Below are 56,056 nucleotides of genomic sequence, written 5' to 3'. Positions count from 1 at the left end.
GCACGACGATTGCAGGCCAGACCTACACGGCAAGCGCGACGTTGGACGCTTCGTCACTGCTTCCTCCTGTCACGAATGTGCAAGTGACGAATGTTACAGCGAGTGATGTCACTGTTACGTGGTCCCCTGCAGTGGGGGCTGCGATGTACATCCCATTCATTGTTGATTGCGGCACGACGGTGAATCCTACACCGGCCATGTGTACGACGACTGTGCTAGCAACTTTGCCCACCGGGACGAGTGCGAACTTCACGGGATTATCTCTTAACCCGACGCATACGTACGCTGTACTGATTCGGGCGGTGAACGTGAATACCAGGGAAGCCAATCCGGCGACGCCACCGCAGCTGAAGGTATCGCAGAACGGAGTCTTCTTCCGCCTTCCTTGATGACGGGCACGTCTCTATCAGCTTCGATGAGGGGTTGACGTTCGGAGGTGAGGCACGAACCAGCTGCGCCTTACCCTCCGAACGCTTAACTGTACGAGTACGGTGGCTCGTCTTCGACGGGTGGTTCGGCGAGGTGCGTGCAGATGTACCGTAGGGCGTTGAGGCGGTGCCAGGTGCTCTTCTCGTCGATCGCTTCGGTGGGTTCGCCTTCGTCGTTGAGGACGCGCGCGTAGGATTCCATGTCTCCGGCGTGTTCGTCGTTGCCGACGAGTCCTTCGAGGGTGTTGAAGAAGCGGAGGCGGTTCGTCTTGAGGAGGGCGTACACGCGGTCGATCCCGACTTCCACCTCGGAGACGGGTGGTTGGTGGACGGTGAGGCTCGCCTGCGTGAATTCGTCTCGCCAGTTCTGCTCGCTGGGCGCACCACCGTACGCCGTGAACGGGCGTGGCTCACCTGCTGTGAGGGCGTTGACGTGCCCGGCGGCGGTGAGGCGACCGGCGTGGTACTCCTCGTACACGTAGTACACGTCGGCGTCCTGGTCGTGCGCGATCTTTACGGCGGCCGTGTTGACGCCGCCGAAGTCGAGGCCGAGGTAGCACGGCCAGTTCTCTGGGATGGGGAAGGACTCGACGACGTGCGTGTCGGGGTCGTACGCGTCGTAGATCAGCCCGGCGGGCCTCGTGAACATGCCGTCGTAGAACATCGTGAACTTCCACGCGGGCATGGTCGCGCGACGCTCCTCGTACTCCTCGCGGGAGAACGCGGGGTTATCCACCGAGCGAAAGTTGATCACGTCGATGTGCGTGCCGTCCGCACGATCGTGCAATTCCTTCTTCAGCCAGCCGATGTAGTACGGCGTCGTCGTGTACAGGACGCGTCCTCGGTGGATGGCGAGGCGACGCATGATCGCGTCGTGGCTTGCTTTCTTGAACTTCTTCTGGCCGGCTTCGTCGAGCCACGCGGCTTTGACGGTGGCGGACTCGAGGCTGTCGGCGTCTTGGGCGTGCCCGAAGAAGACTTGCGTGGGCGTGTTGGGGTCGTGTCGGTCGCCGAACGTGCGCTTGCTGCCTGCTTCCGAGAAGGTGAACTTCTTGGTGGGGCTGCCGGTGTAACTGCCGAGGCGGAGTTGCCGGTCGAAGAGACGCATGAACTCCGGTCGGAGCTTCAGTTCCAAGAGCGGGAAGGATGGGGCGACGACGAGGTAATCACCCGAGCCGCGTCGTTGAATCTCCCGGTACAACCACAGGGGTCCCCAGCTAACTTGTCTTCCCACTTTGGGTTCCTGCGAGGACGAGCACATGGCGTGCTTCGCTCTGCCAGGCCCGCCATTGTCCGTTGTGCATGGAAACTTGGAGTTTGCCAGCTCTGACGTTGGTTAAGTCGGAAGACATTTTCAATCACCTCCTTCAACATGCCAAGACGGGGCAACACACGTCTTGCTGAAAATTGGTAGAATGCGTGTGTGACGGCAAAAAACCTTGTTCCGTGTGGTTGTGGGTGCGGTCAGGAATTTGTTCCTTTCGACGATCGCGGTCGACCTCGGAAGTACATCTACGGTCACTGGTCGAGGTTGCAGCCGAACAAGCACGCCGAGGTGAAGTGCGAGCAGTGCGGGAAGACGATGGTACGGGAGAAGTGGCGTCGAGAGCGCGTGAAGCATCACTTCTGCGGGAAGGAATGCGAAGGCGCTTGGAGTAGCGCGCAGGGTCGGCGTCGTGGCGCGGCGAACGGGCACTACAACACGATCACCGTAGCGTGCTCCGGCGGGTGCGGCACGATGATTTCGAAGCCAGTGAGCCTCATCGAGCGGCGGAACAATCGCGTCTACTGCTCGGAGTGCGTCAAGCACGCGCGAGGCCGCAAGGGGTTCTACACGGATGACCCGAAGGCGTTCAGCCCAGCGTTGCGCACGGCGATCCGGAAGCGGGACGGGCACGCCTGCCAGGCGTGCGGTCGAACGCAAGCCGAGGCGGGCACGCTGCACGTTCACCACATCGACTACGACAAGTACAACAACAACCCGATGAACTTGATCGCCTTGTGCAGGGTGTGCCACGGGCAGACGAACTTCGGGACGGAATCGTGGCAGGCGAGGTTGCAAGCGCAGATGACGGCGCGATTCGTGTAGCGTACCCGCGAGGACGAGGACGTGCCGGGCTTCACTGGTCCACGCGCGCCATTGTCCGCAGTGCATGGCAACCTGCAACTTCCCGCTGCGGACGCGGGTGAGGTCACTCGCCGTCATGACCGATGGGCGGGAGGATCTCGATGCTGATCACGTCAAGCTCACCGCTGTGTTCGATGCGGTCGATGAAGTCCCCGTGCGCTTTGCCGAGCAGCTCGGCGGCCTTGAGGCGATCCTTCAAGCTGGCCGGGCGTGGCTTCACCTCTCCGAAGAAGAGGTCGTGGTCTAGCACTTCGCCGCGCATGACGGACGTCCAGAAGCGTTGGCGTTCGTGCGCCGTGGCGACTCCAGCTTGTTCGGCTTGCGTGGCGAGTTCACGAAGGCGGTCTTGCACCTTGCGTTTTTTCAACAAGCGTGACCCTTGCGAGGAAGCGCTCGTTTCTTTGTACCCGGCGGTGATGGCGGCGCGTGTCGCGTCGGGCTTGGCGTGGTAGGCGAGCGCGAATTTCTCTTCGCGGTCTTGCGCGGTGAGTTTGGATCGTGGGGTGGCGCGTCCCTTGGACGTCGCCTTCTGCGCCGTGCGCGTCATGCACCCAGGGTGGCGCGTGGGGGGAGGGTTGTAAGGCGCACGCCCTCCCCGTAGAGGGGAGGGCGTGAAATGAAAGGCGAGCGGGGTTACGGCAGTTGGAAGTCTTTCCCGGCGAACGACACGAGGTACGTGGTCGGCATGGAAACGTCGACTGCCTCCGGGTTCACGGTGTGAGCGCGAACGCCGACGGTGTACGTTTTCCCAGCGCCAGCGGTGAGCGTCAAGTTGTTGAGGGTGCCTTGCGTTGCACCACCGACGTTGACGGACGTGAGGAGGGTACACGCGAGGCGGCTGTTGAGGTTGCCTGTGCAGTCGTACACCTGCAGGTAGTACGTGGTGGCGCCCGGCACGGCGTTCCACGTCGCACTGACCGACGTCGTACTGGCAGCCGTGACCGTCACGTTCGTCGGCGTGGGCAGCACTTGCGCGACGTCGAGGACGGCGGTGTCCTCGTACACTTCCCCGTTGATCGTGGTCGTCGCTCGGTAGGTGCCCGCGACCGCTGGGGACGCGTACGTCGCGGCGGTGAACGTCTTGTTCGGGAGGTTGATCGCGGGGACGTTGAGCGTCACGGTTTGGTTGTTATTCCAACCGGTCGGGCCAGTGAGGGTGACGGCGGCGGCAGGGGTGGGCGCCGTGCCGTCAGGGCGGCGTACTTTCGCGAAAATCGTGCCGAAAATCGTGGGAGTATCCGTGACCGCGAGATTGTACGTGCCGACGGCGAGGTCGAGGCCGTACGTGTCGAGTTGGACGCTGCGCGTGACGCTTCCTGTTGATGCGGTGATGGTGACAGACGTGTCGCCGAGCTTCTTGATGGTCACGACGCCGTTCGCGTCGACGGTCGCGACGTTGGTGTCACTGGACGTCCAGGTGACGGTCGCGCTGGGAATCGTGGTTCCATCCGTCCCCTTCACGGTCGCGTCGAGGTCGTACGTGCCGTTGACTTTCGCCTTGTTGCTGGCGGGCGTGCCGGTCAGGTCGATGCTGCTTGGCGTGGGGGTGGTCGGCCCGGTGTTGCAGGCGGCGAGCGTGAGGGTGAGGACGAGCAGTCCGGTTGGAGCAGCGGCCTTGATTCCAGTTCGCATGGTTTCCCTCCTGCCTTCGGTGAGCCTGCAGAGCGCGATCCACGTGCTTACTGAAGGTAAACGTAGCGTACGGGATGCTCGGGCGGGAGAGCGTTCAGTGACGGTAGGCAAGGCTACGAATAAGCATGTGGTGTTCTCGTTTGGTATGCCGGTGATTCATTTGGTGTTTGTCATGATCGTTGTTTCTTGCGGGGTTGCTGCTCGGTGAGGGTGCGAGCGCATGCGATGATCAGGTCGTCGCTGCTGAGGAGGAAGACGTGCAGGAGGAGCCGCTCGATTTCTTTGGAGGTGAGGGTGTCGCCCAGGAGAGCGAGGTAGCGTCTCCTGAACGCGTCGATCAGTGGGGCGTTGGGAGCGGTCACGCGTGCGCGGCCTTTTCCCTTGCGCGTTGGGCGATGGCGTTGCTGCGGCGTTCTTCGATGGTGTACGCGTTAAGGGAGGCGAGGCCGGTTTCGCGTTCCCAGGTTTCTTTTTCTTCGTCGAGGATGGCGGCCCACTCGTCGGGCGTGAGCAGGCCGACCTTCAATGCGAAGGCGATGGAGTGGACGGCGTGCCCGCGCACTTGGAGGGGGATGAGGGCGCGTGCGCGGGCTCGGTTGGGGTACGGGGGTGGCTTGCGGTGGGGGGTGGTCATCGTGGCGGCTCCTTGAGGTGAGGGAGGAGTTCTGTTTCGTCGCGGATGACGTGCACGGTGATGCCGTGCTGACGAGCGAGAGTGGCGTGGAGGGCGTGTTGTTCGGGGCGGACGTTGCCGGTGGGTAACTTGAACTCGATGAAGAGGGTGTGGGTGCCTTTGATGGCGAGTATGTCGACGAAGCCGACGTGGAAGGCGCCTTTCCGGTTGCCTTTTCGTGCGCGGTCCATTTCGAGGACGAACCAGCCTTTGAGCTTGAGAAGTTGCACGCAGCGGGTTTGCACGTCGGCCTCGGTCGAGGGCGCGCGGGGTGCAACGTGAGGGGAGCGTTGGCGTGTCACCGGGAGTGACCTTATGTTACTACTACAGTGACGACGAAAAACGGAAGTGCAAGTGCAGCGTCCCTCTTCCACCCGAAGGTGGAAGAGGGACGCTTTCGGTTCAGACAAAGGGCTGGATTTTACTGCAACACATTGGTTGGAGCGTACGACTTGCCCACTTTGCCTGCCCGTCGAAGGACACGCACTTCATGGATGTAATCCTGCTGAATTTGCTGTTCGATGCGCAGACTATTTGGGTGTGGGAGGTCGAAGTGAGCCGCCAACTTGACCAATCGTCGATCTCGTTTCGCCTGGGCTTCGACGAGTTGCTGAGCGAGCTTTTCCGCGTTCATCAAACATCCCTCTTAATAAGATTTAATCATATCTTAATATGTCTTGCGATGACTTACCTGGACAGCATTCAAAGCGTCGCCGATGTCCGCAATAGGGCGGGGCAACGAATCCGCCACAGCACGTCGAGCAATTCGTGGTGATCACGTTCGTCTTGCGCCTCAATGATGAGTCCGATTTCGTGACGTGGGGCAGGCGTCACTTAACCGTGAGCGATGAGGAGCCGCTCGAAGTCGGCTGTATTGTCGTTTGCTTGCCTGTCCAGCTCAGCGAGTGTTGCTCGGCCTTCCATTGGGCTCCTCTCTACTAACTGTTGGGTGGCGCGTCTACTTCGACGCGAACCGCTCGGAAGTGATGGGCGCCGCTACCACTGATGTACTTCCAAGGTTTCTGCTCTTGGGGGCCGCCGGGCGTGACGACGTAGAAGTCGTCGGTGTGCTCGTTGGTTCCGATGGTGATCTTGTCGCCGAAGCCGTCTCGATCGGCGAAGGTGATGGCGGCGGCGCGGACGCGTTCGAGGGTGGTGTACACGCCGAGGAATTCCTCTGTGTGGAACGCACAGGGGAACTTCGTGGCCAAGGACTTGAAGAACCTCAAGCGGCGAGGGGTGGTTTTGCTGCGAGCAGAAGACCGAAGGCGAAGAACTGCATTCCGATCAGGGTCACTTGCAGACGTTCGAGATCGCGCCTCAGCCGTCGGCACCACGATAGCCATGCACCACGCAAAGGAGCGCTTTGCAACCCGGCCGTTGAGGCAGCAGAACGAAGCCCTTCGTTGCTTCGGACCGCTTCACGACGAGTTCGAGATCGAGGATGCTCGTCGCAACTCGCCCTCTTGCCCGCTGGCAAAAAACCAGGGGCGTACCTCAAACGTATTTGCTGAACTGGCTTTAACGCTTAGAGCCACTGAGCTGTAAGTGGACCGTACGCATGCCTTCTAATTTCACAGCGCTTGTTAGGGATTAAGGAGTGGACCTGCTCCCGTTGTTCACCCCAAAAGGCAACTTTAAACGCTGCCTCGACAAAGCCGGCGATGACTGCTATGGTACTCCGCCCGCTGCTTATAGTAACCTCACTGCAGCTCAAGCTTGTATTGGAGGATTGTATGCATTGGAAACTTGCCCCGGCACTCTTCCTCGTCCTCGGCGGCCTGCTCGCCGCGTGCAACTCCAATGCCGTTCCACCGAGCGTTGCCACTGTGACCGTCGGCGGAACGACCAACCTCGAAGTCGGCAAGAGTGCTAACCTCACCGCCCTGCTTCGGGATAGTGCCGGAAACACCCTGTCGGGGCGGACCGTCACGTGGACGTCAAGCAATCCTAACCTCATCAGCGTGAACAGCGACGGGCAAATCACCGCCCGTCACCTCAGCGTCTCCCGTGCGCCCGCCACCATCACTGCCACCAGCGAAGGCAAAATCGCCACCATCAACGTCACCACGTACGGGCTGGACGTCATCGGCGGCACCTTCGTTGATGACACCACGCCGGGCCGCGTGCTCTACGCTGGTCGGACACGCTTCCAAGACCCAGCGGGGCAAGGCGTGCCGCAGGATACGGATGTCACCGTGCAAGGACCCGCTGAATTCAACGGCGGTCAGCCCCTGACGATGCGTCTATTCTCGAGCATCTCTGCGGGAAACGTCCTGGGCGGGCTGAGCAACACGGTTGTCTCCGGTCAGTACACGGCGACCGCAACCATCGGAGGCACGGTGTACACCAAGACTTTCACCGTGGACGTTACAAAGACGCTTTCGTTTATCACTAATCCCTCGCTGACGCTGAACGGCACGAGCGCACGCTTGCAAGGCACGGCGGACGTTCGTGCGAAATCCGTGCAAGGTGAGCTCTACAAAGTACCCACGCCGTTCGTAAGCAGTACAACCGCTGGAATCAACGGCGGAGCGTTCGACGTGACGGTCACCTTCGCCACCCTCACTTCCGGCACGTACAAAGCAGGCATCTATGCACGGGACTTCGTGTCCAACGATGACATCTTTGCCGACCAGGTCGCGTGGTCGTTCACGTCGACGTCAGATGTAACCGTGCCTTGACGGCCTTCTCATGAGCGTGAAAGAACAGCGGCGCACTTTCGTACGCTGCTGTTCTTTTCGAAGTTCAATAATGGGGCGCGGTGAGCGTCATGGCGTGCGCAACGTTCTCAATTGATCCGCGCAACGCTCGCCACATCGTGAGTCTTCGTGCAGCAAGGGATGTGGTCGGCGCGTTGCAAGCAGTTCACGTTCCCGTACGTGCAACATTGCAACTTGTTCGGGCGATTCACCCGAAGCAACCGTAGAACCCTTATGGGCAGCGTCGTGCTCGCCGTCACTTCCCACTGCATGAAAAACTTGTCGTGCGCACTGTCAAACGTCCGATTCGCCTTCGACGGTTAGAGAGCGTCGAAAAACGTTGCCTCATGGCGCTCTCCGCCGCTCAGGACAAATGCGAAGGGTTTGCCGTGGCTTTCAGCGCGCTGATGAATCATGGTGCTGAAGCCGCCCCGAGAACGTCCAAGCGCTTCGTGTTGCTGTCTACCTCGGGCACCAACCGCGCAAGAATGTGCGAACGATGGTGCCATCAACGAAGTGTGTCATCCAGTTGAGGTGCCCAGCGTGATCGGCGAGTTCGAGGTCACATGGTCTCCCCTTTCGTGGTGCCCAGCAGGTCGATCAGGCCGAGGAGCGCCTTCTTGAAGTAGGCGCCTTCCGCTTCGGCGAGCACCTCGCCGCTTGTCTCGTCGATGAGCTTCGCGGTGTACCCGTACCTCGCGCGGGTGATGACGATCTGCTGATCGGGCGTGAGGTTGTTCGTGCCGTAGTCGTCGAGCCAGTCGACGACGTTCGGGCGGGCCGCGTGGGCTTTGCTGTCTTCGATGTGGTTCTTCTGGCGTTGCAGGCGTTCGTACGCGTTGTTCGTGACGTTCTCGCGCAGCACGGCGAGTCGCGCGGCGTCGGGCAGCTCCGTCCAGGGGACGTGTTCGCCCGTGTCGGGGTGTTCGACGACTCCGGTGTTGTGAAAGTCGCGGACAGTCTCGGCGAACGCTTTGACTTGGCTGGTGGAGGGTTTGTCGCTGCCCGTCACGGCTTTGATGGCTTGCGCGACGAGGGACACCTCTTCGGCGGGGAGGCCGAGAGGGGTCGGGCGGTCGCTTCGTTTCGCAAAGTGAGACCATGTGGTCCCACTTGCCGCTGCACTTCGAACGCACCGATAAGGCGATTCGCATGTCGAGCGGACCAACCCCAGCGTTCCTCGCAGTACGCTTCGAAGTTCGCGTGCGTCGCGCGGTACAAGCGTTGATCACGGATGGTCAGCAGGGCCTCGCCGACGTCGAGGAAGCTTTGCCAGCCTTGCTGGATTCGCCCCTCGAGGTCCTGGAGTTGATTCGTTTCGGCGGTGGTGAGGGCGTCGATGGTGTGCGGGCTGGTCACTTGGCCTCCTGCTTGGCGGGTTCGAGTCGATCCGGATCACGACGGACGGTCACGAGAAGGCGGCAGTTCCCGCACTTCGCGGTCGCGCCGTCTTCGTGCGTCTTGGCGACGATGAGGGGCGTGTCGCAGTGCGGGCAGGTCACACGACTTTCCGTGGCAGCTCGGGGGTGTGCCGTCATGACAAGGCTCCCTGCTGGCGCGTGAGGGTGACGTCGTATCGGGCGCTGATGACAGCGCGGGTGTTCACGCGTAACGTGTCGTTCAGCGCGTCACGCTCCAAGTACCCGAGGGTGGTCATGTGCGCGACGACCGTGAGGAACGACTGTCGCGTCCAGCCAAGGCGGGCGTGAAACCAACCGGGCGTGATCTCGTCGCGGTCACGCATGGCGAGGAGCACTTCGCGTTGCTCGCGCGGCAAGTGCTGCATTTGCTGAAAGGTGAGTCTCACGAGGCACCTTCCGCGGGGAAGTCGAAGAGATTTCCTTGCTCGCGCGCTTGGAGGGGTCCTTCGGTGTTGCCGTGCAGCACCTCGAGCTCCGCGAACACCTCAGCGACCACCTGGTCGTCGACGCGATTCGAAGTGCGTGACTTGAGGAGTTCGGCCAGCTCGTGGACGTCATGCCGCGTGACCGTGCGGCCCGCGCGTTCGTGAATCGACTTGAAGGACGCGGCGCGCTCGCCAAGCTCAGGGGCGCACCCGAAGAGCTTCCCGCTCGCATCCCACGCGACGAGGAAGAAGTCGGCGTACACCTTCGGCGTGCCGTTCACGACGCGCCTCCGCTCTTGCACCGCTCGTCATCCCCGGCGATCTCGAAGACGTACCCGCTGCCCATGCGCGATGCGAGGGCGCCCGCGGCGTCTTCATTCCCGGCGGGCGTGAGCGTCAACGCGACCTTCCCAGGGTTGTGCTGCGCCGTGAACATCGTCGTTTTCGCGTCCGCCCAACGCGCCTCGAGGAGGTTGTACACCTGCTCGTACACGTACTCCGACGGCTTCAACTTCCCGCAGTCGTCGAGCACGAGGACATCCACCGAGGCGAGCTCCGGTGCGCGCGTGCGGTTCGCGATGGCGTCACGGTACGCGCCGATCAGGAGGTTCAAGCTCCAGAAGCGCACGCTACGACCTTGCTCGGCGTACGCGCGGCCCGTCGCGACGGCGAGGTACGTTTTGCCCGTCCCGGCTGGGCCGTACAAGTACACGTTCGCGCGGTCGAGTCCTTCGCAAGCAGCGCGCGCCTGCGTGTTCTCGAAGGTCGTGCGTAAGCCCGGCAGGGTGTACGCTCGGTAGCGCTCTGGGAGGGTCGCGAGGTACGCGGGCAGGGCCGTGCGAGCTTGCCACGCGCGTCGCAATCCCACGAGGTACGCGCCTTCACGATCCGCGACGCAGTTGCAGTCGTGCGCGATGTCACTCCATGGGGTGTACGCGTACCCGACGAAGGCGGGCGCGTTGCACGTGGGGCACGCGGGCAAGGTGGGGTTGTGCGCGGTGACGCGCTTGGCACGCGCCGTCGTTTCGGTGCTCGTCAACGCGCGCAAGGTGAGGTGTTCCGTGTCGTGCGTCATGCGTAACGCTCCTCGTAACGGCGACGCGCGTCGCTCGTTGCGGTCGTGTCACCGGTCGCTTTGGCGGTGAGGGGGACGTTTCCCGGAACGGCCGCCTTCCAGGACGGCGCGCACTCCTCGATGACTTGCGCGCTGAGCTTGGCGGTGCGCCACGTTTCGTTCGTGCGAATCCACGCGACGATCGACGGGATGTCCTCGGCGGTGTACTTCGCTTCGAGGAGGCTGCGCGCGGCCTTGCCGATGCGACCGCGAACCAAGGCCGTCAAGTCGGCTTCCTTCAAGGCGCATCCGAGGGCGAGGGCGCTGAACATCCGCTGGAAAGGCGTGGAATTGCTCTCCACAGCCTTGCCCACAGGCGCGGCGCGGCGGCGCGGAACCTTACCGCCTTCGGTGGGCTGACTCGACGCGTTGCCTTCGGGGAGGGTGGGCGTGTCCGTGATGGCAGAGGCGGTTGATTCCCAAGGCACGCCGTGCGCTTCGGCGAGCATGACGTCGAGCATCGGGTCGTCCTCGAACGCCTCTTGAAGTTCTGAATCGACGGGCGCGCTTGTCGCGCCCAACTCGTTCGGCACGTGGATCGTGGGCGGCTCGGCATGTCGTTCTTGTGTTCCTTCTTTCATCAGTTCATCCATTCCTTTCTTCGGAACTGATGAATCTGCCGTCCGGGACGTGTTTTTCTCGTTGTCGACACGAGTAGATTTGCAAGGGGCTTGCGTAAGCCTTGCGGGCGCCTTGTAGACGCAATGCACACCGCTCGCCGAGAGGATGAGGCCAGCGGCATGCAAGCGAGCGGTCGTGGCTTGCACGGTGCGCACGTCGAGCTCGAGGGCAATGGCGAGTTGCTTGGTGCTGTACTCGCTGACGCGGTAGCGACCGTGCCGCGCGAGGAACATCAGCACCTTGATGTCCGCGGCGTTCGTGAGGTCTTCGATCGCGTCCAGCGCCCAGTTGGGAATGATGGTTTCCTGCCCGAGTTTCATGACGCTGTCCTTCCCGTGCTTGACGCGTTGAGCGCCTCGTAAGAAGTGGTGGGGGTGTCGTTGGTGCGCTGCTCACGCGGGGAACGCGGTGGGTGTGTTGTGATCACGGGGACCTCGAGTGCAAGAGGAAGACGAGGATGGTGAAGCGCGGGGCACCTTGGGATGCCCCGCGTTTTGCACGTCACGCGTGCGATGGCTGCTCTCGGGTGGCGTGCCGCCACTCGGCGATCGTCCGCGTGAGGGCGTCCGTGTCGAGGTCGGCGAGCATGTCGAGCAGCGACCTCGCTTCGTCCTCGAGGAGTTCGTTCGTGCCTTTGGCGGCAGGCAGGTTGAGCATGTAGGCTGCGAAGGCGTACCTGTCTTCGCTGGTGGTGAGGCCCACGCGTTTGAAGTGCCCGTGCAACGCGCCGAGTTGCTTCGCGGTGATGAGCTGCACGCTCGGCACGTCCGTCGGCGCTTCCTGCTTCGGTTGCGCGGCCTTCCCGAGCGCGTCGAGTTCGTCGTAGCAAGCCCACGCGGCGTCCACGTTGGCGCGCCACTTGTGCTTCCCGAGGACCGCGACGGCTTGCTCGTCGAGGTTCAAGTCACGCAGGCGACCACGGACTTGCGTGAGCTTCTTCGCCCACGCTTGCAATGCCGCTTCGTCCTGAGAGGGTTCCGGCGCGACGTTCGTGGCTCGGCGGTCCTCACGGCTCGGCGTGCTGGCGTCCGCGTTGGGTTCGTCTGCTTGCATCATCTCTTCCGTCGCGTACAAACCTGAAAGGTCGTTCGGGAACGCACGTCGAAGCGCCTGCACTTGCGCTGTCTTCGCGAGCATGATGTCGGGCATCGTCGCCCACTGACTGATCGGCTTGCCGTCCCGGTTCTTCTGCGCGAACGACGCGTCACGCGCCACGGCGTACAGCGGCTCGGCGAAATCGCTTCGCAGTACGCCCACGCGCGCAGCAGCAGGTGGTTCGTCGCTCGGCCACACGTCTTTCCACACGCCGTCCTTACCGCACCACCACGGGCCGACTTGCCCTCGGTACTTCCCGGTGCGTTCGGCAATGAGGCGGAAGCCGTCGATCGCCGTGTGGATCGTCGTTTTCTTGACTTTGATCCAGTTTCCGCGTTCGTCCTTTTGGGATTGTTCGCGCACGACAGCGTAGATTTGCCGGGAGAACGGATCGAGGCCGGTGCGCTTGCACTGCTGAACGAAGAGGGCGAGTTCACCATCGGACGCGTCGGGGGCGATCTGCGTTTTGATGAGGTCGATTTGCTCTCGATCGAAGGTCACGAGCTGCAGCTGGATGGGTTGGTGGCGTTCGGCGAGGGCGGTCATTCGAGCACCTGCCATTGCGCGAGGGCGTCCATCTCGTCAGCGCCGATGATGGCGAGGAAGAGGCCGATGCCGAGCACGGGGAGGTTGAGGCTCATCGCGCCGATCAGGATGAGCAGGAAGCCGAAACCGGGGAGTGCGCAGGCGATTATGCGCGGCACCGAGTGCATTCGTGCCCGTCGAGGTGCCCGCGGCCACCGCAGTCGTCACAGCGGTCACGGTTGGCTTCGTGGCGGGCGGCGGCGAGCATGCGGGAGATGGCAGCGACGACGCCATTCGTCATGGAGATTACGTCCTTGTCGCCACACAAGACTTGACGACGGTATACGGAGCCGTCTACGCCTTTTCCTGCTCGAACGGCGCCACGATCGTCAAGCGCCTCGGTTTGTATCGCGGCAATAGAGCGTTGCTTTCGGACAACCCGAAGCACAAGCCGATAACCCGCTACGGCCTCGAGGGAATTGTGATGCTCGGACGGGTGTATGGCGTGTACGTCGCGCCTGGGCAAGTGCGCTGGGTTTGAAGTGCGAATCACGGTACCCAGCGGCAACGTCCGTCTGCCAACAAGACCCGCAGTTCGTGCAACTCGTCATTCACGCTCAAGCCTCACCTTCTGTCGGGAACACCCCGAACGTCCGCACGATCGCGACGCACCTCACCTTGCGTGAATAGACCCGGCTCCCCTGACGGCATCACCATCGGGCTGGACCGAGGACTTCGGCAGGAACGCACCCCGAATGCAATGGACGTGAGCTCGAGTCGCGCGGCGAACAACCTCGCGCAAAACCTCATTCGGTCATGGCGTACCGCGAATCCACCGGCCACCAAGGCACCATGACGACCTCCCCTCTTCTACGCTGGCCGCCGCGCGTGTTCCTCGCGCAACTCGTCGTCCGTTCCGACCGCGGCGTTGTGAACGCCGCCAGCAGCATCACCGTCGCACAACGGCGCGATCAACACGTACAACGCAAAGCCCTGCTCGGCGTGACATTCATGACCGTCTTCAACATGATTTCGAAAGCTGGCATGCGCGGAAGACGATTTTCGCCTGGACACTGCGCGTAGAAATCCGCGGGCGTTGACGATCGTTCGGCGCGAACGCTGAGCGTTCGAGGGAACTGCGTTGCCACGGTCGCACTCCTGCAGCGCGCTTCGTCAAACGCGCGTGAGCGCGGAGCCCACGTGGAGGACGGCTTGCAGCGGCCGTCCTCCTGGCTTGCCTTCGGTGCCGTTCGTTCTTCGTCAACGCGTACGTCGCTCGTGAACTGCACGTGAGGTGTCGTTAACTTGGGGTGCGCCTCTCCCCTGCCCGGGGTGATGCCGTCACGTCATGGCGCGGCGTAGCGTTGCGAGCAGCGCCGCTTCATCGTCGCCGTTGAGGGCGTCCGCCCGGTCGAGCAGCACGTCGATGGCAACGCGAATCAACGTGTTTTCGGTGATGCGCTCGGTTCGAGCGGTTTTCGATTTGCGCTTGTTGAGTTTGCGCGCGAGGCGTGTGAGTTCGTCATACTGTTCTTCTCGCAGCCGAGTTTCCTTTCGAACGAGCATCAAGTACTTCGCGGAAGGCACGCCTTCCAGTTGTTCCGAAGCGTCAACGTTTGTTTCATCGGAAGTTTGCTTTGACTTGGCTGGCGGTGCCGTGAGGAGCTCGGCGTTCACGCGGGCCGCTTCGAGTGCGGCCAGGTCACCCAACGTGTCGGAACTCTGTAAGTCACGGTGTTCCGAAGTAACAGAAGCGTCGAGGACCGGCGTGGACGCGCTCACTTCCTGACGCAGCAAGTCACCCAACCCTTTGCGCTTCACCATTCGCGCGTCACCTCCTCGGCGATCCGGTCGTAATCACGCGCGCCTTCCTTGGCGTTCGCGCCGCGGTACGCGTGAATCGGCACGCCGTCGAGCGCGGCGCGTTCGTGCGCTTTGTAGGCACGAACGAACGCGTGAAACGCCGGAACGTTGATGTCCGTCAGCGTGCTGAGCGCTTCGAGCGCTTCGTTGAGCGCGCGAGGATCGACGCGGGTGAGCATCACGCGGTACGGAACGCCCGTCGGTTGAATGGCGCGCCGCACGGTTTCGATGACGACGCTGAGGTCCATCGCGGCGGGCGGCGTGGGAACGATCACGAAGTCCGCGAGGCGAACGACGGTGTTGAGGGTGTCGCTGGCGAGCGCGGGTTGCGTGTCGATCACGGCGACGTCGTACCCGCCGATTTCTCGCAGTCGACCGAGGAGGCTGGGGTTGGTTTCGCTGGCGATGTCGAATGGAAACGCGTCGGGGCCGCGTTCGACCCACCACGAGGCGCTGGCTTGAGGATCGGTGTCGACGAGCAAGGGCTTGAGGCCTCGGCGGGCGAGCGCGGTGGCCATGTTGACCGCGGTGGTCGTCTTGCCAACGCCGCCTTTGCCGTTCACGATGGCGAGCAACTTCATACGATCATCGTAACAGAGATCCGAATTCAGGAAGACCGTGAGTTTGACTCTTTCAAACTCACGAAAGTACGAACTTACGATCTTTGAGAGTCATGAAGTTACAGAGTACGAGGGTTCTTCAGAAAGATCGTAAGTTCGTTTCTTTCGAAGTCACGAGTGTACAAACTTATGATCTTCAAGACTTGCGAAGTTACAGAGTATGAAAATTTCTTCTCAAGGACCGTAAGTTTGTTTCTTTCAAAGTCACGAACTCAGTAGCTCAGTCACTTCGAGAGATACCGAGGTACGAAGACTCTAAGTTACAAAGTTACAGAGTACGCAAGACTCGCTCCACGAAGTCACACCGTCGACGTCCTGTTGACGCCCAACGTCACCAACGCTCAAGTTCCAGCGTCAACGCGTCATCCACCCACTTCGCGTACACCTCCGCCGTCGCCACCGACACGTGCCCCAAATGACGCGCCACATGCTGCAAACTCAACCCCGCACGCACAATCCGCGTGCCCACCGAATGCCGCAACGCATGCAACCCACGGTACGTCACGCCTGCCCGGCGGCACACACGCTTGAGCCGCATTCGCGCCGCTTCCGGCGAACGCCCGATCACCAACACCTCCGACGCCTCACGCTTCAACGCGCGCAACGCGTCACGCAAACTTCCCGTCACGCTCACCACACGCACCTTGCCGCCCTTTCCCACCACACGCAACGCGCGACACTCCCCGTCAACATCTCCCCACGTCAACCGCACGATCTCCGAAGCGCGCAACTTGCCATGCGCGCCAAGCAGCACAAGCGCCCGCATCTCCACGTCCCCGTACGCCAGCAAACGCCGCACGTCCTCCTCCGGGTAAGGCGCGCGCTTGTCCCACGCCGCCGTCGCATCCTTCCGCGGACGCGCGTCAACAAACGGATCGACGCGCACCGCCTGCGCCCACCGCAACGCTCGGTACAACGCGCGCGTACCCGCCAAGTACACGCGAAGCGTCGACGTGCACTTGCCGCTCGCCTCCAACGTCCGCAACCACAACGCGCCTTAATCCGCCGTAGGGGAGAGCAACGCCACGGCATCCTCGACCGCGTACTCCAACCACGCGCGCCGCTCGCACCGTACAAGCGACGTGCGCCGCCGTGAGCTCCCACAACGCGGCGGCGTCCCGGTCACGCGCCGCTTTCACCGATTGGCGGCGCACGTCGAGGGTCATGCCGAAACCTCCACCTGTTGATAAGACGCCTTATCAACACCACGCGCGCGTCACGCGCCCCCATGCCCATCAACGCACGCACCACGTTGTCCGACCGACCCGGCAACCCCCAACACTACCCGCACAACGTTCACGTGCGAGCGCCTCATGCAACACCAACGCGCCGCTCGGCACATCACGTCGCGCGTTCACGCGGCAAGTGCGCCGACAAGCGCGTGCAATCACGGCGTGCCGCCCGACGACGTCGAACTCGTTGAACAACCTCAACTCACCCGCGCTCGGCACGCGCATCACGGTGAACCGCGCCGCGTCCAAGCGGTCGAAGTGCGCCACGCACGCCTCGCACGGCCACATTCCGCAACACGTGTAAGACCCGAGGGGGCACGACGCCGTCATCGCTTGCAAGCGACGCCACGGCGATCAGCATGCGAACGTTGCGCTGCGACCCCTCGGCCGTGCGCGCGGCGCTCACGAAACCAAGGGCGACGAGGGGAGGCAGGCCGCAGGCGAGCATGAAGGCATCTTGCGATGGGTCTCGTTCGCGGCCGTCCTCGATGAGCGCGCCCGGAGGCGAAACGCGCTTCCCTGTCGGTGCTTTTGAAATGACGTCAAATCAAACATCCAAGGGCGAGCGTCGCACGAGACGCAGGTCGTTGGGAACGACGTCGAATCGTGCGACGCTCGTTCTTGCACACGAGGTCGGCCGCTCGGCATTTGGCGACTTCGCACTGAAGGCGAGGTTCGGCGTGCACGATCGTTGAACGCGTGCCGCTCGAAGTGCCGCTCGTGCTTGCCTCATTCGAAACGAAGCGCCACGCGGCGGGAGTTCACGTGTTCTCCAAGATGCGCTGACCGGCAACGTTGCTCGGGCAAGTCGTCTTGCGTACGTGCGCGTCAACCTTCGAGGATCGCGCGTAATTCGTCGAGGAGGTCGGCTTTGCGCTTTTGCGCCACCAGGCCCACCGCGCGTTGCCCGAAGGTGATTTGATCGTCGATGTCGAAGAGCTTCGCGTGCAACCGCGCGAAGTCGCTGGTGCTGAGCTCACGGTGCAGCAGCATCTGCAGCAACCGCACGACGTGATCGACGCGCGCCTCGATCGGTAAAGCACGTAACCGCGCCTGTTCCTGCTCGGCTTGCACCTCGTTGTCTTCCGGAGAGGTTGAACGTGAACCGCTCGAGTCCACGACGCGCGTCGACCTCGCGTGAGCGGTGAAACCCGGAGGATCGGCATACTGCCCTTCTTCGGCACGAATGACGTCGTACAGCAACCCCGCCGGGTTTTTCGCTTGATAACCGCTCGCCAGCATCATCACGAATTTGCGTAGACGCTCGGTCACGTGGTGCTCGCCGTACTTCGTGATCAATTGCCGTGCGACCGGAGCGGTCATGCCGTACTTGCGCAGCGCCTTGACGAGCGACGCGTCCGTGCCCGCGGTCGAGGTGACCGCGCCAAGTGGCGAAGAAGCTTCTTGCCGTGCCGGGTCCGCGAACGTGTACGTGATGGTCGGCCGCGTTCGCGTTCCGCCGTACTCGACGCTCGCGAGGTAGTGCTCTTCGACGAGCTGTCGGTGGGGCGTTTCAAGGGTGCGTTTGATGCGCGCGGGTTTCAAGTCGGAAATCTTGCATTCTTGCGCCCACACGCGTAAATCGGTGGTGAACGCGTCGAGGACCCGCGTGAGGTCCGTCGGGTCGCGTCGTCGCGCGTCGAGCAGGCGGTACAGCGCGCGTGCTTGCGTGCCGTGCAGGCGCGCGAGCAGCGTTTCATCGAGGGGTTTGAGGTACTTCGCGCGAATGGACGCGGTGATTGGTTCCGCAAGGCGAATTTTGAGCAGGCTTCCTTGCGATAAGGACAATTCGTCGTCGTCGCTGCTGTACTCGAGCGCTTCGATGTAATTGAATTGCGCGGTGACCCAGCGACGCTTTTGATCGAACCACGAGTCGCTTGCGGAGTACGTGGTTGTTTTCAGGCGTTGCAAGCTTTCCGCGAGGGCGGCGTAATACTGTCCGCTGTGCCTCAGCCCGGCGCGTTGCAACACTCGGTACGCGGTGGTTGCGAACTCACGTGTTTCAGGTGCGCCCGCTTCGACGTACAAGTTGATGAGTGCGACTGTGATGTCGTTGTCGAGGCCGTGTGGAACGCCGTACTTCGGTAAGGCTTCGCAGCGCAGTTTCGCGGCGCGACCGGCGATTTCAAGGTCGACTTCCCATTCGGTGTAATCGGCGGGGATGCGTTCGTGAATGCTGACGAGGCCGAGCCGACCGACGTTCACTTCGTCCAAGCGTGGCGCGCTGCGGGAGGCGCGCGCGAGCGTCTTGCCTTTGGGTTTCGTTTCGCCGCTCACCGTGCCGTTCAGTGTAACGGTTTTGTTGTTCGCGCTGATGTTGATCTTGTTGTTGTTGTTTGGTAGTGATTGATGAAAAAACATCATCAAGGTGGCGGCGGCGAGCGCGTCCTGGACGTGTTTTTCTCGTGTAGGTGCCGAGGAAGACGATAGAAAGGTGCCGAGGAAGACGTGGTTTTGGCGTTGAAGGTGCCAAGGAAGACGATACTGAAGGTGTCGAAGGTGCCAAGGAAGACGATACTTAGGGCGGCAGGAGGTACCGAGGAAGACGATAGTAAGGTGCCGAGGAAGACGATACCGAAGGTGTCGAAGGGACCAAGAAAGACGATAGGTGTTCGCAGGGAAGTGCCAAGGAAGACGATGAAAAGGTGCCGAGGAAGACGATAAGCGTTCGCAGGGAAGTACCGAGGAAGACGATAGGTCGCGTCAAGGTACCGACAAAGACGATACGCGTGCCGTTCGCGCTCGACGGGCGGTCATGAATGGACGCGGCGGCTCGGTTTGCGGCCGAGAGCGTCACCGTTTGGCGCGCGGAGGCAGCGCGTCGTCGGGCGCAGGTACAAATCGGTCTTTTCTCGGCACCTTGGGTACGTTTAAACGTGCGGTCGCGTCGGATTTGTATAGGAGTTGTCGTCAAGGCACGCGGCGGCGGACGTTGTTGATTGTTGTATTCGGCGGGCGTCACGAAGCGCTTGGTTCACGCGGTGAGGTTGCGTTACGTTCGGCGAGTTTGATGAGGGGTGCGATGGCTTTGAGGGTGTGCACGCCGAGGTGCTGCGCGACGAACGCTGGGTCGTTGCTGGCTTGCAGCAGGCGCAGTCCGGCGTGGGCGCGCAAGGCACGCCACGCTTTGTACGTGACGTTGGCGCGGTCGCACAGTCGGTAGATGAAGGCGCGTAACTCGTGGTCGTTGCGCAAGTTGAAGATGAGCGTGTCGGTGGGGAAGAGGTCGCCGTGTCCTTGCTCGACGGCGTGCGCGTGCAGGGCGCGCGCAAGGTCGTCTTCGAGGGGCACGTCGTGCTTGTCGAGATGCAAGCGGCGTTGGGTCCAGTCGACGTGTGGCCAGCGCAGCGTGACGACTTGAGGACCGGTGAGGCCCGCGTGGGCGCCGAGGAGGAGGAGGGCGCGGCCGGCGGGGTTGGCGTGCGTGAGCAAGAGGTCGAGCTCGGCGTTGGTGTACACGTGCCGATAATCTTCCGGGTGGTGGGGGGGTAGGGGGCGTTGTCCGACTGGGTTCGGTCCGGGGTGGGCGCCGATCTGGTGGAGGACGTCGTACAAGGTGCGCAGGCGTGTGATGTGGTTTCGGATGGTGGCGGGCGCGTGTTCGTGTTCGCGCGTGAGGAGTTCGAGGTAGGCGTTCGTGTCGTGGCGCGTGGCGTTCAGGATGGATCGTTGTTCGCGTTGCGTCCAGCGGAGGTGTCGTCGCCAACTTGAGGTGTAGTTTTTGCGGGTGGTGCTGCCGGGGGTGCCGGGGGTGTGGTCGTCGAGGAGGTGCAGGAAGCTTTCGATGTCGCTGCGGGTGAGGGCGCGGCGGAGGTGTTCGGGCAGGTGGGTGGTGGCGTCCACACTTGGAATATATACAATTGTTCGAGTGGGTCGTCCTCGTCGTTGTGTCGCGTCGTGCTGGCGTCTCGGCTGACGGGGCTTTGTCCCCGTGCTCACGCTGTGGCCCGTGCTGATCAAGTTCGTGGTTGAAAGCGTGGCGCGTTGTTCGGAAGGAGAAGGAGCGCAGGGGAGAGGATCAGCTGCAATTGTATATATTCCCATCGCGCTCGACTTCCTCGCCACTGCAAGAAACCCGCATCGAAAAACACACGCCAATCACGACACTCGAACCAATTCGAGCCGAGCGTTCGCGCCTGGCCGGTCAGATCACGTCAAGTTTTGCCTGCGAAACCAAGGGCAGTTCCGACCACCCAAGGTTGCTTGTAACCCTTGCGCGCCCCCCGCCGCGACCACGTCCGCCAGTCGATCGTTCACGGACGCCGCAGAAGCGGTTCTGCGCGCTTTCGGAAACGGGCAGCCCATGCACTACCGTGACATTACGAACGTCGCGTTGCGTGAAGGTCTCCTCGTGTCACATGGCAAAACGCCCGACGCAACGATGTCTGCGCAGATCTACGTGGAGAACGACCGCCGCGGCAAGCGCGGGGAAACACTGCGGTTTCTACGAGACGGGGCGCTCATCCGCTTGGCCGACTCGGCGGCCAGCGAAGTGAAGCCGCAGGACGCGAACAGCGCCGCCTTGCACGACGAGTTGCTCGCGTGTCTTCGCGTGATGGACCCGAAGCACTTCGAGGTGCTCGTCGGGCGGCTCCTCGCGGCAATGGGCTTCGTGCAAGTGCAGAACACTCCTTACGCCAACGACGCGGGCGTCGACGTACGCGCGGAACTCACCACGGAGTTGATCGCGCCTCTGCGTATCGCCATGCAAGTGAAGCGGCACGCAGCGAACATCCGCCGTCCTGACGTGCAGAACCTTCGTGGCAGCTTGCACGTACACGAACGTGGCGTGTTCATCACGAGCGGCAGTTACTCGAAAGGCGCACGCGAGGAAGCCATGCGTGACAGCGCCGCGCCGATCACGCTGCTGATCGGCAAGGACCTCGTGGGCTTGCTGATCGAGCACCGCGTGGGCGTCACTCAAGTGAACGGTGTGCTGCAAGTGTCAGCGGACTCGCTTGCACCGACCACCTAAGCTGGCGCGACAAGCTGCTTGTGCCCTTGAGCAGGGGCACAAGCAGCTTGCTGACCACTCGTGCGGGCAAGCAGCGCCAACGCGGCCGCCACCGACGCGTCCAGAGAGACGTTAGGCTGATCGGGAAACACGCCTGAATCGCTCGGCGCGACCACGTCCGGTGTCACCCCCACCCCGTGCACGCTGCGGTCGCTCGGCGTGAACCACGCGCGCACAGGTACACTCAACACACCACCCTGCGGCGTGCGAAACGGAAAGAACAACACGCCATTCCCGCTCGTGCGCGCACCTACCACGCGTGCACGTCCGTACGCTTGCAGCGCGGCCGCCAACACTTCACCGCCGTACGCCGTGGATTCGTTGACGAGCACCACCAACGGCGCGTCCACATCGTACATCCCGTTGTGCGCCTGGCTTGGCGACGGCTTTCGTTCGCCGTTCACGTCGTACATCCTCAAAAGCAGCCCCGCGCGTAGAAAGACGTCTGCCAGGGCCGCGCCGTTCTCCACGGAAAGCGAGGCGTTGCCATGCCCATCCAAGATGAACCGACGCGCGCCTTGGCGTTGCAACCGGTCGATTTCCACGCCCAACTCGAATGGCAAACCGCCCAGCTTCGACGCGGAGGTGCGCACGCCGATGTACCCGACGTCGTTCGGCAACAACACGCTTGTGAATGGATCGCTGACGGGCACGCGCCGCGCTACGGTCACGTCGAACTGTCGCTCACCTCGCCGCACTTGAAGGGTGACTGTAGAGCCGTCCGCGCCGCACAACGCCGAAAGCAACTCCAGAGGCGTGCGTCCCTGAACAGCTTGAGCGTCCACGCGTTCAATCACGTCCCCGACGCGTACGCCTGCCTTGTACGCGGGGCTCCCCAGTTGCACGCTGCTCAACCCGTGCGTGGCCAACGCGTTCGCGTCACTTGGAACACCCACGCCGATACAGGCAGGGCCGCGCTCCCGGGCGCGCACCGTTGTCGCGTCTTCGTATATCGCGCCAGGCATGGTGCGCGCGAAGTCACGCACGGCCGGCACGGCGTCCTCCGCCATCGTGCGCTCTCGTTCGGGGGCGCCGCTCAATGGACGTGTCGCGCGTTCATGCACGCCGCGTGCACGCCTGTCATACTGACCGCACTCAACTTCGCGAGTTCCATTCAGCTTCGGGAATTCACGTTCGCGTGTGCGCCGCGCGAGCTCGGAGGAAGCGTATGCGTTCATTCAGGTTGCGTGACATTCTCAATCCGGACGTGTCGTACTTGCAGTTGCGCACCCTCATCGGCGCGCTCGGCGTGCTGCTGCCAGCGCTCGTGTGGATCATCGGCTGGTTTCACGGCGAGTGGTTCGTGCAGACCCTGGACGCGAAGACCGTTCGGGTCGACACGATCAGCGCGCACTACTACACGAGCTCGCGCGACGTGTTCGTGATTACCTTGGCGCTCGTGGGCACCTTGATGTTCTTTTACCGCACCGAACGCGCGCGGGACAATTACGTCGCTATGATCACCGGCGTGGCCGCGCTGGGCATCGGCGTGTTTCCCATGCGGCCCTTGTGGACGTCCACCGAGGCGTGCGGCGCGTTGCGAGACTGCTCGCCGACGCTGTTGTACGGCACGTACGATTGGCTGCGCTTGCCGTGGTACGGCCCGATGGGCTTGCACGGCCTCGCGTTGACGTTGTTCGTCGCGGGCGGCTTGTACCTCGTGTTCATCTCGTTTCCGAAGACGTCCGTATGGACGGCCAACGCGTCAAGCGCGTCCCACGCGAAATTGCTGGCGGACGCGTTGCAACTCAAGCCCAAGCAACGCCGCAACCGCGCGATGGAACGGTGCGGGTGGACCATGGTCGTCAGTATCGCCTTGTTCGCGACGAGCATGCTCCTCGAACGCGTCCTGCCGCCCTTGCCGTTCGCCTTGTACCGCTTTTTTACCGAGTCGACGTTCGTGGTGGCGTTTTCCGTGGCGTGGCTGATCAAAGGGCAGTACATTCCGTTCTTTCCGCAGTGGACGGCCCTCATTCGCGATTCGAGCGATGACGCCGCGCGGCGCTTGCCGCAAGCCAAACCGACGGACGACACGATCGACGACACCCTTGATGACGCCACGCGCGACGTGAACGACGCGCGCGTGGACGACTCGGCGCCCGACGAAACCGTGCGGCGATGAACCTGGGCGGCACGGCGAGCGCTTTCGCGCTCGCCGTGCCGCCCAGGTTACGACGCGTCGTCGAGTTCGGCTTGCAAGCGCGTCAAGCTCGCGCCGAGTTCCGCGTACGGTGCCACGACCTCCACGCCGCGGCGGCACGCGCGGGCCGTGCTGCAGATCCTCGACGCGGACGTCACGCCGTTCCTCGTGAGCTCGTCGAGCGAGCGAGACGGCTGGAGCGAGCTACTCGCGGCGGACGTCGTGACGGCGTGGACAGCGTTGACGCGCTTCGTTCACGCTTCGCCGAGTTGCGCCAAGTGCCAGCGCACGTGCCGCATCAACGACCGGACGTGCTCACCTCAGTGGATGTCGGCGTGAAAACGCAAGTACGACCAACCCGCGACCTCGTCGAAGGTCGCGAGGTGCAAGGCGCGGTCGAAGTCCACGGCGACGTCCGTCAGGTCGTCGATCGCGTCCTTGACGTCCACCGGGGCGGGCAGGGGAACGTCTTTTGGCCACGTGAGGTCGTTCGGGAATACCAGCACGCGATCGAGCAGTTCCTCCAACCACAGCAACGCGTGCAGCGACTGCTCCGATCGCTGCAAAATCAACGTGTGCACTCGAGCAACCACCGTCGACAAGGAGGCGAGACCATCCATGTCGCTCGCGTCCGTCAATTCCATGACAAGGTCAACCTGGCGCGGGGCTCTTCGGGCATGGCAACGCGTGAACCGACGATCGAACTTTGCTCGTTTCGAACGTCGTCCCGCGTGAACCCGCAGCGCTCCAAAGCGTCCGCGACGTACGCTGCCGTGAACGTCGCCGGGTACGAGCGCGCCAATGCGAGCAACGCGTCATGCAATCGCTCGCCACGTTCCGTCACTTTGGCCAGGGCGTCATGCTTGAGCGCAAGGACCATCTCCATCTTCTTTTCTTCTCGCGGTCGGCGCGACCGTGAGCGAGCACGTACGCGCCGACCGCGTACCTGAGGGCGTCGTCGGAGCAGTCCGGCAAGTCGGAATCGTGCATGGCGTGGTGCCGTTCGTTCTGCGCGTGGAAGAACGTGCCGTTCTCGCCGCATGTGGAGCGACTCGCTGGTCGAGCCGCTCCACATCAAGCGCTGCTTATCGCCGGGGTTTGCTGCGCGCGCTGTTATGCGACTGACTCAGAGCGCGTTTGCGCGCCACGGCTTCCTCGCCCGAATCGTACGTGGTTTTCAACTCCTCGACGTCCCGCTGTTCCGCCAGCAACGCCGGCGACGGCATGGGGGCGCTCGCCAGGAAGTCTCGGGCTTGCCGGAGGCTGCCTTGGACGCCCACCCGGTCGCCTCGGTCCATCGCGTCGATCGCGTCGCGCTTGGCGCGACTCGCTTGCAGCACCGCCCTCGCTTGCAGCACCTCCGGGCTTTGCGTCACGTCCTCGAACTGCTCGGGCGTCACGACGTCGAGGTCGAGTTGCGCGCGCATCGCGTGCCGCACGCCGTGCGTGTCGGTCCACGCGAGGCGCACGCGCGTCACGCCGACTCGACCGAGCAGTCGGGTCGCCGCGTGCGGCACGTGCAACGTCACGAGCACGTCGATGGAACGGCCGTCGATGAGGTTCGGAAGCATCAGGCGGTCGAACTCGTTGCGTGGCAAGACGTTGAGGACGTCGGTGACGGTGACGCCGTACTCGGGGTTCGGCTCCAAGCCGAGGCTGACCGTGCGGCCGGTGGTGCGTGTGAGGCCTTGCAGTTCCTCCTCGAAGAACGTCGGGAGGCGCGTGGGGTCTTCGACGTGCTCGAAGTTGCCGTCGCCCGCGTCGGCCATGCTCAGCAGGAGGTTTTCGTCGTAGTGTGGACCGAAGCCCATGGTGGTGGTGCTGACGCCCTTCGCGGTGAGGCCCTTGACGTGCGCGGCGATTTCAGTGCGGTCGGTGAGGCCGACGTTCGCTTGCCCGTCGCTGAGCAGGATCACGCGGTTGAGCGCGCTTGCGCGGAGGTGCGTGGCGACTTGCGTGGCGCCTTCGAGCCAGCCGGCGTGTAAGGCTGTCATGCCGCCCGTGCCGAGGGAGCGCACGATACCCGCGAGGCGTTCGGCGTCGAGGACGGGTTGTGAAGGCACGACGACGTCGACTTGGCTGCCGAACGCGACGACGCTCACCCGGTCGGTCGCTTGGCACTGTCGAATGGCGGCGATGGCGGCTTCCTTGGCCATTTCGAGCGGTCGGCCGCTCATGGAGCCGCTGCGGTCGAGGACGAGCGCGAGGTTGAGCGGCGGGCGTTCGCCGTCGACGCTTGGCGCGGGTGAAGGGTGGACGCGGACGAGCAGGGTGAGGTCGTGGGCTTCACCGTGCTTGAGGGCGGACGTGAGGGGCAGGAACTCGACTCGGGGTTGCGTCATGGCTTGGTCCTCCGGAGGGTGTCGAGCGCGGCGAGCAGGGCGTCGGCGAGGCGGTCGCGTTCGGTGCGGGTTTTGGGAAGTTGGAAGTCGGGGCCGACGTGCAGTTCCAAGCCAGGTTGAACGAAGAACCGCACGTAGCGCTCGGGGCGTTCGGGTTTGGCGTCGGGCGGCGATTCGAACAACGGTGCTTGCGGCGTCGGGCGTGGAACGATGCCAAGCAGCGCGGAAGGAGGGGGGGTGGCGCGCAAGTTCTGCAGGTACTCCAACGCGGGGTTGCCGGGTTGCACGTCGAGGGTGGCGGTGCCGAGCAGCAGTGCTTCGAGGGCGTCGTCGTCGCGGCCGCGCAGGATCTTTTGCAGTGGGGTCGCGCCGTGGCCTTCGTGCATGAGGCGCCGGAGGACGAGCAGTTGCAGCAGGTGGCGTCGCGTGTAGCGCGCTTCCCGCCCGGACTTGAGGGGTTCGTCGAGGAGGCCTTGCGTGGTGTAGTGGCGCACGAGGCGGGCGTTCACTTCGTCTTTGGCGCGGCCGGTTTTGTCGAAGGGCAGGATGTGCGGAAGGGTGTCGTTCGCGAGCTCCACGAACGCTTCGAGGGTGCCGATCCAGTCGGGCAGCACGGTCAACGCTGACATAATCCAGCATGACACTGACAATTCGAGCTGTCAATGCGCCTCAGCTTGCATCATCCATTCACAACTCCGAACAGCGTTTTCGTAAACATGGCCGCCGCACGGTCACGCCGCCTCGCTCCTCGTCCTCCTACTCTTTTTGACGTCGACTCGCTTCGAACTTCGCGCGCATCGCCTGCTCGTTCGTCAACGCCTCGCTGCGACTTCGTCGGTTGACGTACCGCTTGTACCCCTCGCCCGTCGCTTGCAAGTCCTCGTAAATACGGTGGGTGGTCAGCAGCACCTGGGTGAGCGACTCGAGCGGCGGCTCGTTCGCACCGAAGTGCCGTTGAATCTGCCCGCGCTCGCGAGACACCACAAGCAGCCGAAGAACACGCCAAGCCCGCACCACGTCACGAACGCCGCGTTCTGTCAGCCACCCCTCGAAGGGCGTCGCCTGCTGTGCGGCGGAAGGCGCGCCGACGTTGTGCTACTCACCGCGCACGCGCGCCGCGTCGCGTTCCCACGCGGCGTACCACCGGGCAACGCGCGCGAGCACCCGCACTTGCCGCGCGTTTTCCGCGTCGCTCAACGCTGCGTGCCGCACCTCCTTCGTCACGAACCCCGCGTGCGGCCCGACGAGCGCGTCGGCAAGCCCGTCCAACTCAGCGGGTGTGAACGTTCGATCGTCGATCACCACTGAACCGCACGGCAAAAACTGCGCCTTCAAGCGCCGTGCGTCGAACAGGCGCATGAGCATCACCGCGAGGTGCGCGTTACGCACGACCGCACGCTTCACCTCCCCGTTCACGGTCGCATGCACCCGCACACCACGCGGTGAAACGTGTACTGATGCGATCGGCGCATCGTTTACATCGAGCACCGACGTGACGGCGCCGACACGCGCAGTCGTTAACCACTCTCCGAGCCGCTCAAACTCACCAGGCGCGACGGGCAACGCCACCGCACCTTCCCCGGTCGCGCTGGAAAACGGCACGAACCACAACTCGTCCGGCGCTCTGAGAATCAACACCGTCGCCATCGACTTACCCTTGCGACCGCACGGCGAACCACATCTTCGCCGAAGGCGACCGACGAAGACGAGCCATCCTCGAGCGCATCCGACCTTCAATCTGCCCGACTGGGCGCGACGAGCGCATCGAACGCACGGCCATCGCGCCGCGTCGCTCAAAGTGGATGCCGACGCACGGCTCGCTTCGTGCGTGTCGCCGCCCCGCCACCTCTTCGATGATCGGGCGCGTCAAGGCAATGTCGTCGAGGTTGTACCGTCGGAGCGCGGCCGACGAAGAAGCGGACATGCTTCAGCGTACTCAGCCGTACGAAGGCGAACGCCGCAATTGCCCATGCGCTTGCCGCTCCGGCATTGCCAAAGAGCTCCAGCTGGCCGCGCACCAAGCATGCAACCCGTGATCGTCACTTGGGCCGCATAGCCGAGCAGTCGAAGTTACAATGGCGACGGTCGTCATGAACACCCGTCTGCTCGCGCGCCTCACGGCCTCCCTCGCTTGCACCGCCACCTTCAGCGTCCTCTCCGTTCAAGCGCTCGCGCAAAGCAAACCGACCGCCGTCACGAAGACCTGCGGCGCGTACACCCTCAAGACCGAGGACGTCTCGACGAGCGACGAGCGCCAAGCGCGCGTCACCCTCATCGGCAAGTCCGTTGTGACCGCCACCTGGTTGAACTTCGCCGTGGAAGTGCAAGCATGCCACGACCTCACGGGCGACGGCATTCCCGAAATCATCGTCATGGAGTACAGTCCGATCACTTCAAACGCTGGCTTTCCACGCCCATCCACAAAATCAACGCGGCGTCCGGCGCCACTTCGCTGTACACGGTGTTCGTCACCGCGAAGTACCCGGCTTTGCGCGGATCGCCACTCGTCGTCGTCAGGTACCACGCGCCGCCATCTTTCACCCAATTCGGCGAGCAGGTATTCCAAACGCGTCTGCGCGTTCTCCTGGCGTCCGTACACGCTGCGCAGCAACGTTCCTTCGACGGTGAACGCCAACCAGTGCGGCGTGCCTTCAGTTTGCAAGGCCTCGGCGATGTGCCCGTCGAGGTCAAGCGCGACGGGAAACGGGAGGTTGGCGAAAGACTCGGCGAAGCGCCGCACGGTCGGCTCGACTTGATCACGTTCGAGAAGCCGGTGCCCTCGTGCCATGTGAATGGCCAGGATGTTCACGCGTCCGCCGTACTCGTGATGCACGCGCTTCAGGAAGGGAAGGCCGCGGGTGACGCAGGCCGCGCATTCCAAATTGAAGAACATCACGAGCCCGGGTCGACGCCATTGTCGAGGTGCCGGCAAGAGCTCGCCATGCACGAAGTCCTGCGCTTGCGGCCAGGAATCACGAAGCATACCCGAGGGTACTCCAGCCCATTGATGCGGCAAGCGCGACGCCAACCCGGCTCTCACGTGAAGCGCGCCGAGCGCGTTCAGCGCGACGTACCATGACGCCCTTGCCCGTCACGACGGAGCGAAACCAAACGCTGGAGTTCAACGTGCTCGGCGCCGCGACTGCGTCTCGTCGATTTCGAGAGGCGCGAGCAGCAACGTCGCGAGCGGCGCGGACGCGCACTTCCCCTCGGGTGAGGGCGGCGCGACAAGATTCACGTGCTGCACGCGCACCGTCAGCGTCGAAGTGGGACGCGCTTGCGGATACAACTCTTCTAGCAGCGCCCGAAAGCGCAAGGTGAACAACGTGGAGCTCATCATGTCTCCTTACAAGCGTGAATGAGCGAAGCGGCCCGACAAGTCTGTTGTGCTGTCGCGTGACGCGCGCACTTGAGTCGTCGTGTTGTCATGCGCGCGTACGCTTGAGCGCGTCAGCGACGGACGACGCGGCGGAGATGCTCACCTTGAAAGTCCCGTCGAGGCGCGTGTCGCGCGAGGACGCGCCGATCAGCACGCCGTACGTGCCCGGCGCGATCGCCCAGGTGCCGCGGCGCGCACACCAGTACGACCAGGGCCGCTCCGTGGACGTTGGATCGAGCGTGACGGTGACACGCCGCGTTTCGCCGGCGCGCAGCGCGACGCGCGCCCAACCGACGAGTTTCTTCGGGGGCGCCGCGGCTTCTTCAGGCAAGCTCAGGTACACTTGCGCGACGTCGGTGCCGTCACGCGTTCCCGTGTTTGAAAGGTCGAACGCCACGTCGATCGGCGTGAGGTCGTCTGTTTCGTCGCGCGTCAAGGTGAGGTTGGCGTACGAGAAGGTCGTGTACGACAAGCCGAAGCCGAAGGCGTACGCCGGCTCGAGTTTCAGCGCGTCGTACCCGCGGTACCCGACGTTCAACGCTTCCGTGTACGTCACGTGGCCGCTCACCCCGGGGTACTGCTCGGCCGTGTTGAGCGGCGTGCTCGCTTCGTGTGCCGGGAAGGTGAGGGGCAGCCGCCCGGACGGATTCACGTCGCCGAGCAGGACGTCCGCGACCGCGCAACCTTGCTCTTGCCCGCCGAACCACGCTTCGAGAATCGCGGGCACACGTTCGGCCCATCGCGCGGTCACGATCGGACCGCCGGTCATCAGCACGACGATCGTGCGCGAATTGGCGTTCGCAACCGCGCGAATGAGGTTCTCCTGCCCGCTTGGCAAGCGCAGGTGCGGTCGGTCCATCGCTTCGCTTTCGAAGGTGCGCGCCACGACCACGGCCACGTCAGCCGCCCGCGCGAGGTTCGCGGCTTCCTGCCACGCGGGCGTGAGGGTCCCTTCGGGGGTCGTCCAGCCGAAGCGGACTTGCGCTCCGTACAAAAAGAACTGCTCGGGAGCGTCGGCCGCGTACTCCACGATGACCTCGTGCGTCTCTCCGGCCGTGAGCGGCACGGTCGCGTCGAACGTGGGGGCGCCCGAACCGTCCCAAGGATGCTCGGACACGCTGCCGCGCGGGCGAGCGCCGGGCGCGTCGATGAGGACGCTTCCGTTCCACGTGACCCGCCCGGATCCGACGCACGTGAGGGTGAAGGTGTACGCGCCGCTCGAGGGCACGGTCAGGATGCCTGTCCAGCGCGCGGACAGGTGCACGCCGACTTCCGGGGAAAGCGGCGCTTGCGGCGCGTCCGGATCGGCGAAGTCCGGAAAGTCGAAGAAGCCGCGGTTGAGTTCGACCGTCGGGTCGACGCGCGTGTCGAGCGGCGGTCCGTCGAAGGTGGCGTTGCTCCAATACTGCGCGTGGAAGCCGCGCTCGTTCGACCGGCCGGGCGGCGTGACGACGCTGGACGGCACGGCGTCCGGACCGGGCAGGAGCGCGCCCGGTCCGATCGGGTCGCCGATGCCTGCGAAGGTCACCTCGACGTTCGGGCCCAAGCGATTGCGCAACGCGCTCACAACGCTCGTGACCCGCAAGGGTCGCACGAAGGCGCTGCCACCACCGGCGGCGACGGTGTGTGCGTCCACGCCGAGTACGGCGACACGCCGAAGGGCGCGTTGGTCGAGCGGCAGCAGCGCCTCGTTTTTCAGCAGCACGATGCTTTCCCGCGCGACGTCGAGCGCGACCGCTGCGTGCGCGTCACCGTGAAGCGCATCGAGGTCCACGCGCGGTGGGCGCGCACCCAGCCCCACCGTGGGCCGCAGGATGCGACGCACCATTTCGTCGAGGGTCTCCTCGTGGACTTCGCCCGTGCGCACGGCTGTCAGCAAGGCGTCGCGCCACTTGGGCGCGAACGTGAGCTCCCAGTCGAGGCCGGCGTTCGCTGAAGCGCTCGTCGCGTGGTTCGCGCCGAAGTCACTCACGACCCAGCCGCGAAAACCGAATTCACCGCGCAGCACGTTCGTGAGCAAGCGCGTGTTTTCGCACATGAACTCGGCGTTCACACGGTTGTACGACGCCATAATCGACGCGACCGAGCCGTGCCGTATGGCCGCCTCGAAGGGCGGCAGGTACACTTCACGCAGGGCGCGTTCACCCACGCGCACGTCGACGCTGTTGCGCGCGAGTTCCTGGTTGTTCAGGATGAAGTGCTTCAAGCTCGCTTGCACGCCGTGCCGTTGCACGGCGCGCACTTCCTCCACGACGAGGCGCGCGTGCAGCAAAGGCTCTTCACCGAATGATTCGAAGGTGCGCCCGCCGAGGGGCGTGCGGGCGATGTCCACGGCCGGGCCAAGCAAGACGTTGTGCCCACTCGCGGCGGCTTCCGCGCCGAGAACATCTCCGTACCGCGCGGCGAGCTCGGAGTTCCACGTCGCGGCGAGCGCGATCGGGGCGGGCAGCGCCGTCGCGCGTCCCTCGCCCGGGCTGCTGGCGCTTCGGCGGATGCCGGCGGGACCGTCGGCGAGGTAGAACCGCGGCACGTTTCCCGGCAGCGCCTTGATCGTTTCCGCGTTCTCCTGAATGAACTGCCCGCTGACGAGCTTCACTTTGTCCTCGAGGGTGAACACCGCGAGGAGGCGTTCGACGCGGTCGTTCACGTGCGCGTCCGCCGGCCAGGAAAGGTGGGGCGCGTTCACGTGCTCGCGTCCTCGCGCGTGTTGAGCGCGTCGAGCGCCGCCGTGAGTTTCTCCAGCAGCGCGTCGCGGTGCGGAACGCCCCACACGGCCCGCCTCAAGTTCGCGCCGACGATGCTGCTGCGCAGCGCTCGCTTGAACGGGTCGACGTGATCCGCGGAGTGTCGCGCGACAAGGTCGCGCACGGCGTCGTACGCACCGGGAACGCTCAAAAGGGCGTCGAGGTCGCTGTCGAGCGAGAGGACGGGGCGGTCGGCGTTCGACGGGACCGCCTGCGTCCACGTGTGATGCCCGGATCCCACGTCGAGCACGTTCCCGGTCGCCGGCAAGGTGACGCGCGCCGTGGTGTTGGGAGGCACGACGACGTCGAGTTCAACTTGACCGTCGTGCACGCGCCAAGCGACGCGCGCCTCTCCGTACGGCGTGACGTGCCGCGCGCGCGCGAACGTGAAGCCGCCGCCGATCAAGGGGCGAACGTCGAGGCGTCGGTAGCCGGGCGTGGCCGGCGCGAGGCCGGCGACGCGGCGATGCAGCCAATCGGCGACCGCGCCGAGGGCGTAGTGATTGAAGCTCGTCATCTCCCCCGGGTTGATCGAACCGTCGGGCAGCATGGAGTCCCACCGCTCCCAAACGGTCGTCGCGCCCATCGTGACGGGGTACAGCCAAGACGGGCACTCGCGTTGCAGCAGCAAGCGAAACGCCGCTTCGACGTTCCCGGCGTCGCATAACGCGTCACAGATGAGGGGCGTGCCGACGAAGCCGGTGGAGATGAGGTAGCCGTTTTCCCGCACGACTTCTTGTAAGCGACGGCGCGCGCGCGCGCGCTGCTCGGGCGTCGGAAGCAGCGCGAACTGCAAGGCCAAGGCGTACGCGGTGCCCGAGTCGCTCAAGACGCGGCCTGAAGTCGTGACGTACTCACGCGCGAAGGCTGCGCGAATGTCAGCGGCGAGCGCGCGGTAAGCGCGCTCGTCTTCGGCGCGGTTCAACACGTGCGCTGCGTTCGCGACGAGTTCAGCGGAACGCGCGAAGTACGCGGTCGCGACGACGCTCGGAAGGGTTCGTCCGGCCGCGGGGTTGGTGGGCGGCGCGGCCGGATCGAGCCAATCCCCGAATTGAAAGTCGCGGTCCCACAGCAGCGTCTCGCCGGCGCGGCCGTGCACGTAAGTCACCCAGGCTTTCATGCTGTCGAACTGTCGTTCGAGGACGTGCGCGTCGCCCGTGCGTTCGTACAGCGCCCACGGCACGATCGTTGCGGCGTCCCCCCACGCGGCGGCCGGAAGCGTTTCGTTGAGAACGTGCGGAATCACGGCGGGTACGGCGCCGTCGTCGCGTTGATCGGCGGTGAGGTCCGCCAGCCACGACGTGAGGAAGCCTGTCACGTCGTACAGGAAGGTCGCGGTGGGCGCGAACGCGGCGATGTCGCCCGTCCAACCGAGGCGTTCGTCGCGTTGCGGGCAATCGGTCGGCACGTCGAGGAAGTTGCCGCGCATGCCCCACACGACGTTTTCGTGCAGCTTGTTCACGAGGGAATCGCTGCATTCGAACCAGCCGGTGCGTTCGAGATCACTGTGAACCACGACGGCGACGAGATCGCTGGGGGTGAGCTCGCCCGGCCAGCCTTCGACTTCGGCGTAGCGGAAGCCGTGGAACGTGAACCGCGGTTCGTACGTTTCGGCGCCCTCCCCTTTGAGGGTGTAGCGGTCGGTGGCGTCCGCGAAGCGCAGGGGGCGCGTGCCCAACTCGCCGTGTTCCAGCACCTCGGCGTGCCGCAGGGTGATCGTGCGGCCCGCCTCGCCCCGCACCGTGAAGCGCACCCACCCGACGAGGTTCTGCCCGAAGTCCACGAGGGTCTTTCCGCTGGGCGACGTGAAGATGCGGACAGGCGGTCGTTCCTCGATTCGCCGGACGGGCGGACCGTCAGGCGCGACGAGCGTGGCAAGGTCACGTGACGTGACGCGAACGGCGTGCCACGCGCCATCGTCGAAGCCCGCCTGCGTCCAACCGGGAGCTTCGCGGCGCGCGTCGTACGTTTCACCGTCGTACAGGTCCGCCGCGAGGATCGGTCCGGTGCTTGCGCGCCACGATTCGTCCGTGACGACACGTTCGACGCGGCCGTCGGCGTAGGTGAGTTCGAGTTGCGCGAGCAGCGCGAGGTGCTGGCCGTACAAGTTGCGGCGACCACCGCCGAAGCCAAGTCGACCGCGGTACCAGCCGTCGCCGATCAAGGCGCCGAGGGCGTTGCGACCCGTTCGCACGAGGGGCGTGACGTCGAACGTCTGGTAGCGCAGTCGCGTGTCGTAACTCGTCCAGCCGGGCGCGAGCACGTGATCGCCGACGCGCTGCCCGTTGAGGTGCGCTTCGTACACGCCGTGCGCCGTGATGTACAAGCGCGCGTGTGTCACGCCGGGTTGTGCGTCGAACTCACGGCGCAAGAGCGGGCAAGGTTGCGGCGTCGTGAAGTCTTCGTCGCGGTCGGGCGTGATAACGCGTGCCGTCCAGTCGCTGGGCTCGAGCAGGCCGAGTTCGATGTCGAGGGGATCGCTCCAGTCGCTGACGCGCTCGTCGTCGCTCCACACGCGCACGCGCACGGCGACGCGTTCACGAGCGGTGAGCGGTCGGAACGGCCAGGGTTGCAGGAGGGACGCGTCGGATTTCAAGCGGCCCGTGACGCCGATGAGGTCGCCGTTCGCGTCGCGCGCTTCGAGTTCGTACGCGCGTTGCCGCCAATTGACCGCCGTCGTTTCGGTGCGCCAGCTGACGCGCGGCTTCGTTTCGCCGATGCCGCGCGCTTCGCGGTGGTGTTCGGCGCGCACGTCGCGAACGCGTGGCGTTTGAGAAGAAGTGACGTCGGGCGTGGTTGGGGAGGTGATGGTCATGAACGGGCGGTCTCCTGGGGTGGGGGGTGGGGCAGCGGAGGTTCGCTGCCCGCCGTGAATCGGCGTGCGGCGGGCGTCAGCCTTTGACGGCGCCGGCGGCCATGCCTTTCATGACCATTTGGTTGAGCATGAGGTACACGAGCACGGTGGGCGCGACGGCGAGGGAGATGGACGCGAAGGTCGGCCCCCATTCGCGCTGCCCGTACTGCCCGGTGAACGCCAAGAGGCCGGATTGTACCGTGCGCATGTCCGGGTTTTGAATGAACGTCAGCGAGACGAGCAGGTCGTTCCACATGAAGAAGAACTGCACGAGGGCGACGGTCACGACGGCGTTCGACACCATCGGCAAGGCGATCTTGAAGAACACTTGGTAGATGCTGGCGCCGTCGACGATGGCCGCTTCGATGATTTCACGCGCGAAAGACTTGAAGTATCCCACGAGGAAGAACACGACCAAGGGGAGGCCGAACGCGGTGTACGTGAGGATCAACGCGAGGCGCGTGTCGAGCAGGTGCACCTTGAAGTACATCGTGAACAGCGGCAGGATCACGATTTGGATGGGCACCATGATGCCCGCGAGGAACAACAGCGACGTGAGATTGCGCAGCTTCCACCGCATGATTTCGATGCCGAACGCGGCCATGGTGCCCAGGCCGATCACCAGCGCGAGCGCCGGGAGGACGGACAGCACGCTGTTCACGAAGTACTTGCTCATGTTGCCTTCGGTCCACGCGCGGGCGTAGTTGCTCCACTCGAGGCCTTGCGGCAACGCCCACATGGGATTCGCGGTGAATTCGGTCGAGCCTTTGAGGCTCGACAGGAAGATCCACACGACCGGGTAGACGGAGACGAACACGGCAATGAGGACGAGCAGGGCGATCGGCAGGCGAGCGAGTTTCGCGAGCGGGTTGGTGCGCGGCGCGGTTTCGCCGCGCGGCGCGGAAGCGGAACGTTGCATGTCAGGCTCCTCCGCCCGCGCGACGCGAGCGCCAGAAGATCAGCAAGGTGACGAGGAGGCATTGCACGGCGAGGGTCAGCGCGAGGGTGCTGCCGTAGCCGTACTCGCCGTACGTGAATGACGTTTTGTACATGTACAACGTCAACGGCGTCGTGGCGGTGCCGGGGCCGCCGCCCGTGAGGGCCATGATCGAATCGAAGACTTTGAGGGTGCCGTTGAGGCTGAAGATCAGCGACGCGACCGTGATGGGCGCGAGGAGCGGCAAGACCACGAAGCGTGACAACGCCCAGCCTTGCGCGCCGTCAAGGCGCGCCGCTTCGATGACGTCTTCGGGAATGTCGACGAGGCCGGTGTACAGCAAGATGGCGTAGAAGCCCATCGCCTTCCAGATGTCCATGACGCCGATGATCCAAAAGGCGGTGTCACCTTGCCCGAGCCACGCTTGCACGAGCGAGTCGAGGCCGAGGTTCGCGAGGACGCTGTTGACGAGGCCGTACTGCGGGGCGATGGCGAAGAGCTTGGCGAACATCTGCGCGATGGCCACGGTGGGCAGCACGACGGGCAGGAACACCAGGGTGCGCACGAGCACGCTGCTGCGTTTGAGGTAGAAGGCGTACAACAGGGCGAGCAAGAGGCCGAAGATGACTTGCCCGGCGGAGACGAACAGCGCGTACTTCGTGCCGAACCACAGCGCCTTCCAAAAGGTGGGGTCCTGGGCGAGGCGCGCGTAATTATCGAAGCCGACGAACTTGAAGCCCGCGATCGGGGAGCCTTCGAAGACGGTGTAACCGAGTGACCACAAGATCGGGACGAGCAGCACCGCGCCGTACAGCAGCATGGCGGGGCCGACGAAGAAGAGGATCGCTCGCCAATCGCGCAACGTTCTGTCCATACTCACTCCAAGAAAGGAACCGGCTTGATTTCGGGGCCAGCCGGGAAGTTCAGCGGAGCGCTGCCTGCAGTGGCGTGAGGTACGCTTGCGGACTGAGATCGCCGGTCACGAGGGGTTGCATTGGGTGGAGGCGGCGCCGACGAGCGCGAGCAAGGCGGTGTGAGCGGCGAATTGGGCGTTCTTCGTCATGGCGGGCTCCTTCGTGGAGGGAACGGCGTGCGTGTCAACGTTGTGATTTTTGGCGCGGCTGCCTTCAACTCGGCGGTGTCATGGGCGTCCTTTCAGCTGGAGGCGCGCACGACGAGGTGCGTTCGCAAGGTGGCGCGGCGTTGATCGGCGGGCAAGCGGTTTTCGATGCGCGCAAGCATCATTTCGGCGGCGTGACGCCCGAGGTCGGTCAGAGGGTGATGCACTGTCGTGAGGGGCGGGTCGACGTACCGCGCAGCTTCGAGGTCGTCGAAACCCACGATGGCGAGATCTTCGGGCACGCGAAGTCCGAGCGCGTGCGCTTCGCGCAGCGCGCCGATGGCCATGCGGTCGGACGCAGCGACGATCGCGTCGGGCTTCGCGGTGAGCAGCGCGCGGGCCACGGCCCGCGCTCCTTCGAACGAGTAATCGGCGGCTACGACGAGTGCGTCATCGAGTGTCAAACCGTTCGTGGTGAGCCCGTCGAAGTAGCCGCCGTAGCGTTCGGTGTTGTGGTAGGCGTTCAAGTCACGTGGTCCGCCGATGAAGCCGATACGGCGACGGCCGCGCGCGGCCAGGTGCGTCACGGCTTCGCGAACGCCCGAGCGGTAGTCGACGCACACGACCGGCACGTCGTTCGGCAAGTTGGGCTGGTCGATGACGACGAGCGGGGAGCTGAGGAACGGTTCGAGGGCGCCCGGGTTGTTGGCGAAGGGGATGAAGATGCCGCCGTCGAATTGTCCTTGCGCGAGACCGCGTTCGTACGCACTGAGGTCCGAGCGTGTGAAGTTCGACAAGCTCAGCGTGTAGCCGCGCGCTTCGGCGGTGGCGGCCATGGCGGCGACGATCAAGGCGATGGCGGGATCGGCAAGGTTGCCGTACGAGGGGATGTCGTTTTGGCCGTATCCGACGAGGGCGATGGAGAAGGCTTGGCCGGTGCGCATGGCGCGCGCCGCGCGGTGCGGTTGGTAATCGAGGGAGCGAACGGCTTCGAGGACGGCGTTCCGGGTTTTGTCGGAGACCTTGTCGCCTCCGTTGAGGACGTACGACACCGTTTTGAAGGAGACGCCAGCGTAGGCGGCGACATCTTTGATCGTGGCGCGTTTCACTCTTCACCTCCTCGTTGCGCTCGCGTCTTTATGGGACGCCGTGAGAATGTAAACGTTGTGATTGAGTACAAGGGCACTATAGGCAGCGCTCGCATTCATGTCAACAATCGAGAACGCAGGCGTACCCACCAACTTCCACAGCAGGCCTTCGTGCCCACGCATGACCATCCGTTAAACGGAACACTTCCTTGAAAGACCCTGCTCGATTCATGTGAGGTTCGGGGCGACGTCACTCAGGATTCCCTGCCCTCGCCGCCACGGCGCTTGAAGGCTCCTTCGGGAACGCCAACGTCGTGACTTTCGCGAGCCGTGACTTTTGGTACTCAACGTTCGTGCGATCCCCGGAGCTGCTGCGACGAATCTCGAACGGCAAGGCTTGACGAGGAGAAACACAGTTGTTACGCTCTAGTTGATTCACAAACCAAGTTAACCAACGGAGTCAAGGTGACCCCCCTCAAAGGCGACCCCAGCGCACTACGAGCCCACAACCGCCGCGTCATCCTCAATCACTTGAGGCGACTCGGCCCCATCAGCCGCACCCAACTCGTCGAACTGACCGGCCTGAGCTCCGCGTCCATCACCAGCATCACCGCCGACCTCATCCAAGAACGCCTCCTCACCGAGCGCAGCATCGGCGAAGCCGGCATCAGCGGCGGCCGCCGCCCCATCTACCTCGACATCGACTACACCGCTCACTATGCCATCGGCTTCAAACTTCGCGAACACCGCATCGAAGCCGTCCTCACCGACCTCTCCACCCAGATCCTCGCCCACCACACCGACACGCTCGACAGCCACGACCCTCACCACGTCACCTCGCACATCCACCGCGTCTGCAAGACCCTCTACCGCCGCGCCCGCATCAACCCCGAAGGCGTCATTGGCATCGGCATCGGCCTCGTCGGCGTCATCGACGCCCTCAAAGGCACCGTCGTGAACGCCCCCCTGCTCGGCTGGCGTGACGTGCCCCTCTCGCAACTCGTTCAGCGCCGCACCGGCCTCCCCACCCACATCGACAACGACGTCAACAGCCTCGCCGCTGCCGAACGCCTGTTCGGGCACGGCAAACACACCAACCACTTCCTCACCATCGCCCTCGGCCGCGGCCTCGGCAGCGCCCTCGTCCTCAACGGCGACTTGCACCGCGGCCGCCAAGGCGGCGCCGGCGAATTCGGCCACAACATCATCACCCCGAACGGCCGACGCTGCAGTTGCGGCCGCCACGGCTGCCTCGAAGCCTACACGGCCGAACCGGCCCTGCTCGCGCAACTTCACGAACGCCACCCGGACTTAACCGAACGCATCACCACCATCGACGCGCTCGTCACCCTCGCCGATCAAGGACACGCCAGCGCGACCGACGTTCTCTCTACGGCCGGCCGCTTGCTCGGCACGCACTTGTCCTACCTCGTCAACACCCTCAATCCCGAATTGATCATCATCGCCGGCGAAGGCACCCGGCTCGGCCCGCACTACTTCGAACCCCTACGCGACGCCATCCACACCAACGCCTTCGACGGCCTCGCCCACGACCTTCCCCTGATCATCGACACCTGGCCTAACGACGACTTCACCCTCTGGGCACGCGGCGCGGCCAGCCTCGCCGTGCAGTGCGCGTTCGACTTCGGAACGCTCCTGAAAGGAACCAACCTGACCCACCCGTCCTGACCATCACGCCACCTCGGCGGGCCTGCCACGCAACGCCCGAAGCCCTCGTCGCGCCCTTTTCAAGGAGAACCTCATGACCACCCGACGCTTGACCACCGTGACCGCCCTGCTGCTCGCCGCCACCGCCACCCTCGCGAGCGCCCAAGGCAAAAAGACCGTCGTCTTCCTGTCCGGGCAAAACGAAGACGTCGGGTACACCCGCATTATCAGCGAACTCTCCCAAGAGTACGCCAAGACCCACCCGACCTTCGCGTACCAATACCAAAACAACACCACCGACATGACGCAAAAGCTTCAGCTGCTCGCCGCCAGCAAGAACTTGCCCACCATGTACTCCATCGGCGAACCCGCCTTCCTGCAACAACTCGCTTCCCAAGGGCAAGCCATGGACCTCGAAGCGACCTTTAAGAAAGTCGGCATCTACAACCAACTCAATCCAGTCGCCGTCGAAATCAACAAAAAGCTTCAAGGCGGCAAACTCCTCGGCCTGCCCCTCGAACTCAACATCGAAGGCTTCTGGTACAACAAAAAGCTCTTCGCCGACAACGGCCTCAAAGAACCCAAGACGTGGGATGAGCTGCTCGCCGCCGCCGAAGTCTTCAAGAAAAAAGGCATTCAACCCTTCTCAGCGTCCGGTCAGCAGAAATGGCCGCTGACCCGCATCCTCGGCGGGTACGCCGCGCGCAAGTACGGCGCCGACGTCATGGAACGCGTCAAGGCAGGCACGCTCAAACTCACCGACGCCGGCTTCGTCGAAGCGGCGCGCATGCTGCAAGACATGGGCAAAAAAGGTTACTTCGGACTCGGCGTGAACACCATCGATTACGACACCGCCGTCGACACCTTCTTGCAAGGCAAAGCCGCGATGTTCTACATGGGCAGCTGGGAACTGCGGACCTTCAACGACGCCAAACGCAACAAGATCGGCGCGCAGAACATCGGCTTCTTCAACACCCCGACCGTCAAAGGCGGCAAAGGCACCCTCAACGACTGGTCAATCAACACCGGCTTGGCCGTGGCCGTGAACCAATCACAGAACGACGCTGCACTCGGCGAGTGGATGAAATTCGTGTTCAGCAATTACGCCAACCGCGCCATGAGCGAGCTTGGCATGCTCACAGGCTTCAAAGTCACCAAAACACCCGCGAACGTTCCCGCTCTGACCAAGATGACGCAGCAAAAGCTCGACACGGCCAAGAAAGGCTACTTGTGGTTCGAAGGCTACTTCTCCGCCAAAGCCACAGCCGTTTCGCAAGACAACGTGCAACTGCTCGTCACCGGCGACATGAGCCCGCAAGACTACCTCGCGCAACTGCAAGCTGCCTTGAGGTAACGCCGTCAAGCGATGCACGCTCGAACTGCCGACCGCGTGCAACCGCGTCTGACGACCAGGACCGTCGCGATGGCCTTGGTCGTCACACCCGCCCGGCGAACGCCCGTCAAGAAAGGACTTCATGACTACGAACTCATTCGACCAGGACTCGAAGCTCGACGCGCCCACGGCGGCTCGGCGCACGTCCATCACGCCCGGCCAACCCTGGCTGGACACCAACGGCAACCTCATCCAAGCGCACGGTGGCTCCATCTTGTACGACGCTGGCACCTTCTACTGGTACGGCGAGAACAAGGAGCACACGACCGGCCACACGGACACCTGGCATTGGGGCGTGCGCTGCTACGCCTCGCAAGACTTGTACAACTGGGAAGATCGCGGCGTCATCATTCCGCCCGTCCTCGACGATCCCACCTCACCGTTGCATCCCTCGCAGAAGATGGACCGGCCGCACATCATCCACAACCGCTTCACCGGACAGTACGTCTGCTGGATCAAGGTGATGTACCCGGACGACACGCAAAAATCCAGCGTGCTCGTCGCGGACTCCCTGCTCGGCCCGTACCGCGTCGTGCGCAGCCACCTCCGCCCGCTCGGGATGAGCGCCGGTGACTTCGACCTCGTCGTGGACCCCGTCGACGGCAAGGGGTACTACATCTTCGAGCGGGTGCACAGCGAACTGATCATCGCGGACCTCACCGACGATTACACGAACGTCACCGGGTACTACTCCACGCACTTTCCGCACCCGCACCCGCCGTTCGTGCGCGAAGCGCCCGCCTACTTTCGTCGCGGCTCCCTGCATTACCTGTTCACGTCTGGCACGAGCGGGTACTTCCCGAACGCGTCCGAAGTGGCGGTGGCGAAGACGTACCATGGACCTTGGACGGTGCTGGGCGACCCTCACCCGAATGATGAAACCCGGACGTCGTACCGCTCGCAAATCTGCTCGGTGTTCAAGCATCCGCACAAGAAGGACTTGTTCATTGCCCTCGCCGATCGTTGGCTGGGCGATCGTGACGTCGACGCGCGTAAAGCCGCGATGATGTTCGAGACGGCTTTCGCCAGCGGACGTCCGGCGGACTTCTTCCGGCAGTACGAGCAGGAGGATCCCGAGGTCTTCGCCGCTCCGGACACGTCCCGCGCCGGGTACGTGTGGCTGCCCGTACGTTTCGACGGGGACATGGCGTACCTCGATTGGCAGGACGAGTGGCGCATCGAGGATTACGAGTAAACACGGTACGTTCAAACGAGCTCGTGGGAACACCTAGCAAAGCGATGAACGATGACGTTCCTCAATTCTTGCAAAGAGTTCGATCGTTCAAGTCTTCATGCGCTCAATGACACTCCTCGCGCCTGGCGTACGTGTTATGCAACGACTCGCTCTCTTATATGTCGAAGCCACAATGTTCATTATTCAATGCATTGCATGGTAGTTCACGTCGGAACGTTCAAGCAGTGCCGTAACAAAGCTAAGCCGTCAAGTCCCCGCATCGAAACGCGGCCTACTCACACGCGACGCCGTCCCCATCCCGGTCGAGCATACGGCTGTACCCCGGCTGCCCCACGCGAATCGGTGCGGCGCCCGCCGCTCGCACGGCCGCGCAGTTCGCGTACGTGACGTTCGACGATGGCAACGGCGTGACGGGCACGGCCTTCGTCGTGGTTGGGGCCGGTCCTTTCGACACGCTCGTCGTGAACGTCCCGTTCGCCTTCACCGTGAACGTCACGGTGCCGTGCACGTCCGTACGGAACACGGTCGCGCCGACGTTCTTGTACAGCGAGCGCTTCCCCGGACGGGTGCCCGTAGTTGTTCGGTCCCACGCCGATCACGACCACCTTCGGTTGCAGTACGCTCAGCCACGCGGCACTGTCGTTGTGCTTCGATCCGTGGTGCAACGCCTTGTACACGTTCATGCCGCGCAGTTGCGGTCCGTACGCCGCCGCCCAACCGTTCGTGGTGCTCGGTTCCGCGTCCCCCCGAGGAACAGCTTGAACGTCCCGTACGTCAACAGCACCCCGACGAAGTTCGCGTTCTGATCCTTGGCGGGCACACTGCTCGGCGCGGGAATCACTTGCAACTTCACGCTCGTGCCGAGGTTGATGGTGCGAGCCGTCGCACGCAACCCTTGCGTGCCTGCGGCCCCAAACGCGGCGAGGACGCGCGCGTACGTAAGCGAGCGCGGCTTGAACGCCTGCGCGACGAACTCGAAGCCGCCAATATGATCCGCGTCGCCTTGGCTCATCACCGCAAGGTCGAGTTGCTTCACGCCGAACGACCGCAGCAACTCAGCCGCGCGACCACGACCCGCGTCGTACAGCATGCTCTTCCCGTCCGGAGTGATGACGAGCACCGCGTCCCCTTGCCCGACATCCAGAAAGCGAATTACGAGATCCTGAGCTTCAGCCGTCGAGACGAGGAGAAGCGCGGCCAGCACGAGGCGCTTCACAATTGCACATCCCCACCCTCATCCGCGGCGTTCAAGGCGTTCAACGCCGCTTGGTTGGTCGTGAACGCTCGCTTCGAGGTCGTCACGGAAAGTGACGCGCACGCCTAACGTTCCCTGCGGCAAGTTGGTGGATTCGACGCGGCCGTCGTTGACACACCGCTTACCTTGGCGAGCGGTGGTCGTGGAACTCGCCGACGTCGCGTTCGTCCCCACGCCACCGACCGCCGTCGGCCTCGGCGTGGTCGTACACACCGCGCGAAGTGATCTGCCTGAGCGGCACGACGTTTCGAGTGATGCTCCACCCGCGTCGGTCTCCGCGCACTCAGCGAGGCTATGGAGGCGCTCAACATGCTCGGGGCGTTGAAAGTGCCTGCCTTCCACGCGTTCGTGCGGGCGTACAAGACGCACGAACGCGTTGCTCTGGAAGGTGTGTCCATCCACCAGGGCGCGAACGCGCGTGAAGCGCAGCGTAATTACGACCGCATTGCCGAGAAGGTGACCTGCGAATGGTGAAGTTCACACGACGAGGACTCAGCAGCCTACACAAGACGTTCGAGTTGTCGCTGACGGAGTGGCCGAGCCAATCTGATGTTTCCCAAGAGCAGCAAGATACGAAGTTCGAGAGTATAGAAGTTACAGAGTTACAGAGACAGAGAGGTCCGAAGTACCAGCGTCTCACTCTCCAAGAAGCTCGTTTGTACGAAGATCAGTACGACGTACTGACACGCTTGGCGCGGACGCTCACGAAGGCCCGACGAAGCGAGAAGGGAAGCGGCGCGAGCGAACGCATCACCGAGAACACCCTCATCCGCGGCGCCATCGACCTCCTGCTTGCTCGTGCGCCCGAGTTGCGATGCGCGGATGAAGAGGAACTTCGACGAAGCGTCGGCCGCCCTCCTCGCAGCGATTCGTGCGTCTCAACTGGCTCATTTCGATGATCCTTTGTCTTACGTCTCACTCCCCGTCACACTCTGCGCGGTCGCACTGGGTGGGAGCGCCATGGAGAAGGCGACCCGGAGGCCGCCTTTGATGCTCGACATGATCGCCCTGGATGCGCGGGGTGCCGAGGGATGCGTCAGGTGCCCGTCGGTCACCGCGTTTTGATGTGCCCCCGATAGACGTAGTAGATGTTGCTGGGGTCAGCCACGATGTCCTTGAAGTCGACACGCCCCGTGGCACCCGCGAACCCGCCGGTTCCGCTGCCCGCCACCAGGGGGTGATGGCAACGTCCAAAGATTTCCGTGCTCCCGGAGAACTTGGACTCGAATTTATAAGTCGTCGCGAACACACCGACCGGTCCGCCATTCAGGCTGCCGACGAAGACCTCCCTCCCGGTTTCCAGGTAGACACCGCTCGGGGTCGTCTTGGAGGACTCGACCTTCGTGTACCAGCAGCCTTGCAAGCGGCCGCTCAGAACGAGCCCCGGGTAGCTCACGAAGTCGGCAAAGCCGCTGGGAGGGCCTGAGCAGGTGCTTCCGCTCACGTCGTAGACCGCGGTTCCCGAGATCTGGAGGTTGCCCAACGAGCTGGAGGTGCTTCGCTCTCCCAGAGCGGTCAGGGCAGGTGGAGCTGACCCAACCGCGCGGTCCATGCTTCCACAGGCGGTGAGAACGCTCAAGGTGAGGGCAGCCGCAAGGACGCGAATGTTCATGGCAATCTCCTTCAAACCTACCTGGCAGGCCATCCGTCGAACGAACGGGCCTGCGACAAGTCGGGCATCGGCGCCGCCGACGAAGGGCTGGCGCTGGGCAAGGCGGTCAGAGCAACTGTCAGAAGCGCATTCGCATGGTTCTCCTGGTGTGCAAGTCGTACGGAAGTGCAGGCTCCGGTCGGTTGCGCCATGAGCTCTCGCGGCGGGCAGGCGCCCGAGGTTCGTCCGTCGCGGTCACTGCTTCCGGAGATCACTGTTCAGCGTACTCCTTTGCGCCCAGATGTCCAGTCTTACCTCGCAGGGTTGCTGACGGGCAGTCCCAGTGGCCGACAAGCCATTGATAAGCAGCATTATCAACGGTCTTGTGCTGCCGTTAATTTCACAAGGTCGTCGAGCCATCCCACGTCCGCTCAACCACAAGGAAGCAGCGCTCCTCACTCAAGAAGTGCTGCTTCCCGTGCCGAGTTCCGTCCAACTCACAGAGGGTCCATGCGCTGCCTCGCGCCACTCCCGGCCGAGACACCTCGATGGTGAGCTTGCATGATGTGATGCGCTTGCAGCGAAGCTTGACCTTGTGCCACAACGATTTGTTACGCTCCCAGCCTCACGTCTTCCTCGAATCCTGTCAGTATCCTCTCGGTCAAGGACGACCTGCGGCTCCTCGGATTTCGTGCCGCCCTTCAGCAGATCGAGACGGCTGCCGTCAAGCCGTTCACGCTTCGCGTCGAGCGCGACATGGGCAGCGCGTTGAGGGACGAGCGGCCCGACCTGATCGCTTGACCTTGACGCGCACAGCAGCGACGCGTGGGCGTTCCTCTCCGCCATGAACGGCGACGGCGACACCCAAGCATTCCTATCGTGGCGTTTTCACGTGAAGACACCCTCGTGCAAGCGGAGCGAACGTACAACTTGGGTGCGAACGCGTTCGCGCTCAGGCTGGACGCGGACGACGCATGGCATGACGTGATGCGCGGCTTGCTCACGTTTTGGCTTTCGCCGCTCCTTCGGCTGCTCAAGCCGTTCCAATGACGCCCGCTCAGCTCAGCACTTCAACTTGAGATTCCTTCACGAGTTGTAACATTGCCTCCGCCCGCTTGGCGATGGCGTTGAAGTGCTCGGCTGTTTGCTGCCACTGCAACTCGGCGTCCAATCTCCGCGCTTAATCGGGCAGGACGTCGCGACGGTCGACGTCCTTGAAGCCGCGCGCGGCGATGCGAAGGGTGCGTACGGCACGCGAAGCACGCGATGGCGCTTGATTTCGCTCGTCGTTCGGGCGCGGTGGCACGGAGAGATCGTACGCGCCCAGGTAGAGCCGTCTGAACATCAGAGTACGAACGGTTCCAATTGCAGCCGGAGGTGCCAACGTCCTTCGAAGGTTGTTTGGGCCTGGTCGTGGACGATGACAGCGTGAACGCGTCAGATCAGCGGGCACGGTGCGCGGTCACCGAGCTGATAGCGAGCACGATTCGTGCCTGCAACGGCTGGCGTCGGGCTTCCGAGCGGTGTTCGTGAGGTTGGCTGTTGGCGGGGACGCGGCGGCCCTCGACGACCTCGCCGTTCATGCTCGCACCGTCGTGACTTCCCTCAGGGGGCTCGGTGGTTATCCATGAATCGGTTGACGTTAGCGTCGAATCGGCGGCTTGGTCGCGTGCGTGTGACGTCACACCCGCGCGTTGTGCATGCGGAGGGTGGTCTCAACGAATGCATGGTTGGCGCGGCGTGTTTCGACGGGCGGGGGAAGTCGCGCTTCGGGTGTCGGGGCAACGGTTGAGATAAGGTCACTCGTCGAACACGCCTGCTTGGATGTCGTTCAAGAGGACATGCAGCAGTCGCTCGCACCGCTTCAGGTCTTCGTTGGAGGTCGGACTGGTCGGCACACGATTCAACTCGATTTCGACGGTCAGGATCGCTGCAAACACCTCTCCACGCCCCTCAGGAGGAAGTTGACGTTCGTGGGCTTCGAATCTGATCCTGTCGATGCGAGACCGCAAGGCCAGGATGAAGACATCGACGTCATTCGGCATCGCGCTCATTGTAGAAGCGCACTTGTCACAGCAGCATGACGCACAGTGACTCAACCGCTCGCCGTGGCGTTCGTGACGAAGCGCAATCTGGCATGGAGTCATTTGCTTTTGAGCTGGATGCCCGGGCATTCGGCGACATCGTTCAGAATACGCGGCATCGCCAAGAAGCGTCCATGAAGCTTCCGCTTGATCCACGGCGTTGACGGAGATCGAGGGGAACCTGTTGTACGCGGCGCCCTCAGGGATGGCTGGGGGCGCCGCGTACAGTTCGGCACAGGAGCTCACCTTGAAGCTCAACGAGAAGCCGTCAAGTTTCCCTTCCGCTTTGCTTGAGCGGAGCGTTGGTGGTTCAGGCAGTGGCAAGGAGCACGTCTGTCCAGTCGAGCGTTCAAGGAGCGGTGGCGGAGAAGCGTACCTCGTCGAGGTACATCCGCCCGGCGAAGTTGCTTTGATCGTCGGCCACCACCAAGGTGATCTTGCCGAGCACCGTGTCCGACGCGAGGGTCTTGTCGAAGTCGTTCAAGTTGAAGCGCACGGGCACACGCACCAAGCCGTCCGCCGTGCGGGGCGCGCTGGTGAGGTTGGCGAGCGGAACGCGGACAGCGGTGTTCGCCTGCGCCCAGTAACCGAGGTTGGGCGGGCCGAAGGCGAGGTTGACTGAAAGCGCGCCTTGCGTGCCACGCCCAGGTTCGGGCCGCAGGTAAAGGTCGAACTGCAAGAAGTTGTCGCTTCCACGCGTCCGATTGCCGAGTTCCAAGATGAGGCGCGGCGCGGACGCCCATCCGTCGAAAGGCTTCACGTCGGGGTACGTCACCTCCCAAGAGAGGACCTGCGAACCGCCTTGGGGCTGGAGGGTCAAGGCGCCCTTCACGCCGGAAGCGGCATCCCAAGTCCAGCCTTGCCGAGTGCCGTCCTCGAAGGTCGAGGGCAGCCTCACCGTCCCGAGGGGCGCGTGCTCGACCGTGGGCGGCGCGTCTGTGCGGTTGCCGGAGAAGGTGATGTTGTCAAGGCGAACGTCCGCGCCGTTCTGCGCGCCGACGAACAGGATCAGGTTGGTGAGGGTGCGGCCCGCCGCGTTGATGTCAGCGGCGATCGCCGCCAAGTTCGGGGTGTCAGCGGCGGTGATGGTGACGGTCGCTTTGTACAAGCCGTTTGGCTGACGAACGAATTGGTCGGGCGTGGCGCGAACCGCGCGTTGAGGGTTGATCCAGCCGTGCGTGGCGCTTTGCGGAAGGGCGGCAATGGAGATGGTGGTTGGTGCGCCGACCAGGACGTCGAGGCTGAGCGATGTCGTCCCGCTGAGGCCGGGACGCTGGGTGGAGCTGTCAGCGGAGAGGCGGACGTTGCTCCAGTAGCCGCTCTCCGAGACGTCGGTGCTAGGGGTGAGCCCGCCGACTCGCAGCGTGCCGGCGTCGTTGCTCAGCGTGACGCTCTTCAAGGGGCTGTCGGCGTTGACGTTCCGGAGCAAACCGTCACGACAGCGCGTACTTCGAAGCGGTGCTGGACGCCATTCCCGGCATTCGAGACGGTCGCCCAGGTCGGCCGAGACGAAGACCGGAGAAGGTGCATGGCGACAAGGCGTACGACCTTGGTCGCTGCCGTGGGGCGTGTCGTACACGGGGCATCACGGCTCGGCTCGCTCGGCGTGGCGTGAGCGGTTGGGACGGCATCGCCAGGTGGTTGAGCGCACGCTGTCGTGGTTGAACGGGTTTCGGCGTCTACGAATTCGGTACGAGCGGTACGCGTCGCAGTTCGAGGCATTTCATCTCCTGGCGTTGGCGTTGATCTGCTTCCGCACGCTGATGCGGTTGTGAAACCGCGTCTTACTCGGTATTCGGAGCGCCTTCCCTCGCGCCTTCGGGGGAGCGGGCGGCACGATCGCGAACGATGACTTCCTCGCCAGCATGCTCTTTGAGCCACGCAGCAAGGGAAGCGGCCGATCAATCTGGCAGCAGATCAACAGGCTCACGTGTTTCCAGGTCCTGCAGCACGGTGCGATAAGCGTCGAGAGGAGCGCAACTCACTCCCGTCAATAGCTTCAACGAGGCGTGTTCTGCTGAGCTTGGATGGCGGTGATTGCAATCGTGAACACGATGTCGTCTACCAAGGCGCCGCGCGAGAGGTCATTCACGGGCTTGCGCAGTCCCTGCAGCATTGGGCCGATGGACACCACGCCTGCACTGCGCTGCACCGCTTTGTAAGTGGTGTTGCCAGTGTTGAGGTCAGGAAAGATGAACACCGTCGCGCGCCCGGCCACCGGGCTGCCTGGGGCTTTCTGCGCGCCAACACTCGCAACACTCGCCGCGTCGTACTGCATGGGGCCATCGATGGGCAGGTCGGGACGCTTCTCGCGCGCCAGCCGGGTCGCCTTGCTGACCTTCTCCACGTCCTCGCCGCTGCCGCTGGTGCCAGTCGAGTAACTAATCATGGCCACACGCGGCTCAATTCCGAACGCGGCGGCGCTGTCGGCAGACTGCACCGCGATGTCGGCCAGCTCTTGCGCCGTCGGGTTGGGGTTAATGGCACAGTCACCGTAGACGAGAACTTGATCGGGCATCAGCATGAAGAACACGCTGGAGACAATCTTGGTGCCTGGCGCGGTCTTGATGAATTGCAACGCGGGACGCACCGTGTTGGCCGTGGTATGAACTGCGCCCGAGACGAGACCGTCCACCTCACCCTGAGCCAACATCATGGTCCCAAGCACGACGTTGTCTTCCAGCTGCTGTTCGGCCATGGGTTCGGTCAGGCCTTTGTGTCGGCGCAGCTCCACCAGGTGGGCCACGTAGCGGAAACGCAGCTGGTTAGGATCGAGGATCTCGAGGTCCGGAGGCAAGGTGATTCCCTGGGCGTCCGCGACCGCCTGTACCGCGTCGGGGGCCGCCAGCAGCACGCAGCGCGCGATGCCCTTCTGGTGGCAGATGACGGCGGCCCGCACCGTGCGGGGCTCGTCGCCTTCGGGCAGCACGATGCGCTTGCTCGCCGCCCGCGCCTTCTGCACCAGTTGGTACCGAAACGCGGGCGGCGGCAGGTGATGGCGGGCCGGTACGGGCATGCGTGGGCGCAGCGGCAGCACATCCAGCCGGTCGGCGATGAAGTCCAGCGTGCGCTCGATGCGCTCCAAGTCGTCGAGCGGCACCTGCGGGTCCATGCGCGCCAAGCGTCCCGCCGTGTCGTAACTGTTGGTGCTCACCTTCATCACCGGCAAGCTGCTGGTCAGCGCCGCTTGACACAGCCGCTCGATGCGCGGGTCCGGTTCGGCGTCCGAGGTGAGCAGCAACCCGGCCAGTGGCGTACCCGACAAGTGCGCCAAGCTGGCCGCCATCAGGATGTCGTCACGATCACCAGGGGCGACCACCAACGCGCCGGGCTTCATCAGGTCCGCCACGAAGGGCGCGCTGCGCGCGGACACGACCGTGGACTTCACCCGCCGGGAACGCAGTTCGCCTTCGTTGAGCACCTGGGCGCCCAGCTGCTGGGCCACGTCGAAGGTCCGGGGCTCATTCAGTTGCGGCTCAGCAGATATCAACCCCAGCTGCGGCAGCCGCCCGCTGGAGAGGGCTGGACTGCCTCGGCGCAACTCGGCCATCAAGGTGCCGTACTCCAGCCCGGACGGCACGTAGTTCACAATGTATCCTGCAAGTTCATCGCCGCCGCTTCCGTAGTCACGCACCGCGATCTCCAGCTGATCGCTGACCTCACGCGGTTGCCGATTCTGCAAGGTGGCGACCAGCACTGCGTTCGCCACCAGGGTATGGCTCATGGTGACATTGAGGGGATGGGCGTACGGATTCTGCCCGACCAGCGACAGCCCTTCCACCATCAGCACGTCCTTGCCTTGCCCGGCCTGTTGCGCGAGGCTCACGATCTCTTCGAGCAGCGCGTCCTGCTGACCTCCTCCGATCAATGCTTGAGCGCGCTGCAGGGGAATCGGATCGGGAATCACCCCTGCCAGCAGCTGCCGGGCGAACAGAGTGCTGCGGTCCTCCCCGAGCTCGTCTTGCGCAATGGGCTTGAGGAAGCCGACGTTCTCCTGAGCGCGCTGTAACGCGCGCGTCAGACTCAAAGTCACAGTGGTCAATCCAACGTCCTGCCCGGCAGGCCCTACGAAAAAGATACGCATGTTTCTCCGTCTGGCGGTGTCCGCCGAGTTCATGGTAGTCGCACCGGACGCACCACAGCATTACGGGAATGCAACGACGACCCGAGCCCGGACGCTTGCTTGACGTGATGGTCGACCGCCCGCGCAAAACGGCGGCTCCCGGCATCACGGCGCGAGGTGGCCTCGACACCCTGGTGCTCATGGAAGGTATCGGCGAGAACGACGCCTGGATGCGCGACGAACTGCTGCGCAGCCGGGCCCTGCTCGGCTTTCCGCTCGACCGTCGCGCGGCTTCCTCCGCGCCGTTTAACTCGCGGCCGAGTGAAAGGACGCCCAGCGGGACGAAGGCGTACGCGCCGTGGCAGCGGTGAGTTGCACGTTCACCTCGGTCAGGCGGGCCAACTGCAACGCCAGTGCCGTGATCGCGTCGTCGTTGATTCCTCCGTGACCACTCACGGGCAGGACAATCAGGTCCACGTGGCGGTCCTTCACGTACGTCGCCAGCTCCTGCAGCGTTTCGCTGAACTGCTGCACCACCAGGCGGGGAGGACGCCGCGCGCCCTTCGAGAGCGAGGAAAGCTGCTGCTGCGCGGCTGACCGTTCTTCCGGTGTGCCGTGATCGATGAGTCTCAGCAGCGTCACGTGACCACCGAGGGTGCGGGAAAGCTGGAACGCGTGATGCACTGCAAGCTGTTGGTCTGGGCGAGCGTCCAGGGGAACAAGAATATGGCGGTACATGGAGCTCCTTTCAAGGATGAAATCATCCGCGTCGTTGCATCGTGCGCTGCTGGCATTACCAGAGGGTTACACGCTCAACAGCAGGAGGGGCGCCGTAGCACCCCTCCTTGAAAACCACAACTACTGCGGTGCCGCCGCCACGACTCGTTTCCGGGTGAGCTTTGGGACTTGCACACCGAGTCTCGGCAGGACGAAGTGATCCAAGCCGAGGTAGCCCGCGACCCTCCAGCCCAGTACCAGCCACGTGGCCGCGATGAACAGCACCGGATTCAAGCTCACCGTTCCCGCCAGCAGGAAGTTCGCGTTCAAAAAACCACCGAAGAACGCTGCCAGGCCGGTAAACAACCCGAGGATCAAGGCGATCCCGACGAAGAGTTCGCCGTACGCCACCATGAACGAGAACAGGGTGGCGTTGGGCATCGCGACGTTCTCCAGGAACCAAGCATACCAGCCTTGCACGTCCGGGTGCTCGCCGTTCGTCTTGGCCAGCGCACCTTTGAAGAAGCCCATGACAGCGACACCGGCTTTCTCGCCGACCCACACTCCAGCGGGGTTGGTGAGTTTACCGAGCGCCGCGGTGACCCATTCGTAACCGACGTATAAGCGCAGGGCAGTCCAGAGTGGAGCCAGGCGGGGATCAGCGAAGAGGCGGGTGGTGAGGTGCGGTTCGGGAATGGTGATTCGGGGCGTGTTCATGTTGCCCTCCTTATGACCACAGCATCCCCCTCCCCTGTTACCAATGCGTTACGGCGCACGCCGGACGGCGCGGACCTCCACGTTGCCAGAACGTGACGATCAGCGGATGTTCGAGCACAGCTTGAATTGGCGATCGAAGTCCGCCACGCCTGATCGCCTGGGCTGACAAAACGGGCGAGAACACCGCCGGTGCGGTCACGACCATCCTGAAAACTCGCATGCACGCCGAACAACCTGCCTCGGAATCATGCGCTGGGCTGAGGAGAACGGAAACGACCGGTTGGAAGCGGCCTGCAAACGGGCGGTGGCGTTGGGTTCATTCAAGGACTGCAGCGTTCAAATCGCATGAAACGCCTGTTTGGCTTGCTCACCCTGGCGTTTGCCTGCTGTTCACGAGCGGGTGCTTGGAGGAAACGTATCGAGCTTATCCGCAGGAAATGACATGGTCGCAGGGCCGTGAGCGTCTTCGGGGATGCCTGGCCGTTCGCCGATTCCTCAACCACTCTGCCGGAAACGTCCGGGAAGTCATTCGCGCCGTGCGCCGTCACGCCCTCGATCAGTACGAGGCCTACCGGCACATTGCTCGAAGGAAGAACCGCTCAGCTCGACCTGATTGTCGACCTGACTCGCTTGGCAAGGAAGGCCCTTTTGAAGCGCTCAAAACCTGGATGTACCGCTTCAACGGCACCGCCGGTGTCCATCTGGTCATCTTGTCCCTCTGTTGCGGCGAGTTGCGCGTGCCCTGGTCATTCTTGGTGTGGCGGGGCAACGGATACCTTTTCCTTGCGCGGCTGGCTCCCCTCGAGATGCGTTCACGGCTGCCAGCCGTGCTCCATTGTGCTCGTGCATTCCGGCATGTCCTGGCGGACGCAGGCGTCAGCAGCAAGGTGTTCATTGAGGGCGTGGTCAAGCTGGGCTAGTCCGTTTCAGTCCGCATGCAGGGCAACCGGACGACCACGACGAGGCGGGCGCTCTGCGACCTTCGACGGCAGGGCGAGGCGGGCTTCGTGGCAGACGTGCCCGAGGTCCCGTTTTGGATGTGCTGGGTCTGGCTACCCAAGAAGAAGGGACAAGGACAGGAGAAACGTTTTGTGGTCTCGACCGTGCAGTGAACCGCATTCACGATCAAGAGGAAGGGGTGTCGACGCTGGAACATCTAGGCGCTGTTAAAGCGGTTTCGGCGTACATCGATTCGGTCAGCACAGCAATACTGGTATGCTCGGCTACTTCTGCCTTTGTCTGCTGAGCTTTCTGCCTCGAGGATCTGAAATCGTTGGAGTGCCGTGGGTCTGCTTGGCCAGACTGGGGTGAGCTGGCGGTATGGGGCAGGCAGAAACGCTGCGCCTTGGTGCGGCTTGCCGAACGTGAAGCAGAATTCGCGTGCCTCAAAGCCGCTGTTACGTTGACTCCAACCTGCCAGGGATTCGGTGTTGAACGCAAATGCACGTGTGGCGCCGCGAAGCTTTTGCTGGCGCCAGGCACGTGTTGAAGGTTGCGTTGCTCGACCGGAGCGAGTTTACGATCAATCTACGATGACTTTGGCGGTCATGTTGGTGTGAGGCAGGCAGTAGTACAGGTACGTGCCTTTCTTGGTGAAGGTATACGTCCAGTCCTTTCCCTGACCGATCATCACCGGCGTCCCCTTCGCTTCGTTCGACGAGTCGAACGCACGGCTTTTCGGGTTTCCTCCTGGCGTTCCTCCAGTGACGCTGTGCCCCACCGCGTCACGGTTCACCCATGCGACCTTCGTTCCGACCTTCACGTGCAACTCCTTCTGGTCGAAGGCAAAGTTCTTGATGTTCACCACTTTGATCGGTGAGTTCTTCGGCAGATGATCGTACACGTGGCTGTGCGCAGGGCTGTCGTCCGGGTACGCTTCGTCGACCTCGCGCGTTGTGCTGGCTGTCACGTCAGCATTTGGGTCTACTTGCATATCGGTCATCGCGTGGCTGTGGGCGTCGCCCGTGTTCGTCAGAGGCAGGCCGTAGGCGCTCACGGCTGGACTGCCCTTGAGCATCACGTGGATGCCGCCAGGGTAGATGCCGTTGTTGGTTACGTCCTTCACGATGTGGTCATGGAAGGGAAAGGCGCCATCACGGCCCTTCACCAAAATGTCCACGCGCTCGCCGGGTGCGATGAGCAGCGTGTCTTCCTGCACGGGCTGAGGCAGCGGGAAACCGTTACGGGCGATGATCAGGAAGCTGTTGCCGTGCATGTGCAGGCTGTGCACTTCCTCCCCGAAGTCCGCCACGCGAATCAGGTCCGTCTGTCCGTCAGGAATGGTGATGTCGGGAATCAAGGGGAAGGACTTGCCGTTCACCAGGAAATAGTTCGGCTCGCTCTTGTGCACCGCGGCGCCCGGGTTCTGGCGGCTGTCCCACTCGTCGAGAATCATGGCGTGCTCGTTCTTCCAGACTCTGGCGCTTGCTTCTTTCGGCTCCACGATGATGGCGCCGTACATGCCCATGTCCGCGTGCAGGTAGGTCTGGAAGTGGCAATGGTAACCGAACGTGCCAGCTTCAGTGGCGACGAATTCGTAGGTGGTTTCCTGGCCAGGCAGCACTTCGTTCAGGCCGTCCATTTCCTGAGAGAGCCGGTCGATGCCGTGCAGGTGCAGCGTGTGTGGCTGGTCGTGGGTGTTCTTGAAGTGAATGACAACGTGATCACCCTGAGTGACGACGAGGGGCGGCCCAGGCACGGTGGGCGGCTGGCCAGGAAAACCGAAGGCCCACTGCTCGACCTTGACGCCTGGTGCGATTTCGGCGTGGATCTTGTGAACCTCGATGGTGAACTCGCGCCGCTGGCCGGTGGCCTGCTGCACGGTGACGGTCCGGTTGGCTGCTTGCTGAAAGTGGTTGATGATGGCGTCACGGGCGGTTCCGGCGGAACGGCTGCTCGAGGCTGAAGCGAGGAATCCAGCGGTGAGGGCAGCGCCGAGGACAGCGAGAGCGACGGTGGTGGTGGTGATGCGGCGTTGGACTTGCTTGGTATTCATGGTCTGGCTCCGTGAGGAAGGGCGTGGGGAAGGTTGACTTCCCGATGCCTGGAGTTTCCAGTGTCGTCATTACCAAGGCGTTACCGCTCGTTCACCTGAGACGATGAGAACGTGTGCGTGGCAGTTCACGCCGCGTTGCCTCGAGGCGAACGCGACGGCAGGTGCGGATGCGTTCCAACATGTAGACGCATGGCATTCTTCTATGACGCTGCCGGCGCTCGTGCGCCATTCGGATGGACCCGCGGTGTGGTTCGACGATCTGTGCGGGCCCACGCGTCACTTAAGGTTCTCGTCCCGACATCACGTTTCCCGCGACGGCTTGAAGCTTCAGTGAACGTGAC

The 56,056-nt window shown here is 63.5% G+C and carries 61 protein-coding genes and 1 pseudogene (1 of these 62 only partly in view); 17 read left to right on the top strand and 45 right to left on the bottom strand.

Annotated features, from left to right (window positions below):
* Nucleotides 1–389: the end of a fibronectin type III domain-containing protein gene (locus DES52_RS18060; RefSeq protein WP_170131144.1), read on the top strand. It extends 496 nt beyond the left edge of the window; the window shows 389 of its 885 coding nt (coding positions 497–885); its start codon lies off the left edge, out of view; it ends in the stop codon at nt 387–389.
* Between the two features lie 85 nt (nt 390–474).
* On the opposite strand, the gene DES52_RS18055 is transcribed toward DES52_RS18060, so the two are convergent.
* Nucleotides 475–1,536 (bottom strand): terminase, encoded by a 1,062-nt coding sequence (locus DES52_RS18055; RefSeq protein WP_245901120.1) that lies wholly within the window; start codon nt 1,534–1,536, stop codon nt 475–477.
* A gap of 630 nt (nt 1,537–2,166) precedes the next feature.
* Between DES52_RS18055 and DES52_RS18050 the strand changes: the two genes are divergently transcribed.
* Entirely contained in the window at nt 2,167–2,517 is a 351-nt protein-coding gene (locus DES52_RS18050) for an HNH endonuclease (RefSeq protein ID WP_110888257.1), read from the top strand.
* A gap of 103 nt (nt 2,518–2,620) precedes the next feature.
* Here the strand turns inward: DES52_RS18050 and DES52_RS18045 are convergent, their stop codons facing one another.
* From DES52_RS18045 to DES52_RS18025, 5 genes are all read right to left on the bottom strand, one after another.
* Nucleotides 2,621–3,103, bottom strand: coding sequence for a terminase small subunit (locus tag DES52_RS18045; protein WP_110888228.1), 483 nt, complete (start codon nt 3,101–3,103; stop codon nt 2,621–2,623).
* A gap of 86 nt (nt 3,104–3,189) precedes the next feature.
* A complete protein-coding gene (locus DES52_RS18040; protein WP_110888227.1) occupies nt 3,190–4,188 on the bottom strand; it encodes an Ig-like domain-containing protein in 999 nt (332 codons plus the stop codon).
* Between the two features lie 170 nt (nt 4,189–4,358).
* Complete coding sequence (locus DES52_RS18035; RefSeq protein ID WP_110888226.1) at nt 4,359–4,550, bottom strand: hypothetical protein; 192 nt, start codon at nt 4,548–4,550, stop codon at nt 4,359–4,361.
* Entirely contained in the window at nt 4,547–4,822 is a 276-nt protein-coding gene (locus DES52_RS18030) for a hypothetical protein (RefSeq protein WP_110888225.1), read from the bottom strand. Before DES52_RS18030 ends, DES52_RS18035 begins: the two co-directional genes overlap by 4 nt.
* Nucleotides 4,819–5,106: a VRR-NUC domain-containing protein gene (locus DES52_RS18025; protein ID WP_110888224.1), complete on the bottom strand. Its 288-nt coding sequence runs from the start codon at nt 5,104–5,106 to the stop codon at nt 4,819–4,821. The genes DES52_RS18030 and DES52_RS18025 overlap by 4 nt, the downstream gene beginning before the upstream one ends.
* 245 nt (nt 5,107–5,351) lie before the next feature.
* Here DES52_RS18025 and DES52_RS18020 point away from each other — a divergent pair, with 245 nt between their 5' ends.
* The gene (locus tag DES52_RS18020; protein ID WP_110888223.1) at nt 5,352–5,636 is read left to right on the top strand and encodes a hypothetical protein; all 285 of its coding nucleotides are present in this window, start codon (nt 5,352–5,354) and stop codon (nt 5,634–5,636) included.
* A 163-nt stretch (nt 5,637–5,799) separates the two neighbouring features.
* Here the strand turns inward: DES52_RS18020 and DES52_RS18015 are convergent, their stop codons facing one another.
* Nucleotides 5,800–6,072, bottom strand: coding sequence for a hypothetical protein (locus tag DES52_RS18015; protein WP_110888222.1), 273 nt, complete (start codon nt 6,070–6,072; stop codon nt 5,800–5,802).
* 525 nt (nt 6,073–6,597) lie between these two features.
* On the opposite strand from DES52_RS18015, the gene DES52_RS18010 reads away from it, so the two are divergent.
* Nucleotides 6,598–7,545: a hypothetical protein gene (locus tag DES52_RS18010; protein ID WP_110888221.1), complete on the top strand. Its 948-nt coding sequence runs from the start codon at nt 6,598–6,600 to the stop codon at nt 7,543–7,545.
* Nucleotides 7,546–8,125: 580 nt separating this feature from the next.
* Here the strand turns inward: DES52_RS18010 and DES52_RS18000 are convergent.
* The 9 genes from DES52_RS18000 to DES52_RS23110 form a co-directional block, all read right to left on the bottom strand.
* Entirely contained in the window at nt 8,126–8,605 is a 480-nt protein-coding gene (locus DES52_RS18000) for a hypothetical protein (RefSeq protein WP_110888220.1), read from the bottom strand.
* The gene (locus DES52_RS17995; RefSeq protein WP_110888219.1) at nt 8,572–8,922 is read right to left on the bottom strand and encodes a hypothetical protein; all 351 of its coding nucleotides are present in this window, start codon (nt 8,920–8,922) and stop codon (nt 8,572–8,574) included. The genes DES52_RS18000 and DES52_RS17995 overlap by 34 nt, the downstream gene beginning before the upstream one ends.
* Complete coding sequence (locus DES52_RS22635; RefSeq protein ID WP_146237365.1) at nt 8,919–9,101, bottom strand: hypothetical protein; 183 nt, start codon at nt 9,099–9,101, stop codon at nt 8,919–8,921. Before DES52_RS22635 ends, DES52_RS17995 begins: the two co-directional genes overlap by 4 nt.
* Nucleotides 9,098–9,370 (bottom strand): MarR family transcriptional regulator, encoded by a 273-nt coding sequence (locus tag DES52_RS17990; protein WP_110888218.1) that lies wholly within the window; start codon nt 9,368–9,370, stop codon nt 9,098–9,100. Before DES52_RS17990 ends, DES52_RS22635 begins: the two co-directional genes overlap by 4 nt.
* Nucleotides 9,367–9,690, bottom strand: coding sequence for a hypothetical protein (locus tag DES52_RS17985; RefSeq protein WP_146237364.1), 324 nt, complete (start codon nt 9,688–9,690; stop codon nt 9,367–9,369). The genes DES52_RS17990 and DES52_RS17985 overlap by 4 nt, the downstream gene beginning before the upstream one ends.
* On the bottom strand, nt 9,687–10,484 hold the full coding sequence (locus tag DES52_RS17980; RefSeq protein WP_110888216.1) for an ATP-binding protein: 798 nt from the start codon (nt 10,482–10,484) through the stop codon (nt 9,687–9,689). The genes DES52_RS17985 and DES52_RS17980 overlap by 4 nt, the downstream gene beginning before the upstream one ends.
* Nucleotides 10,481–11,464 carry a helix-turn-helix domain-containing protein gene (locus DES52_RS17975; RefSeq protein ID WP_110888215.1) on the bottom strand — a complete coding sequence of 328 codons (984 nt, stop codon included), beginning with the start codon at nt 11,462–11,464 and terminating at the stop codon, nt 10,481–10,483. Before DES52_RS17975 ends, DES52_RS17980 begins: the two co-directional genes overlap by 4 nt.
* A 181-nt stretch (nt 11,465–11,645) precedes the next feature.
* The gene (bet, locus tag DES52_RS17970; protein ID WP_170131143.1) at nt 11,646–12,785 is read right to left on the bottom strand and encodes a phage recombination protein Bet; all 1,140 of its coding nucleotides are present in this window, start codon (nt 12,783–12,785) and stop codon (nt 11,646–11,648) included.
* Nucleotides 12,782–12,952, bottom strand: a complete 171-nt coding sequence (locus DES52_RS23110) for a hypothetical protein (RefSeq protein ID WP_170131142.1) — start codon at nt 12,950–12,952, stop codon at nt 12,782–12,784. The genes bet and DES52_RS23110 overlap by 4 nt, the downstream gene beginning before the upstream one ends.
* Before the next feature lie 2 nt (nt 12,953–12,954).
* On the opposite strand from DES52_RS23110, the gene DES52_RS17965 reads away from it, so the two are divergent.
* Both DES52_RS17965 and DES52_RS17960 read left to right on the top strand, forming a co-directional pair.
* Entirely contained in the window at nt 12,955–13,305 is a 351-nt protein-coding gene (locus tag DES52_RS17965) for a S24/S26 family peptidase (protein ID WP_110888213.1), read from the top strand.
* A gap of 311 nt (nt 13,306–13,616) precedes the next feature.
* Complete coding sequence (locus tag DES52_RS17960; protein WP_146237363.1) at nt 13,617–13,847, top strand: hypothetical protein; 231 nt, start codon at nt 13,617–13,619, stop codon at nt 13,845–13,847.
* 258 nt (nt 13,848–14,105) lie between these two features.
* Here the strand turns inward: DES52_RS17960 and DES52_RS17955 are convergent, their stop codons facing one another.
* The 3 genes from DES52_RS17955 to DES52_RS17945 form a co-directional block, all read right to left on the bottom strand.
* A complete protein-coding gene (locus tag DES52_RS17955) occupies nt 14,106–14,351 on the bottom strand; it encodes a hypothetical protein (RefSeq protein ID WP_211317957.1) in 246 nt (81 codons plus the stop codon).
* A gap of 230 nt (nt 14,352–14,581) precedes the next feature.
* Nucleotides 14,582–15,208 (bottom strand): ParA family protein, encoded by a 627-nt coding sequence (locus tag DES52_RS17950; RefSeq protein WP_110888211.1) that lies wholly within the window; start codon nt 15,206–15,208, stop codon nt 14,582–14,584.
* 370 nt (nt 15,209–15,578) lie between these two features.
* A complete protein-coding gene (locus tag DES52_RS17945) occupies nt 15,579–16,238 on the bottom strand; it encodes a tyrosine-type recombinase/integrase (protein ID WP_245901118.1) in 660 nt (219 codons plus the stop codon).
* Between the two features lie 374 nt (nt 16,239–16,612).
* On the opposite strand from DES52_RS17945, the gene DES52_RS23105 reads away from it, so the two are divergent.
* Nucleotides 16,613–16,783, top strand: coding sequence for a hypothetical protein (locus DES52_RS23105; protein ID WP_170131141.1), 171 nt, complete (start codon nt 16,613–16,615; stop codon nt 16,781–16,783).
* A gap of 524 nt (nt 16,784–17,307) precedes the next feature.
* Here DES52_RS23105 and DES52_RS17940 read toward each other — a convergent pair.
* Both DES52_RS17940 and DES52_RS17935 read right to left on the bottom strand, forming a co-directional pair.
* A complete protein-coding gene (locus DES52_RS17940) occupies nt 17,308–18,756 on the bottom strand; it encodes a replication initiator protein A (RefSeq protein ID WP_170131140.1) in 1,449 nt (482 codons plus the stop codon).
* 681 nt (nt 18,757–19,437) lie between these two features.
* Nucleotides 19,438–20,322 carry a phage integrase N-terminal SAM-like domain-containing protein gene (locus DES52_RS17935; protein ID WP_170131139.1) on the bottom strand — a complete coding sequence of 295 codons (885 nt, stop codon included), beginning with the start codon at nt 20,320–20,322 and terminating at the stop codon, nt 19,438–19,440.
* Between the two features lie 88 nt (nt 20,323–20,410).
* On the opposite strand from DES52_RS17935, the gene DES52_RS23610 reads away from it, so the two are divergent.
* Nucleotides 20,411–21,454, top strand: coding sequence for a restriction endonuclease (locus DES52_RS23610; protein WP_110888209.1), 1,044 nt, complete (start codon nt 20,411–20,413; stop codon nt 21,452–21,454).
* Here DES52_RS23610 and DES52_RS17925 read toward each other — a convergent pair.
* The gene (locus DES52_RS17925; RefSeq protein WP_170131137.1) at nt 21,451–22,488 is read right to left on the bottom strand and encodes a S41 family peptidase; all 1,038 of its coding nucleotides are present in this window, start codon (nt 22,486–22,488) and stop codon (nt 21,451–21,453) included. The genes DES52_RS23610 and DES52_RS17925 overlap by 4 nt on opposite strands.
* A gap of 173 nt (nt 22,489–22,661) precedes the next feature.
* Here DES52_RS17925 and DES52_RS17920 point away from each other — a divergent pair, with 173 nt between their 5' ends.
* Nucleotides 22,662–23,615: a hypothetical protein gene (locus DES52_RS17920; RefSeq protein ID WP_146237361.1), complete on the top strand. Its 954-nt coding sequence runs from the start codon at nt 22,662–22,664 to the stop codon at nt 23,613–23,615.
* 47 nt (nt 23,616–23,662) lie between these two features.
* Here the strand turns inward: DES52_RS17920 and DES52_RS23605 are convergent, their stop codons facing one another.
* From DES52_RS23605 to DES52_RS17845, 14 genes are all read right to left on the bottom strand, one after another.
* Nucleotides 23,663–23,791, bottom strand: a complete 129-nt coding sequence (locus tag DES52_RS23605; RefSeq protein ID WP_281268584.1) for a hypothetical protein — start codon at nt 23,789–23,791, stop codon at nt 23,663–23,665.
* 162 nt (nt 23,792–23,953) lie between these two features.
* Nucleotides 23,954–24,277: a hypothetical protein gene (locus tag DES52_RS17910; protein ID WP_110888205.1), complete on the bottom strand. Its 324-nt coding sequence runs from the start codon at nt 24,275–24,277 to the stop codon at nt 23,954–23,956.
* Entirely contained in the window at nt 24,268–24,519 is a 252-nt protein-coding gene (locus DES52_RS17905) for a hypothetical protein (protein ID WP_146237360.1), read from the bottom strand. The genes DES52_RS17910 and DES52_RS17905 overlap by 10 nt, the downstream gene beginning before the upstream one ends.
* Before the next feature lie 199 nt (nt 24,520–24,718).
* Nucleotides 24,719–25,975, bottom strand: a complete 1,257-nt coding sequence (locus tag DES52_RS17900) for a vWA domain-containing protein (RefSeq protein ID WP_110888203.1) — start codon at nt 25,973–25,975, stop codon at nt 24,719–24,721.
* Nucleotides 25,972–26,604, bottom strand: coding sequence for a MerR family transcriptional regulator (locus DES52_RS17895; RefSeq protein ID WP_110888202.1), 633 nt, complete (start codon nt 26,602–26,604; stop codon nt 25,972–25,974). The genes DES52_RS17900 and DES52_RS17895 overlap by 4 nt, the downstream gene beginning before the upstream one ends.
* A 127-nt stretch (nt 26,605–26,731) precedes the next feature.
* The gene (locus DES52_RS17890; RefSeq protein WP_146237359.1) at nt 26,732–26,956 is read right to left on the bottom strand and encodes a hypothetical protein; all 225 of its coding nucleotides are present in this window, start codon (nt 26,954–26,956) and stop codon (nt 26,732–26,734) included.
* Nucleotides 26,957–27,070: 114 nt separating this feature from the next.
* Nucleotides 27,071–27,364, bottom strand: a complete 294-nt coding sequence (locus tag DES52_RS23100; protein WP_170131136.1) for a hypothetical protein — start codon at nt 27,362–27,364, stop codon at nt 27,071–27,073.
* Nucleotides 27,365–28,136: 772 nt separating this feature from the next.
* Nucleotides 28,137–28,958, bottom strand: a complete 822-nt coding sequence (locus DES52_RS23660) for a TlpA family protein disulfide reductase (RefSeq protein WP_342767087.1) — start codon at nt 28,956–28,958, stop codon at nt 28,137–28,139.
* Nucleotides 28,959–29,096: 138 nt separating this feature from the next.
* The gene (locus tag DES52_RS17870; protein WP_110888198.1) at nt 29,097–29,315 is read right to left on the bottom strand and encodes a hypothetical protein; all 219 of its coding nucleotides are present in this window, start codon (nt 29,313–29,315) and stop codon (nt 29,097–29,099) included.
* An 85-nt stretch (nt 29,316–29,400) separates the two neighbouring features.
* Nucleotides 29,401–32,040, bottom strand: a complete 2,640-nt coding sequence (locus DES52_RS17865; protein ID WP_170131135.1) for a beta-glucosidase — start codon at nt 32,038–32,040, stop codon at nt 29,401–29,403.
* Complete coding sequence (locus DES52_RS17860) at nt 32,037–34,913, bottom strand: glycoside hydrolase family 78 protein (RefSeq protein WP_110888196.1); 2,877 nt, start codon at nt 34,911–34,913, stop codon at nt 32,037–32,039. Before DES52_RS17860 ends, DES52_RS17865 begins: the two co-directional genes overlap by 4 nt.
* A 76-nt stretch (nt 34,914–34,989) precedes the next feature.
* Nucleotides 34,990–35,871 (bottom strand): carbohydrate ABC transporter permease, encoded by an 882-nt coding sequence (locus DES52_RS17855; protein ID WP_110888195.1) that lies wholly within the window; start codon nt 35,869–35,871, stop codon nt 34,990–34,992.
* Between the two features lies 1 nt (nt 35,872).
* Nucleotides 35,873–36,763, bottom strand: a complete 891-nt coding sequence (locus tag DES52_RS17850; RefSeq protein WP_110888194.1) for a carbohydrate ABC transporter permease — start codon at nt 36,761–36,763, stop codon at nt 35,873–35,875.
* A gap of 281 nt (nt 36,764–37,044) precedes the next feature.
* Complete coding sequence (locus DES52_RS17845) at nt 37,045–38,058, bottom strand: LacI family DNA-binding transcriptional regulator (RefSeq protein ID WP_110888193.1); 1,014 nt, start codon at nt 38,056–38,058, stop codon at nt 37,045–37,047.
* A 444-nt stretch (nt 38,059–38,502) separates the two neighbouring features.
* Between DES52_RS17845 and DES52_RS17840 the strand changes: the two genes are divergently transcribed.
* The 3 genes from DES52_RS17840 to DES52_RS17830 all read left to right on the top strand — a co-directional run bounded on the left by DES52_RS17840 (nt 38,503) and on the right by DES52_RS17830 (nt 42,293).
* Nucleotides 38,503–39,726, top strand: coding sequence for an ROK family transcriptional regulator (locus DES52_RS17840; RefSeq protein ID WP_170131134.1), 1,224 nt, complete (start codon nt 38,503–38,505; stop codon nt 39,724–39,726).
* Between the two features lie 73 nt (nt 39,727–39,799).
* The gene (locus DES52_RS17835) at nt 39,800–41,059 is read left to right on the top strand and encodes an ABC transporter substrate-binding protein (RefSeq protein ID WP_110888191.1); all 1,260 of its coding nucleotides are present in this window, start codon (nt 39,800–39,802) and stop codon (nt 41,057–41,059) included.
* A gap of 121 nt (nt 41,060–41,180) precedes the next feature.
* The gene (locus tag DES52_RS17830) at nt 41,181–42,293 is read left to right on the top strand and encodes a family 43 glycosylhydrolase (RefSeq protein WP_110888190.1); all 1,113 of its coding nucleotides are present in this window, start codon (nt 41,181–41,183) and stop codon (nt 42,291–42,293) included.
* Between the two features lie 271 nt (nt 42,294–42,564).
* Here the strand turns inward: DES52_RS17830 and DES52_RS23095 are convergent, their stop codons facing one another.
* Together DES52_RS23095 and DES52_RS17825 are read right to left on the bottom strand one after the other, a co-directional pair.
* Entirely contained in the window at nt 42,565–42,816 is a 252-nt protein-coding gene (locus DES52_RS23095; RefSeq protein ID WP_170131148.1) for an excalibur calcium-binding domain-containing protein, read from the bottom strand.
* Nucleotides 42,817–42,972: 156 nt separating this feature from the next.
* Nucleotides 42,973–43,509, bottom strand: a complete 537-nt coding sequence (locus DES52_RS17825) for a ComEC/Rec2 family competence protein (RefSeq protein WP_170131115.1) — start codon at nt 43,507–43,509, stop codon at nt 42,973–42,975.
* 348 nt (nt 43,510–43,857) lie between these two features.
* Here DES52_RS17825 and DES52_RS23090 point away from each other — a divergent pair, with 348 nt between their 5' ends.
* On the top strand, nt 43,858–44,022 hold the full coding sequence (locus DES52_RS23090) for a hypothetical protein (protein ID WP_170131133.1): 165 nt from the start codon (nt 43,858–43,860) through the stop codon (nt 44,020–44,022).
* 577 nt (nt 44,023–44,599) lie between these two features.
* Here the strand turns inward: DES52_RS23090 and DES52_RS17810 are convergent.
* Entirely contained in the window at nt 44,600–45,160 is a 561-nt protein-coding gene (locus DES52_RS17810; protein ID WP_146237357.1) for a hypothetical protein, read from the bottom strand.
* Nucleotides 45,161–46,018: 858 nt separating this feature from the next.
* On the opposite strand from DES52_RS17810, the gene DES52_RS23085 reads away from it, so the two are divergent.
* Entirely contained in the window at nt 46,019–46,189 is a 171-nt protein-coding gene (locus tag DES52_RS23085; protein WP_170131132.1) for a hypothetical protein, read from the top strand.
* A gap of 749 nt (nt 46,190–46,938) precedes the next feature.
* Here DES52_RS23085 and DES52_RS17805 read toward each other — a convergent pair.
* On the bottom strand, nt 46,939–47,184 hold the full coding sequence (locus DES52_RS17805; protein ID WP_110888186.1) for a hypothetical protein: 246 nt from the start codon (nt 47,182–47,184) through the stop codon (nt 46,939–46,941).
* Between the two features lie 388 nt (nt 47,185–47,572).
* A complete protein-coding gene (locus DES52_RS17800; RefSeq protein WP_245901125.1) occupies nt 47,573–48,622 on the bottom strand; it encodes a carbohydrate-binding domain-containing protein in 1,050 nt (349 codons plus the stop codon).
* A gap of 20 nt (nt 48,623–48,642) precedes the next feature.
* Between DES52_RS17800 and DES52_RS23525 the strand changes: the two are divergent.
* Nucleotides 48,643–48,998 (top strand): annotated as a pseudogene (locus tag DES52_RS23525) (transposase); the annotation flags it as partial.
* A 224-nt stretch (nt 48,999–49,222) separates the two neighbouring features.
* Here the strand turns inward: DES52_RS23525 and pta are convergent.
* On the bottom strand, nt 49,223–51,307 hold the full coding sequence (pta, locus tag DES52_RS17790; protein ID WP_110888184.1) for a phosphate acetyltransferase: 2,085 nt from the start codon (nt 51,305–51,307) through the stop codon (nt 49,223–49,225).
* 68 nt (nt 51,308–51,375) lie between these two features.
* Between pta and DES52_RS23770 the strand changes: the two genes are divergently transcribed.
* Nucleotides 51,376–51,657, top strand: coding sequence for a hypothetical protein (locus DES52_RS23770; protein ID WP_425451132.1), 282 nt, complete (start codon nt 51,376–51,378; stop codon nt 51,655–51,657).
* Here DES52_RS23770 and DES52_RS17785 read toward each other — a convergent pair.
* Both DES52_RS17785 and DES52_RS17780 read right to left on the bottom strand, forming a co-directional pair.
* A complete protein-coding gene (locus DES52_RS17785; protein WP_110888183.1) occupies nt 51,593–52,024 on the bottom strand; it encodes a universal stress protein in 432 nt (143 codons plus the stop codon). The genes DES52_RS23770 and DES52_RS17785 overlap by 65 nt on opposite strands.
* A gap of 120 nt (nt 52,025–52,144) precedes the next feature.
* Nucleotides 52,145–52,720 (bottom strand): DoxX family membrane protein, encoded by a 576-nt coding sequence (locus DES52_RS17780; RefSeq protein ID WP_110888182.1) that lies wholly within the window; start codon nt 52,718–52,720, stop codon nt 52,145–52,147.
* 404 nt (nt 52,721–53,124) lie between these two features.
* Here DES52_RS17780 and DES52_RS22625 point away from each other — a divergent pair, with 404 nt between their 5' ends.
* Nucleotides 53,125–53,640 carry a hypothetical protein gene (locus DES52_RS22625; RefSeq protein ID WP_146237355.1) on the top strand — a complete coding sequence of 172 codons (516 nt, stop codon included), beginning with the start codon at nt 53,125–53,127 and terminating at the stop codon, nt 53,638–53,640.
* 602 nt (nt 53,641–54,242) lie between these two features.
* Here the strand turns inward: DES52_RS22625 and DES52_RS17770 are convergent.
* On the bottom strand, nt 54,243–55,715 hold the full coding sequence (locus DES52_RS17770; RefSeq protein WP_110888180.1) for a multicopper oxidase domain-containing protein: 1,473 nt from the start codon (nt 55,713–55,715) through the stop codon (nt 54,243–54,245).
* Between the last annotated feature and the right edge of the window lie 341 nt (nt 55,716–56,056).

The sequence above is a fragment of the Deinococcus yavapaiensis KR-236 genome (assembly GCF_003217515.1).
Classification (GTDB): domain Bacteria; phylum Deinococcota; class Deinococci; order Deinococcales; family Deinococcaceae; genus Deinococcus_A; species Deinococcus_A yavapaiensis.
This window is presented reverse-complemented; position numbering and strand designations above follow the sequence as displayed.

What these genes read in the sequence shown, in the direction of transcription:
- DES52_RS18055 (WP_245901120.1), bottom strand. Translation starts at nt 1,536, where the DNA reads ATGCGTCTCTTCGACCGGCAACTCCGCCTCGGCAGTTACACCGGCAGC.
- DES52_RS18050 (WP_110888257.1), top strand. Translation starts at nt 2,167, where the DNA reads ATGATTTCGAAGCCAGTGAGCCTCATCGAGCGGCGGAACAATCGCGTC.
- DES52_RS18045 (WP_110888228.1), bottom strand. Translation starts at nt 3,103, where the DNA reads ATGACGCGCACGGCGCAGAAGGCGACGTCCAAGGGACGCGCCACCCCA.
- DES52_RS18040 (WP_110888227.1), bottom strand. Translation starts at nt 4,188, where the DNA reads ATGCGAACTGGAATCAAGGCCGCTGCTCCAACCGGACTGCTCGTCCTC.
- DES52_RS18030 (WP_110888225.1), bottom strand. Translation starts at nt 4,822, where the DNA reads ATGACCACCCCCCACCGCAAGCCACCCCCGTACCCCAACCGAGCCCGC.
- DES52_RS18020 (WP_110888223.1), top strand. Translation starts at nt 5,352, where the DNA reads ATGGATGTAATCCTGCTGAATTTGCTGTTCGATGCGCAGACTATTTGG.
- DES52_RS18010 (WP_110888221.1), top strand. Translation starts at nt 6,598, where the DNA reads ATGCATTGGAAACTTGCCCCGGCACTCTTCCTCGTCCTCGGCGGCCTG.
- DES52_RS22635 (WP_146237365.1), bottom strand. Translation starts at nt 9,101, where the DNA reads ATGACGGCACACCCCCGAGCTGCCACGGAAAGTCGTGTGACCTGCCCG.
- DES52_RS17980 (WP_110888216.1), bottom strand. Translation starts at nt 10,484, where the DNA reads ATGACGCACGACACGGAACACCTCACCTTGCGCGCGTTGACGAGCACC.
- DES52_RS17975 (WP_110888215.1), bottom strand. Translation starts at nt 11,464, where the DNA reads ATGAAACTCGGGCAGGAAACCATCATTCCCAACTGGGCGCTGGACGCG.
- bet (WP_170131143.1), bottom strand. Translation starts at nt 12,785, where the DNA reads ATGACCGCCCTCGCCGAACGCCACCAACCCATCCAGCTGCAGCTCGTG.
- DES52_RS23110 (WP_170131142.1), bottom strand. Translation starts at nt 12,952, where the DNA reads ATGCACTCGGTGCCGCGCATAATCGCCTGCGCACTCCCCGGTTTCGGC.
- DES52_RS17960 (WP_146237363.1), top strand. Translation starts at nt 13,617, where the DNA reads ATGACGACCTCCCCTCTTCTACGCTGGCCGCCGCGCGTGTTCCTCGCG.
- DES52_RS17950 (WP_110888211.1), bottom strand. Translation starts at nt 15,208, where the DNA reads ATGAAGTTGCTCGCCATCGTGAACGGCAAAGGCGGCGTTGGCAAGACG.
- DES52_RS17920 (WP_146237361.1), top strand. Translation starts at nt 22,662, where the DNA reads ATGCGTTCATTCAGGTTGCGTGACATTCTCAATCCGGACGTGTCGTAC.
- DES52_RS17910 (WP_110888205.1), bottom strand. Translation starts at nt 24,277, where the DNA reads ATGGAATTGACGGACGCGAGCGACATGGATGGTCTCGCCTCCTTGTCG.
- DES52_RS17905 (WP_146237360.1), bottom strand. Translation starts at nt 24,519, where the DNA reads ATGGAGATGGTCCTTGCGCTCAAGCATGACGCCCTGGCCAAAGTGACG.
- DES52_RS17900 (WP_110888203.1), bottom strand. Translation starts at nt 25,975, where the DNA reads ATGACGCAACCCCGAGTCGAGTTCCTGCCCCTCACGTCCGCCCTCAAG.
- DES52_RS17895 (WP_110888202.1), bottom strand. Translation starts at nt 26,604, where the DNA reads ATGTCAGCGTTGACCGTGCTGCCCGACTGGATCGGCACCCTCGAAGCG.
- DES52_RS23660 (WP_342767087.1), bottom strand. Translation starts at nt 28,958, where the DNA reads ATGCTTCGTGATTCCTGGCCGCAAGCGCAGGACTTCGTGCATGGCGAG.
- DES52_RS17870 (WP_110888198.1), bottom strand. Translation starts at nt 29,315, where the DNA reads ATGATGAGCTCCACGTTGTTCACCTTGCGCTTTCGGGCGCTGCTAGAA.
- DES52_RS17860 (WP_110888196.1), bottom strand. Translation starts at nt 34,913, where the DNA reads ATGACCATCACCTCCCCAACCACGCCCGACGTCACTTCTTCTCAAACG.
- DES52_RS17855 (WP_110888195.1), bottom strand. Translation starts at nt 35,871, where the DNA reads ATGCAACGTTCCGCTTCCGCGCCGCGCGGCGAAACCGCGCCGCGCACC.
- DES52_RS17850 (WP_110888194.1), bottom strand. Translation starts at nt 36,763, where the DNA reads ATGGACAGAACGTTGCGCGATTGGCGAGCGATCCTCTTCTTCGTCGGC.
- DES52_RS17835 (WP_110888191.1), top strand. Translation starts at nt 39,800, where the DNA reads ATGACCACCCGACGCTTGACCACCGTGACCGCCCTGCTGCTCGCCGCC.
- DES52_RS17830 (WP_110888190.1), top strand. Translation starts at nt 41,181, where the DNA reads ATGACTACGAACTCATTCGACCAGGACTCGAAGCTCGACGCGCCCACG.
- DES52_RS23090 (WP_170131133.1), top strand. Translation starts at nt 43,858, where the DNA reads ATGCTCGGGGCGTTGAAAGTGCCTGCCTTCCACGCGTTCGTGCGGGCG.
- DES52_RS17810 (WP_146237357.1), bottom strand. Translation starts at nt 45,160, where the DNA reads ATGAACATTCGCGTCCTTGCGGCTGCCCTCACCTTGAGCGTTCTCACC.
- DES52_RS17805 (WP_110888186.1), bottom strand. Translation starts at nt 47,184, where the DNA reads ATGCCGAATGACGTCGATGTCTTCATCCTGGCCTTGCGGTCTCGCATC.
- pta (WP_110888184.1), bottom strand. Translation starts at nt 51,307, where the DNA reads ATGCGTATCTTTTTCGTAGGGCCTGCCGGGCAGGACGTTGGATTGACC.
- DES52_RS23770 (WP_425451132.1), top strand. Translation starts at nt 51,376, where the DNA reads ATGCAACGACGACCCGAGCCCGGACGCTTGCTTGACGTGATGGTCGAC.
- DES52_RS17785 (WP_110888183.1), bottom strand. Translation starts at nt 52,024, where the DNA reads ATGTACCGCCATATTCTTGTTCCCCTGGACGCTCGCCCAGACCAACAG.
- DES52_RS17780 (WP_110888182.1), bottom strand. Translation starts at nt 52,720, where the DNA reads ATGAACACGCCCCGAATCACCATTCCCGAACCGCACCTCACCACCCGC.
- DES52_RS17770 (WP_110888180.1), bottom strand. Translation starts at nt 55,715, where the DNA reads ATGAATACCAAGCAAGTCCAACGCCGCATCACCACCACCACCGTCGCT.